Source organism: Craterilacuibacter sp. RT1T (assembly GCF_023502145.1).
GTDB lineage: Bacteria > Pseudomonadota > Gammaproteobacteria > Burkholderiales > Chromobacteriaceae > Craterilacuibacter.
This window is the reverse complement of record NZ_JAMFLI010000001.1, coordinates 680318-737291: the sequence shown is the minus strand read 5'-3', so window position 1 is coordinate 737291 and position 56974 is coordinate 680318. Positions and strand designations below refer to the sequence as shown.

At 60.7% G+C, this 56974-nt stretch carries 56 protein-coding genes (2 of these 56 cut by a window edge); 24 read left to right on the top strand and 32 right to left on the bottom strand.

The window, feature by feature from the left end:
- From M3P88_RS03780 to M3P88_RS03765, 4 genes are all read left to right on the top strand, one after another.
- Nucleotides 1-442 carry the end of a paraquat-inducible protein A gene (locus M3P88_RS03780; RefSeq protein ID WP_249614709.1) on the top strand. The gene continues 824 nt to the left of window position 1, outside the view, so 442 of the gene's 1266 nt are visible here — the last part of the coding sequence; its start codon lies beyond the left edge, outside the window; its stop codon occupies nucleotides 440-442.
- A complete protein-coding gene (gene pqiB, locus M3P88_RS03775; protein ID WP_249614708.1) occupies nucleotides 435-2090 on the top strand; it encodes an intermembrane transport protein PqiB in 1656 nt (551 codons plus the stop codon). The genes M3P88_RS03780 and pqiB overlap by 8 nt, the downstream gene beginning before the upstream one ends.
- Nucleotides 2087-2626: a PqiC family protein gene (locus M3P88_RS03770; protein WP_249614707.1), complete on the top strand. Its 540-nt coding sequence runs from the start codon at nucleotides 2087-2089 to the stop codon at nucleotides 2624-2626. The genes pqiB and M3P88_RS03770 overlap by 4 nt, the downstream gene beginning before the upstream one ends.
- A 254-nt stretch (nucleotides 2627-2880) precedes the next feature.
- Entirely contained in the window at nucleotides 2881-4311 is a 1431-nt protein-coding gene (locus M3P88_RS03765; protein ID WP_249614706.1) for a carbon starvation CstA family protein, read from the top strand.
- A 69-nt stretch (nucleotides 4312-4380) separates the two neighbouring features.
- Here the strand turns inward: M3P88_RS03765 and flgJ are convergent, their stop codons facing one another.
- The 23 genes from flgJ to M3P88_RS03650 form a co-directional block, all read right to left on the bottom strand.
- A complete protein-coding gene (gene flgJ, locus M3P88_RS03760; protein WP_249614705.1) occupies nucleotides 4381-5037 on the bottom strand; it encodes a flagellar assembly peptidoglycan hydrolase FlgJ in 657 nt (218 codons plus the stop codon).
- Nucleotides 5038-5194: 157 nt separating this feature from the next.
- Nucleotides 5195-5764, bottom strand: coding sequence for a glycoside hydrolase family 73 protein (locus tag M3P88_RS03755; protein ID WP_249614704.1), 570 nt, complete (start codon nucleotides 5762-5764; stop codon nucleotides 5195-5197).
- Entirely contained in the window at nucleotides 5761-6360 is a 600-nt protein-coding gene (locus M3P88_RS03750) for a hypothetical protein (protein WP_249614703.1), read from the bottom strand. Before M3P88_RS03750 ends, M3P88_RS03755 begins: the two co-directional genes overlap by 4 nt.
- A gap of 136 nt (nucleotides 6361-6496) precedes the next feature.
- On the bottom strand, nucleotides 6497-7366 hold the full coding sequence (gene accD, locus M3P88_RS03745; protein ID WP_249614702.1) for an acetyl-CoA carboxylase, carboxyltransferase subunit beta: 870 nt from the start codon (nucleotides 7364-7366) through the stop codon (nucleotides 6497-6499).
- Nucleotides 7367-7420: 54 nt separating this feature from the next.
- Complete coding sequence (gene trpA, locus M3P88_RS03740) at nucleotides 7421-8209, bottom strand: tryptophan synthase subunit alpha (RefSeq protein ID WP_249614701.1); 789 nt, start codon at nucleotides 8207-8209, stop codon at nucleotides 7421-7423.
- An 11-nt stretch (nucleotides 8210-8220) separates the two neighbouring features.
- On the bottom strand, nucleotides 8221-9420 hold the full coding sequence (trpB, locus tag M3P88_RS03735; protein ID WP_249614700.1) for a tryptophan synthase subunit beta: 1200 nt from the start codon (nucleotides 9418-9420) through the stop codon (nucleotides 8221-8223).
- Nucleotides 9407-10030, bottom strand: coding sequence for a phosphoribosylanthranilate isomerase (locus M3P88_RS03730; protein ID WP_249614699.1), 624 nt, complete (start codon nucleotides 10028-10030; stop codon nucleotides 9407-9409). Before M3P88_RS03730 ends, trpB begins: the two co-directional genes overlap by 14 nt.
- Before the next feature lie 12 nt (nucleotides 10031-10042).
- On the bottom strand, nucleotides 10043-10831 hold the full coding sequence (truA, locus tag M3P88_RS03725; protein ID WP_249614698.1) for a tRNA pseudouridine(38-40) synthase TruA: 789 nt from the start codon (nucleotides 10829-10831) through the stop codon (nucleotides 10043-10045).
- Nucleotides 10828-11466 (bottom strand): hypothetical protein, encoded by a 639-nt coding sequence (locus tag M3P88_RS03720; protein ID WP_249614697.1) that lies wholly within the window; start codon nucleotides 11464-11466, stop codon nucleotides 10828-10830. Before M3P88_RS03720 ends, truA begins: the two co-directional genes overlap by 4 nt.
- Nucleotides 11453-13168, bottom strand: coding sequence for a FimV/HubP-related protein (locus M3P88_RS03715; protein ID WP_249614696.1), 1716 nt, complete (start codon nucleotides 13166-13168; stop codon nucleotides 11453-11455). Before M3P88_RS03715 ends, M3P88_RS03720 begins: the two co-directional genes overlap by 14 nt.
- Nucleotides 13165-15495 carry a motility hub landmark protein FimV gene (locus M3P88_RS03710; protein WP_249614695.1) on the bottom strand — a complete coding sequence of 777 codons (2331 nt, stop codon included), beginning with the start codon at nucleotides 15493-15495 and terminating at the stop codon, nucleotides 13165-13167. The genes M3P88_RS03715 and M3P88_RS03710 overlap by 4 nt, the downstream gene beginning before the upstream one ends.
- 164 nt (nucleotides 15496-15659) lie before the next feature.
- Nucleotides 15660-16673, bottom strand: coding sequence for an aspartate-semialdehyde dehydrogenase (locus tag M3P88_RS03705; RefSeq protein WP_249614694.1), 1014 nt, complete (start codon nucleotides 16671-16673; stop codon nucleotides 15660-15662).
- Between the two features lie 76 nt (nucleotides 16674-16749).
- Complete coding sequence (gene asd, locus M3P88_RS03700; RefSeq protein WP_249614693.1) at nucleotides 16750-17862, bottom strand: aspartate-semialdehyde dehydrogenase; 1113 nt, start codon at nucleotides 17860-17862, stop codon at nucleotides 16750-16752.
- 130 nt (nucleotides 17863-17992) lie between these two features.
- Entirely contained in the window at nucleotides 17993-19063 is a 1071-nt protein-coding gene (gene leuB / locus M3P88_RS03695) for a 3-isopropylmalate dehydrogenase (RefSeq protein ID WP_249614755.1), read from the bottom strand.
- A gap of 23 nt (nucleotides 19064-19086) precedes the next feature.
- Nucleotides 19087-19725, bottom strand: a complete 639-nt coding sequence (leuD, locus tag M3P88_RS03690) for a 3-isopropylmalate dehydratase small subunit (RefSeq protein WP_249614692.1) — start codon at nucleotides 19723-19725, stop codon at nucleotides 19087-19089.
- 10 nt (nucleotides 19726-19735) lie between these two features.
- Nucleotides 19736-19870, bottom strand: coding sequence for an entericidin A/B family lipoprotein (locus M3P88_RS03685; RefSeq protein ID WP_249614691.1), 135 nt, complete (start codon nucleotides 19868-19870; stop codon nucleotides 19736-19738).
- Complete coding sequence (gene leuC, locus M3P88_RS03680) at nucleotides 19867-21282, bottom strand: 3-isopropylmalate dehydratase large subunit (protein WP_249614690.1); 1416 nt, start codon at nucleotides 21280-21282, stop codon at nucleotides 19867-19869. Before leuC ends, M3P88_RS03685 begins: the two co-directional genes overlap by 4 nt.
- A 171-nt stretch (nucleotides 21283-21453) precedes the next feature.
- Nucleotides 21454-22614 carry an MFS transporter gene (locus tag M3P88_RS03675; RefSeq protein ID WP_249614689.1) on the bottom strand — a complete coding sequence of 387 codons (1161 nt, stop codon included), beginning with the start codon at nucleotides 22612-22614 and terminating at the stop codon, nucleotides 21454-21456.
- Between the two features lie 47 nt (nucleotides 22615-22661).
- Nucleotides 22662-22928, bottom strand: a complete 267-nt coding sequence (locus tag M3P88_RS03670; protein ID WP_249614688.1) for a hypothetical protein — start codon at nucleotides 22926-22928, stop codon at nucleotides 22662-22664.
- Nucleotides 22929-23014: 86 nt separating this feature from the next.
- Complete coding sequence (locus M3P88_RS03665; protein WP_249614687.1) at nucleotides 23015-23431, bottom strand: RNA-binding S4 domain-containing protein; 417 nt, start codon at nucleotides 23429-23431, stop codon at nucleotides 23015-23017.
- Nucleotides 23431-24081, bottom strand: a complete 651-nt coding sequence (locus tag M3P88_RS03660; protein ID WP_249614686.1) for a fumarylacetoacetate hydrolase family protein — start codon at nucleotides 24079-24081, stop codon at nucleotides 23431-23433. Before M3P88_RS03660 ends, M3P88_RS03665 begins: the two co-directional genes overlap by 1 nt.
- 497 nt (nucleotides 24082-24578) lie before the next feature.
- Nucleotides 24579-26015, bottom strand: coding sequence for a guanine deaminase (guaD, locus tag M3P88_RS03655; RefSeq protein WP_249614685.1), 1437 nt, complete (start codon nucleotides 26013-26015; stop codon nucleotides 24579-24581).
- A gap of 340 nt (nucleotides 26016-26355) precedes the next feature.
- Entirely contained in the window at nucleotides 26356-26772 is a 417-nt protein-coding gene (locus M3P88_RS03650) for an OsmC family protein (RefSeq protein WP_249614684.1), read from the bottom strand.
- Nucleotides 26773-26921: 149 nt separating this feature from the next.
- On the opposite strand from M3P88_RS03650, the gene tsaD reads away from it, so the two are divergent.
- A complete protein-coding gene (gene tsaD / locus M3P88_RS03645; protein WP_249614683.1) occupies nucleotides 26922-27947 on the top strand; it encodes a tRNA (adenosine(37)-N6)-threonylcarbamoyltransferase complex transferase subunit TsaD in 1026 nt (341 codons plus the stop codon).
- 94 nt (nucleotides 27948-28041) lie between these two features.
- Nucleotides 28042-29955, top strand: a complete 1914-nt coding sequence (locus M3P88_RS03640) for an ATP-binding cassette domain-containing protein (protein WP_249614682.1) — start codon at nucleotides 28042-28044, stop codon at nucleotides 29953-29955.
- A gap of 225 nt (nucleotides 29956-30180) precedes the next feature.
- On the opposite strand, the gene cadR is transcribed toward M3P88_RS03640, so the two are convergent.
- A complete protein-coding gene (cadR, locus tag M3P88_RS03635) occupies nucleotides 30181-30612 on the bottom strand; it encodes a Cd(II)/Pb(II)-responsive transcriptional regulator (RefSeq protein ID WP_249614681.1) in 432 nt (143 codons plus the stop codon).
- 80 nt (nucleotides 30613-30692) lie between these two features.
- Between cadR and M3P88_RS03630 the strand changes: the two genes are divergently transcribed.
- Nucleotides 30693-32936, top strand: a complete 2244-nt coding sequence (locus M3P88_RS03630) for a heavy metal translocating P-type ATPase (protein ID WP_249614680.1) — start codon at nucleotides 30693-30695, stop codon at nucleotides 32934-32936.
- 311 nt (nucleotides 32937-33247) lie between these two features.
- Here M3P88_RS03630 and M3P88_RS03625 read toward each other — a convergent pair whose 3' ends face one another.
- The 5 genes from M3P88_RS03625 to M3P88_RS03605 form a co-directional block, all read right to left on the bottom strand.
- Nucleotides 33248-33610: a hypothetical protein gene (locus tag M3P88_RS03625; RefSeq protein ID WP_249614679.1), complete on the bottom strand. Its 363-nt coding sequence runs from the start codon at nucleotides 33608-33610 to the stop codon at nucleotides 33248-33250.
- Nucleotides 33611-33808: 198 nt separating this feature from the next.
- Complete coding sequence (locus tag M3P88_RS03620) at nucleotides 33809-36073, bottom strand: FdhF/YdeP family oxidoreductase (protein WP_249614678.1); 2265 nt, start codon at nucleotides 36071-36073, stop codon at nucleotides 33809-33811.
- 16 nt (nucleotides 36074-36089) lie between these two features.
- Entirely contained in the window at nucleotides 36090-38858 is a 2769-nt protein-coding gene (gene fdhF, locus M3P88_RS03615; protein ID WP_249614677.1) for a formate dehydrogenase subunit alpha, read from the bottom strand.
- Nucleotides 38855-40399: an NADH-ubiquinone oxidoreductase-F iron-sulfur binding region domain-containing protein gene (locus M3P88_RS03610; protein ID WP_249614676.1), complete on the bottom strand. Its 1545-nt coding sequence runs from the start codon at nucleotides 40397-40399 to the stop codon at nucleotides 38855-38857. Before M3P88_RS03610 ends, fdhF begins: the two co-directional genes overlap by 4 nt.
- On the bottom strand, nucleotides 40396-40833 hold the full coding sequence (locus tag M3P88_RS03605; RefSeq protein ID WP_249614675.1) for an NAD(P)H-dependent oxidoreductase subunit E: 438 nt from the start codon (nucleotides 40831-40833) through the stop codon (nucleotides 40396-40398). The genes M3P88_RS03610 and M3P88_RS03605 overlap by 4 nt, the downstream gene beginning before the upstream one ends.
- Nucleotides 40834-41000: 167 nt before the next feature.
- Here M3P88_RS03605 and M3P88_RS03600 point away from each other — a divergent pair, with 167 nt between their 5' ends.
- Nucleotides 41001-41579, top strand: coding sequence for a flavodoxin family protein (locus M3P88_RS03600; RefSeq protein ID WP_249614674.1), 579 nt, complete (start codon nucleotides 41001-41003; stop codon nucleotides 41577-41579).
- Nucleotides 41580-41634: 55 nt separating this feature from the next.
- On the opposite strand, the gene M3P88_RS03595 is transcribed toward M3P88_RS03600, so the two are convergent.
- Entirely contained in the window at nucleotides 41635-42234 is a 600-nt protein-coding gene (locus tag M3P88_RS03595; RefSeq protein WP_249614673.1) for a short chain dehydrogenase, read from the bottom strand.
- A gap of 206 nt (nucleotides 42235-42440) precedes the next feature.
- Here M3P88_RS03595 and M3P88_RS03590 point away from each other — a divergent pair, with 206 nt between their 5' ends.
- Nucleotides 42441-43157: a pirin family protein gene (locus M3P88_RS03590; RefSeq protein ID WP_249614672.1), complete on the top strand. Its 717-nt coding sequence runs from the start codon at nucleotides 42441-42443 to the stop codon at nucleotides 43155-43157.
- Nucleotides 43158-43198: 41 nt separating this feature from the next.
- A complete protein-coding gene (locus tag M3P88_RS03585) occupies nucleotides 43199-43969 on the top strand; it encodes a CDGSH iron-sulfur domain-containing protein (protein WP_249614671.1) in 771 nt (256 codons plus the stop codon).
- Between the two features lie 23 nt (nucleotides 43970-43992).
- Here M3P88_RS03585 and M3P88_RS03580 read toward each other — a convergent pair whose 3' ends face one another.
- Both M3P88_RS03580 and pmbA read right to left on the bottom strand, forming a co-directional pair.
- Nucleotides 43993-44487 (bottom strand): disulfide bond formation protein B, encoded by a 495-nt coding sequence (locus M3P88_RS03580; RefSeq protein ID WP_249614670.1) that lies wholly within the window; start codon nucleotides 44485-44487, stop codon nucleotides 43993-43995.
- 71 nt (nucleotides 44488-44558) lie between these two features.
- On the bottom strand, nucleotides 44559-45902 hold the full coding sequence (pmbA, locus tag M3P88_RS03575; protein WP_249614669.1) for a metalloprotease PmbA: 1344 nt from the start codon (nucleotides 45900-45902) through the stop codon (nucleotides 44559-44561).
- Between the two features lie 96 nt (nucleotides 45903-45998).
- Here pmbA and yjgA point away from each other — a divergent pair, with 96 nt between their 5' ends.
- The 14 genes from yjgA to M3P88_RS03505 form a co-directional block, all read left to right on the top strand.
- Nucleotides 45999-46538, top strand: coding sequence for a ribosome biogenesis factor YjgA (yjgA, locus tag M3P88_RS03570; RefSeq protein WP_124735323.1), 540 nt, complete (start codon nucleotides 45999-46001; stop codon nucleotides 46536-46538).
- Nucleotides 46539-46546: 8 nt separating this feature from the next.
- Nucleotides 46547-47512, top strand: a complete 966-nt coding sequence (locus M3P88_RS03565; RefSeq protein ID WP_249614668.1) for a YheT family hydrolase — start codon at nucleotides 46547-46549, stop codon at nucleotides 47510-47512.
- 27 nt (nucleotides 47513-47539) lie between these two features.
- Nucleotides 47540-48334: an indole-3-glycerol phosphate synthase TrpC gene (gene trpC / locus M3P88_RS03560; RefSeq protein ID WP_249614667.1), complete on the top strand. Its 795-nt coding sequence runs from the start codon at nucleotides 47540-47542 to the stop codon at nucleotides 48332-48334.
- A gap of 141 nt (nucleotides 48335-48475) precedes the next feature.
- Nucleotides 48476-48913, top strand: coding sequence for a c-type cytochrome (locus M3P88_RS03555; protein ID WP_249614666.1), 438 nt, complete (start codon nucleotides 48476-48478; stop codon nucleotides 48911-48913).
- A 71-nt stretch (nucleotides 48914-48984) separates the two neighbouring features.
- On the top strand, nucleotides 48985-49416 hold the full coding sequence (locus M3P88_RS03550; RefSeq protein ID WP_249614665.1) for a c-type cytochrome: 432 nt from the start codon (nucleotides 48985-48987) through the stop codon (nucleotides 49414-49416).
- Nucleotides 49417-49445: 29 nt separating this feature from the next.
- The gene (locus M3P88_RS03545) at nucleotides 49446-49907 is read left to right on the top strand and encodes an acyl-CoA thioesterase (protein ID WP_249614664.1); all 462 of its coding nucleotides are present in this window, start codon (nucleotides 49446-49448) and stop codon (nucleotides 49905-49907) included.
- Between the two features lie 597 nt (nucleotides 49908-50504).
- Entirely contained in the window at nucleotides 50505-51818 is a 1314-nt protein-coding gene (locus tag M3P88_RS03540) for an NAD(P)/FAD-dependent oxidoreductase (protein WP_249614663.1), read from the top strand.
- The gene (locus M3P88_RS03535; RefSeq protein ID WP_249614662.1) at nucleotides 51815-52567 is read left to right on the top strand and encodes a DUF1365 domain-containing protein; all 753 of its coding nucleotides are present in this window, start codon (nucleotides 51815-51817) and stop codon (nucleotides 52565-52567) included. The genes M3P88_RS03540 and M3P88_RS03535 overlap by 4 nt, the downstream gene beginning before the upstream one ends.
- Nucleotides 52568-52570: 3 nt before the next feature.
- On the top strand, nucleotides 52571-53788 hold the full coding sequence (locus M3P88_RS03530; protein ID WP_249614661.1) for an SAM-dependent methyltransferase: 1218 nt from the start codon (nucleotides 52571-52573) through the stop codon (nucleotides 53786-53788).
- Nucleotides 53757-54284, top strand: coding sequence for a chalcone isomerase family protein (locus tag M3P88_RS03525; protein WP_249614660.1), 528 nt, complete (start codon nucleotides 53757-53759; stop codon nucleotides 54282-54284). The genes M3P88_RS03530 and M3P88_RS03525 overlap by 32 nt, the downstream gene beginning before the upstream one ends.
- Nucleotides 54284-55519, top strand: coding sequence for an MFS transporter (locus tag M3P88_RS03520; protein ID WP_249614659.1), 1236 nt, complete (start codon nucleotides 54284-54286; stop codon nucleotides 55517-55519). The genes M3P88_RS03525 and M3P88_RS03520 overlap by 1 nt, the downstream gene beginning before the upstream one ends.
- Nucleotides 55516-56049, top strand: coding sequence for a DUF3833 domain-containing protein (locus tag M3P88_RS03515; protein WP_249614658.1), 534 nt, complete (start codon nucleotides 55516-55518; stop codon nucleotides 56047-56049). Before M3P88_RS03520 ends, M3P88_RS03515 begins: the two co-directional genes overlap by 4 nt.
- Nucleotides 56046-56813: an SDR family NAD(P)-dependent oxidoreductase gene (locus M3P88_RS03510; RefSeq protein ID WP_249614657.1), complete on the top strand. Its 768-nt coding sequence runs from the start codon at nucleotides 56046-56048 to the stop codon at nucleotides 56811-56813. Before M3P88_RS03515 ends, M3P88_RS03510 begins: the two co-directional genes overlap by 4 nt.
- On the top strand, nucleotides 56810-56974 hold the 5' portion of the coding sequence (locus tag M3P88_RS03505) for a nuclear transport factor 2 family protein (protein ID WP_249614656.1). The gene runs 249 nt beyond the window's last position; only the first 165 of its 414 coding nucleotides appear in the window; the start codon lies at nucleotides 56810-56812; the stop codon falls past the right edge of the window. The genes M3P88_RS03510 and M3P88_RS03505 overlap by 4 nt, the downstream gene beginning before the upstream one ends.

The following is a 56974-nucleotide window of genomic DNA, read 5'->3' as shown; positions in this document are numbered from 1 at the left end:
GCTGACCGAAAGCCTGCGCAGCAGCGAGGCCTCGACCATACTCGAAGGCGTGATCATTATGTGGAACATCGGTTCCTACCCGATTGCACTGATTATTTTTATCGCCAGCGTCATGGTGCCCATCGCCAAATTCGCCGCGCTGTCTCTGCTATGCATTGCCGCCCAGCTACGCAAAGGCGCAGGTGAAGCCGTCAGTGCCCGCCGCTACACCCAGCTTTACCGCGTGACCGAGCTGATAGGACGCTGGTCCATGGTCGACGTTTTTGTCGTGGCCATTCTGGTGGCGCTCGTGCGCATGGGCAAGATCATGTCGGTCTACCCCGGCGTCGCCGCCCTCTCGTTTACCGGCGTGGTGGTCTTCACCATGCTCGCCGCCATGAGTTTCGATATCCGCCTGATCTGGGATAAACGCATCAATAAGGAAAACTCCGCCCATGACTGAACCTGCGGACAACAAACAAGCCATCGCCCGGGTCGCCAAATTGCGCCAGCTCTCGCTGGTCTGGATTGTTCCCATCGTTGCCCTGATCGCGGGCTTGTGGATGGTGTACACCACCTGGAGCAATCAGGGCCCGCAAATCACGCTGCACCTGCCCTCGGCCGAGGGTATCGAAGTCGGCAAGACCCAGATCAAGATTCTCGACGTTAATATCGGCAAAGTCAGTGAAGTCAGCCTGGCACCGGATCACACTGCCGTCATTATCAAGGCGCAACTGGACAAAAGCGCTGCGCCGCTACTGTATCAGGACAGCCAGTTCTGGGTGGTACGCCCACGGGTAGAAAATGGCGGCGTCAGCGGTTTGTCTACGCTGCTGTCCGGTGTTTACATTCAGTTTCAGCCTGGCAAAAGCGGCGAGCTTAGCCGTGAATTCAAGGTACTGGCCACGCCCCCCATTACCGCACCGGATGTACCGGGCCTGCGCCTGCAACTCAATGCCCGCGATGTCAAAACGCTGAATGTCGGAGACCCCGTGCTGTTCCAGCACTTTGAAGTCGGCCGCATCGAAAAAGCCGAATTCGACACCGCCGCGCGCGAAATGCGCTATCAGCTCTTTATCAAGCGCCCTTACGACCAACTGGTCACCGCCAATTCGCGTTTCTGGCTGACCAGCGGTGTCGGTTTTAATCTGTCGGCCAATGGTCTCTCGGTCAATGTCGGCTCGCTCGCCACCTTGTTGGGTGGCGGCATCTCGTTTGATGTGCCGACTGGACACGAACTGGGGGATCGCGTCGCCAATCAGAGCAAGTTCACGCTATACGCCAGTGAAGAGAGTGCCAGCAACCTTTATTACGAACAGCAGCTTCCCTTTGTCGCCCTGTTCGATGAATCGGTACGCGGTTTGCAGATTGGCGCACCGGTCGAATATCGCGGCATTCGTATCGGCACGGTCGCGGCCGTTCCCTTATTCACGCCTGCCCTCGCCACGAATACGACACACAAGCGCGCCATTCCGGTACTGCTGAAAATAGAAGTCGGCCGTTTTGACGACGAAACCGGCGAGCGTCCGCAAGCCTTCTGGCAAAAGCGCATCGATCAGGCCATCCAGAACGGCATGGTCGCCAAACTCAAGACCGGCAATTTGCTCAGCGGCGCGCTGTTTATTGATATCGACTTCTCCGGCAAGCATATCAGCACGCTACCCAAGCCTTACCGCGGCTACCCGATTTTGCCGACCAGCAATAGCGGCGGACTGTCGCAGATAGAAAACAAGGTCATCGCCCTGCTGGACAAGCTCAATGCCCTCAAGCTTGAGCAGACACTGGACAGCGCCAACGGCGCACTGAATGAAACCCGCAACGCGGCAGGTGAAGCAGGCAAACTGGCCCAGTCGCTCAATAGCCTGGTTGGCAGTCCGGACGCTCAGGCCCTGCCTGCCGAATTGCGCCAGACACTGGCCAAGCTGGGTACGGCGCTGGATGGCTTCTCCAAGGGCTCGGTCGCCTATAGCGAACTGAGTCAGACACTGGGCACACTGGGCGCACTATTACAGGAAACGCGGCCGGTGGTGCGTACCTTGAACGAAAGCCCGAATGCGCTGCTGTTTGATCGCAGCACCCCCGACCCGACCCCCAAGGGAGCCCGACCATGAAGCAACGCGCCCTCCTGCTCTCCTTGCTACTGATGCTTGGCGCCTGCGCCAGTGCCCCCAAGGTCAGCTATTACCTGTTGCAAAACCCGGCGACAGAGGCCACAACGGCGCTGCACGCGCCGCTGGCGCTCGAAGTCAAACTGCCCGACTACCTGTCCGGCCCCAGCATCGTCTATCGCGAAAGCCCGGTACAGGTCAATCTGGCGCAATATCACCAGTGGGCTGAAGCCCCGGACAAAATACTGGCCCGCCAGTTAGGCAGCCAATTGGCGGCCTTGCTGCCACCTGCTGCGGGCTCGCCAGCCGGTAAAGTTGAGATCGTATTCGATCAGTTCAATGGCAGCTATCAGGGTTACGCCCAACTGGCCGGGCGTTACAGCTATCTGGATGAGAAAGGCAAAGTGCGCTTAAGCCGGCCATTTGATATCCAGAGCCCGCAACGTGGTGATGGTTATCCGGCATTGGTTGAGGCTTTAAGTCGCGGCACGACGCAGTTGGCTAGTGAAATCGCCCAGCAGATCAGGCTATTGTCTTAAGCGCGCCGGAATAGACAGCAAAACAGGATTTTTCTGCCAAACAAGTAAGCGAGCAGCATCTTTCTTGAGTTATGTCATAGCAAGCAGCACAAGCAGCCATTATTTTGACCTGAGCAAGCGGCACTGGCGGATGCCAGACAAGCCGTTCTGCATCGCGGTCTTGCCTTTGCTGTCCGCAAGGACAGACATAAGAGTTCGACAGAACCAAAAACGGCAAGACCATATCTGCTCAAGAGAAATAGAGGACTTACTCCATGGTCTGGTTTGCCCTGTGCTGCGCCCTGCTGCTGGCAGGTTATTTTGCCTATGGCACCCTTGTTGAAAAAATATTCGCCATCAAGCCCGAGCGGCCGACCCCGGCCGCCAGCCTGGCCGACGGCGTCGACTATGTCGAAATGTCTACCGCCAAGGTCTGGCTGATCCAGTTGCTGAACATCGCCGGCATCGGCCCCATCTTCGGTCCCATTCTGGGCGCACTGTATGGGCCGGTCGCCATGTTGTGGATTGTCTTCGGCTGCATTTTCGCCGGTGCGGTGCATGACTACTTTTCCGGCATGCTCAGCGTGCGCGCCAATGGCGCCTCGGTGCCCAGCGTAGTCGGCACCCATTTGGGTACGTTTATGAAGCATTTCATGAACGTCTTTGCCATCATCCTGCTCTTGCTGGTCGGTGTCGTGTTTGTACTCAGCCCGGCCGGGCTGCTATCCAACCTGACCGGCAGCAATATCGTCATCTGGACCGGCATTATTTTTGCCTATTACATCCTCGCCACCATTGTGCCGGTAGACAAGATCATCGGCCGCGTTTACCCGCTGTTTGGCGCGCTGCTGCTGTTTATGTCGGCCAGCCTGATTATCGGTCTGGGATTCAGCAACAAGACCTTCTACTCGGCTGGGCTGGATCTTACGGCCAATATGCATCCGGGCGAACTGCCTTTGTGGCCTCTGCTGTTCATCACCATCGCCTGCGGTGCCCTGTCGGGCTTTCACGCCACCCAGTCCCCGCTGATGGCGCGCTGCATGCAAAACGAAAAAAACGGCCGCTTCGTATTCTACGGTGCCATGATAGGCGAAGGCATTATCGCGCTGATCTGGTGTACGCTGGGCCTGTCCTTCTACGACACTCCTGAAGCACTGAACGCCACCATGGCAGCCGGCGGCCCGGCCAAGGTGGTACATGAGGTATCCACTTCGCTGCTGGGCATGACCGGTGGCGTACTGGCGGTACTGGGGGTCATCGTGCTGCCCATCACCTCGGGCGACACGGCATTTCGTTCGGCGCGCCTGATCATTGCCGACTTTTTCAATATGCCGCAAAAAGCCATCGCCAAGCGCTTGCTGATTGCCATCCCCATGTTTGTCATCGGCTATGCGCTGACCAAGGTCGATTTCAATGTAATCTGGCGCTACTTCGGCTGGGCCAACCAGACCACGGCCAGCATTATGCTGTGGACGGCGGCGGCTTATCTGCTGCGCCACGGCAAGTTCCACTGGATTGCCACCGTGCCGGCCATCTTCATGACCTGCGTATGCGTGACCTACCTGGCGAACGCACCGATAGGCTTCGGCCTGGCACTGCCGATGGCAACACTCATCGGCATCGCGACCACCATCGCCCTGACCGTGCTGTTCTTTATCAAGATACGCCGTTGCGAACACGCCATCACGGCTGAACAACTCGCCTGATCCGAAGCTACACGCAGCAACGCCAGCCTGAGGCTGGCGTTTTGCATTATGCAGACAATATGTTCTGGTTTATGCACTCATGCGGTCACTGATCCGGCGCACTTTTTTGGTCACATTGGCAAACTTGCTGACATAGCGCGGATCGGTGGCATAGCCGCCTTTATGTAAGGCTTGGGCAAAACCCTTGGCATTGTCGCCCTGCCCCAAGGCCTTGGCGTAGCGCTGGTTATTGGCAAGCAAGGACGCGTAGTCCTCGAAGGCCGCCTGAAATGACGGGTAAGCGCGGAAGGTTTCGGTTTTCTTGACTTTGCGTCCGCCCAGATACTCGGTGGTGCGAATCTTAACCGTGTCGCCCGTCCACGAATCATACGCTTTCAGACTGAACAGATTGTAGCTGTCGCGGCCATCGGCAAAACGGATAGGCTTTTTGCCCCAGCCGCTTTCCAGACCGGCATGTGCAATGATAATCGCCGGATCCACGCCCAGCGTTTGTGCCGCATCTTCAGCGTGCGGCAGCATGGTATAGGTAAAAGCACCGATAGGATCGGAAGGTACGGCAGCGGGCTTGGCTTGTGCTACGGCAACACTGGCCGTTGGTGCACTGGCGGTAAAACGTGGCTGCAACTGGCCAGTGGCAGACTTTTCAGCCTGAGGCTGACTGACTGTACCGCCACAGGCAGCGAGAAATAAGACGACGAACGGGAAAAGAAGAATGTGCTTGCGCAAACTGACTCCTGTCAAACCCAAACAGCCGGGTGAACTAAAGGGAGCGCATACTACCTCACAAGCACTACTTAGTGCAACACCTCAAAAACACCGCAAAGCATTGATTCAAATAACTATTCAATTTACAAGCTTTGGCAAGCACCCAGCTGAAAGCCCATCAGACGCCCGATTCAGCCTCCGGCAACACTTGGCGCAGAGAGTCAGTCACCCTGATCAGTTTGCCCACATAAGCCGGGTCGGTGGCATAGCCGCCTTGCTTCAAGCCACAAGCAAAAGCCCGCGCATCCGGCCCCACTCCCCGCACCGCCTCATAACGCGACAAGCCACCCAGCAAAGACGCATAGTCGGAAAATGCCGCGCCAAACGAAGGATAGGCACGGAAGCGTTCGACACGCTTAAGCTTGCGCCCCCGTATAAATTCGGTCGTTAAAATGGACACTGTCTCACCCTGCCATGAGGGTGTCGCTTTCAGGCTAAAAAGATTATGGCTGTCACTGCCATCAGGGTGACGGATAGGCCGCATCCCCCAGCCACTTTCCAGTGCCGCATGCGCCACAATCACCTCCGGCGCCACACCCAACTGGCGGGCAGCGGGTGCCGCATGGGGCAGCATGGTCTGGGCAAACAGCTGCACGGGCACAAGCCTGCCCGGCAAGGCAGGCGGAGTATGACTGCTGCAAGCCGACAAAAAAGCCGCTGCGGCAACAAACAGGTAATGCTTGCTCATATCCGCTGGCCTGCATGCATCGCCATCAGCTCGCCGCTAGCCGTATACCGGGCAGAAGTCCAGCTGACAACGGCAAAGCACAGCGCAAGCGCCATCCCCAGCTCGCCCAGCTCTTCCAGCGGTAAAAACCACGACTGCCAGGCAAAACAGCCGGATTCAAACAGCTTGCTCCAGTTATCAAATACTTGGGCCAATGCGCCATAGGCAAACGCCAGCGCCAGCCACCACGCGGCGGCATTGCCATGGAAAAAAGCCCGCAGCAAGGCTGGCACCGCGCGCAGTAAGAGCAAAACAGCACACAGCGTCGTCCCCAGCACCAGCAAGGCGACAACTTTCAGCGACCAGGCAACGGCTGGGTCCAGATAATAGGCAAGCTCCGTGCCCTTGCCACCCAACAAAGCACTACGCAAACCCGCTTCGCGTACGGCCAGATGCAGCAAGGCAAAAGCGGCAGGCCAGAGGGCGTGCCACGAGAGGGGGCGCGCCCATAGCAGATAGCCGCCTGCCAGCAGATACAGCAAAGACGACAGCGCCTCCACCGGGCCGTCCTCTTGCAAGATCCAGCCAGCCAGACCCGCATCCAGCCTTGTCAGCACAAAGGCGCTCAGAAATAGCGCCGCCGTCAAAGCACACACACGAAGGAAAAATGACAAAGACAAAATTTACATCCGCATAAAAGCAAAACCGCCAGACTTTTCAGTCTGGCGGCGGAAAACACCCATCCATAAAAACTCAGGCCAGCGCAGGCTCACGCATCAGCAAGGTAGCCAGATCTGCCACGCGCTGCTTGAGTTCACGCCGGTCGACAATCATATCGACCGCGCCTTTTTCCAACAGGAACTCGGCGCGCTGAAAGCCTTCAGGCAGAGTTTCACGCACAGTCTGCTCGATGACACGCGGGCCGGCGAAGCCGATCAAGGCATTGGGTTCAGCAATCACCACATCACCCAAAAAGGCAAACGAAGCCGATACCCCGCCCATGGTCGGGTCGGTCAGGATGGAAATAAACGGCAGTTTCGCCTGCGTCAGCAAGTCCAGTGCGGCACTGGTCTTGGCCATCTGCATCAGCGAATTCAGCCCCTCCTGCATGCGTGCACCACCCGAGGCGGCCACACAGACAAAAGGCGCCCGCGCCTCGACCGCCGCTTGTACGCCGCGCACGAAGCGTTCGCCAACCACCGAACCCATCGAGCCACCGATAAAGCGGAACTCGAAAGCAGCCACGACAACCGGTACGGTCAGCATACTGCCCTGCATCACCACGAGGGCATCATCCTCGCCCGTGGCGGCACGCGAGGCGGCCAGACGGTCGGGGTATTTCTTGCTGTCCTTGAACTTGAGGATGTCTATCGGTTTGACTTCTGCACCGATTTCACGCCGTCCCTCTTCATCCAGCAGGATGTTCAGGCGCGCACGCGCATCCAGTGCATTATGATGGTTGCACTTGGGGCAGACCTGCAGATTGCTCTCCAGATCGGTGTAATACAGTACAGCTTCACAGGCAGGGCATTTGCTCCACAAGCCTTCCGGAACGGAAGAAGTCTTGTCGGAGCGGCTTTCCCGCTTGATCTTCGGTGGCAAGAGCTTATTGAGCCAGCTCATCGAGATTCCTTACAGTCTGGCCAGGCATCCTTGCGGACCCCGGGAACGGGTGTACTAACGGATGGCAGCCTTGAGGGTGGCCACCAGACGGGTCAACTGCTCTTTGGCAGTCTGTTCTGTTGCCGCCTCGATTTCCTGCACCAAACGACTACCCACGATAATGGCATCGGCTGCGGCCGACAGCGCACGGGCAGTCTCGGCATCACGGATGCCGAACCCCACCCCGATAGGCAGGCGGATATGGTGTCTGAGGGCGGCAATTTTACCTGCTACAGCGTCAATGTCCAGATGACCTGCACCGGTGACCCCATTCAGCGACACATAATAGACATAACCGGAGGCATGAGCCGCGATTTCCGCCACGCGCGCATCCGTGGTCGTGGGTGCAATCAGGAACACCGGGTCCAGCGCCGACGCCTTCAGCGCCGCCGACAACTCCCCCGCTTCTTGCGGCGGGCAGTCTACCGTCAATACGCCATCCACCCCCGCCTCGGCCGCCGCACGGGCAAACTCGGCATAGCCCATGGAGAAGACCGGATTCAGGTAGCCCATCAGCACCACCGGCGTCTCGCCATTACGCTGGCGGAACTTGGCCACCATGGCGAGCACGTCTTTTAACCCCACCCCGTGCGCCAGTGCGCGCTCGGAGGCTTTCTGAATAACCGGACCATCGGCCATCGGGTCGGAAAACGGTACGCCCAGCTCGATGATATCGGCGCCACCGTCCACCAGACCATGCATCAACTCGACGGTCAGGCCGGGCGTAGGATCGCCTGCGGTAATAAACGGAATCAGCGCCTTGGCGCCATCCAGCCTGGCAAAACATGCAGCAATACGCGACATGAACTTCCCCTTTACAGCGTCATGCCGACAAGGCCGGCCACAGTATTGATATCCTTGTCGCCACGACCGGACAGATTGACCAGGATCACCTGATCCTTGTCCATGCCAGGCGCCGCCTTGGCCGCCCAAGCCAGCGCATGGCTGGATTCAAGCGCCGGAATGATGCCTTCCAGATGGCAGCAGTCATGAAAAGCCGCCAACGCCTCGTCATCCGTGATGGCGGTATATTCGGCGCGGCCGATATCTTTCAGGTAGCTGTGTTCGGGGCCCACCCCCGGGTAATCCAGACCGGCCGACACCGAATGGGTTTCGATGATCTGGCCGTTGGCGTCCTGCATCAGATAGCTCTTGAAACCGTGCAGTACACCGACGCGCCCGGCCGACAAGGGTGCGGCATGGCGACCGGTTTCAACCCCGTCACCGCCCGCCTCAACGCCGACCAGACGCACGCCTTCAAGCGGAATATACGGGTAGAACATACCGATCGCGTTGGAGCCGCCCCCGACACAGGCGACCACCACATCCGGCTGGCGGCCGATGGTCTCGGGCATTTGCACCTTGGCTTCATTGCCGATGACCGAGACAAAGTCGCGCACCAGCATCGGGTAAGGATGCGGGCCGGCTGCCGTGCCCAGAATATAGAAAGTAGAGTCTACATTGGTCACCCAGTCGCGCATCGCCTCGTTCAACGCATCTTTCAGCGTTTTCGAGCCGGACTCTACCGGCACCACGGTTGCGCCCAGGAGCTTCATGCGGAACACATTGGAGGCCTGACGCTTGATATCCTCGGCGCCCATATACACCACACACTCCATGCCGTAGCGCGCGGCGACCGTCGCCGTCGCGACACCATGCTGGCCGGCGCCGGTTTCTGCGATCACCCGCTTCTTGCCCATGCGCCGTGCGAGCAGCGCCTGGCCAATGGCGTTATTGATCTTGTGCGCGCCGGTGTGATTCAAGTCTTCACGCTTAAGCCAGATCTGTGCACCACCCAGCGCCTCCGACCAGCGCCGCGCATGGTAGACCGGGCTTGGACGTCCGACATAGTGCGCCAGCTCGTAGTGGTACTCTGCCCAAAATGCCGGATCGGCCTTGGCCCGCGCATACTCGGTCTGCAATTCGTCCAGCGCAGCCATCAGTGTTTCTGCCACATACACGCCCCCGTGCAGGCCGAAATGGCCTGCCGCATCGGGCAGATCATAGTGATCCATGTCTTGCTCCTGAAATGAAGGCTGCCATACGGGCAGCGTCCTTGATCCCTTTTGCGCTTTCGACCCCACTGGAGACATCCACCGCTGCCGGATGCACTTGGCGCAGAGCCGCTGCAATATTGTGTTCATCCAGCCCGCCGGACAGAATCAAGGGCAGCGGCAAATCCCCGGCCAGCAAACCCCAGTCAAAGGTCTGGCCGGTGCCGCCATGCACGCCCTCGACAAAGGCATCGGTTAACAGTGCACGCGCGCCGGCATAGCGTGTGGCGATGGCGGCAAGATCGGTGCCAGCCTGCACCCGTACCGCCTTGAGATAGGGGCGATGAAAACCGGCACAAAACTCAGGGCTTTCGTCGCCATGAAACTGCAACACATCCAGTGCACACTCGGCCAGCACCGTCTCTACCCATTCGCGCGTGGCATCGACAAACAGGCCGACCACGCTGACAAAGGGCGGCAGCGCGGCAATAATGGCCGCGGCACGGGCGATCGACACATTGCGCGGGCTTTTCGGGTAGAACACCAAGCCGATCGCATCCACGCCCAGACGCGCCGCTTCCACAGCGTCCTCCACGCGGGTCATGCCGCAAATTTTCACGCGTACCGCCATAGCTACATCCCCTTAGCGCCACAAAGCCAGACGCGCCGGATCGGGCACGCTGGGCAGACAAAAATGTTCGGGATAGCCGACCCCGGTCAGATAGAGTCCGTCCGGCATAAAAGTCGGGGGCGCCTGGGTGCGATCGCCGGCATTCAGCAAACGGCTCATACCCTCGGCGTCCAGACTGCCCTTGCCGACATACACCAGGGCGCCGACGATATTGCGCACCATATGGTGCAAAAAGGCATCCGCCTTGAAGTCGAAACGAATCAGGCCGGCGCTGGCCGTAATATCCAGCACTTGCAAATCCTTGACCGGCGTCTTGGCCTGGCACTCGGCAGCACGAAAGCTGGAAAAATCATGCCGCCCCAGCAAGCGCAGCGCCGCTTGCTGCATCGCCTCTACATCCAGCGCGCCGTAGTACCAGCCCACCTTGCCGGCCGTCAGGCTGGGGCGCACCGGATGCGACAGCAAGAAATAGCTGTAGGCGCGCGAAAAAGCGGAAAAACGCGCGTGAAACACCTCGTCCACCTCGCGTGACCACACCACCGCCACCTCGGGCGGCAAATGGGCATTCACCCCGCGCACCCAGGCATTCAAGGGGCGCTGCGCCCGGGTCTCAAAATGCACCACCTGCATCGCCGCATGCACACCGGCATCGGTCCGACCTGCGGCAATGGTCGTAATCGGCTCGCCGGCGATCATGCTGAGCGCGGCGTTTAATTTGTCCTGTACGGTATTGCCATGCGGCTGGGTCTGCCAGCCGGCAAAGGCACGGCCATCGTATTCGAGGCCTAGCGCCACTCTCATGCCCAAACTTTCATCAAAAATCCTGTTATCAGCCATGCAGCCAGCACAAAAACATATTCGCGCTTACGCCAGCGGCAAAGTCTTAACTCTACCTGATCGGGGCCAACTGCTGCTACGCCCTGCTGCAACAAGCAGCGCATTTCCTGCAATAAAGTGCGAAATGGCAGACTGATCAGGCGATCGGCGTGGTAAAGCGTCAGCCAGAGACGCAAAGCCAGGGTTTTGGCCGGCAAACCCAGACGCGTCAGCGGCGCACAGAGCTGGTAAAGCGCAGCAAGCATGGCCTCACGCCCGGCAGACAGCCACAAGGCACGTACCAGCCATACGGCAAGCAGCAGACGCATCACCTGTACGGCGCCGGCCTGCAAGCCTTGCCAGGTCGGCGCCCACAGACTGTCAAAAACCGCGTCTCCGGGCAGCGTCCAGCCCATCAGCAGCAAAAGCGACAGCAAGAGATAACGCATGCGCCTGAAAACGGATAGCAGCAGGCCAGGGTTCAGCCAGAGCAAGGCGGCCGCCAGTGCGGCCGTCAAAATACTCAGCCACAAGGCCGGCATCACCGCCAGCAGCACAACCAGCGCCAGCCAGGCACATAGCCAGGCACCGGGTGCCAAGAACCACTCAGTCCGCTGCACGTATATCCCGCGCCAGATCCGCCGCACCGTCACGCTCACCCATTTCGGCAAACAGGCGTGCCAAAGCCTGTTCTGCCGAGTCGGCCTGTCTGGCCTGCCCAGATACATCCGGCTCACCCATGTGGTACAAGGCATTCTCAGGGTCCAGGCTCTGACCCATGCGCACCACGGCAGCCCACTCCTCTCCCTGACCCGCGCTATCGGCCAGCACGGCATGCGCCAGCGCAGCAAAAGCGGCGCGCTCCCCGTTTAACGCCAATTGCTGCATCTGCCGCAGCCGCGCCACAGGCGCCGGCTCAGGCGCTGCGACAACAACGGCCACCGGCGCTGCCGTGCGGGGCGGCGTGGCCTGAAGCGCGACCGGTGTACGGCCTGCCTGCCGGGCACGATTGCGGCGCACCAACTGCCAGGCCAGCAAGCTCATCACGGCCATGCCGCCCACGCCGCCGGCAAGCCAGCGGGTCAGCTCCTCGTCCAGTGACATATCCGCCATAGCGCCGCCATTTTCAGGCACAGACTGCGCCGACAGCCGCACGACCTCCTTCTCCAGCGCAGCCAGGCGCGCCTGTGCCTGTTGCAGCTGTGCCAGCTTATGCTCGGCCAAGACCCTGTCCGCGGCAACTTGCGCCTCAATGTCCACCGGCACCATCGCAGGTGCAGGTGCAGGTGCGGGTGCGGGTGCGGGTGCGGGTGGAGCAAGCTTAGGCGCAATAACCGGTGAAGGCCTCGGCTTGCGCGCGCCAACATCGGGCAGGCGCAATAGTGCCCCCGCGCGCAAACGGTTTGCATCACCCGCCACAAAGGCCTGTGCATTGGCCGCCAGCAGCGCGCGCACCGCCTTATCCGGCGAGCGTGCCGGATAAAAGCGTCGTGCCAGCGCAAAAGCGCTATCACCGGCAACGACACGGTAATGCAAAGGCCGCCCCGCAGCCCTTACCGGCAAAACCGAATAGCGGCGGCCAGCCTTCGCCCCCTCAAATACCGCATCCAGCTCGAACGACAGCACCTGGCGCCCCATAGGATGCGGGCTGGTCAGCAACAGAAAATGCTGTGCATCCTCCTGCCCGACCTCAAGGCGAACCCCGCTTAATACTGCATGTGCCGCAGCATCAAGTCCGCGCACGCTAAACACCGCCTGCTTGCGCGCCTTGTCGCTGGCCAAAGCGCCCAGCAACTCGATTTTCAGCGTCAACGCCTGCGCAGGTGCCGACAAGCGGAACAAACGACCCAGCGCCGGATGGGATGGGGTATCAAGAAAAGGCAGGAGGAAATTGGCCGGTTCAGTCTCCGCCGGCGGCGACCGTGCCGGCAGGTTGTAGCCATAAAGCCGGTACTCGCGCACCCAGCGCCCGCCCGGCCAGATATATTCGATGGCAAAACGCAGTACATCGGTGCCTGCCAGCGCAGGCCCGGACAGATGCACCACTTGCCGGCCATTGGCCATGCCCTTGAGTTCAAAGCGCAAGCGTGAAGCATGGGCGCTATAAGGCTGCAACAGCGGGTAGTCATTCAGGGCGGCTAGCCGGACGATGCCGCCCTCGCCACCTGCAGGCAGATCCAGTTCGACCTCTGCCTGCAAGGGTTCACCCTGAGCGGATAAAGCCTTAAGCGTACCCATTCCGGCCTGAGCCGCTGGCGCGGCCAACACACCCAGCGCGAACGGCACGGCCAGTGCCAGCTCAGAAAACGCCAAACGGCTCATAAGGTCGCCAGCAATTTCCCGGCTTCGTCACGCAACGCACCTTCGGTTTCGCCAAGCAGTTCCAGCAGCACTTCGCGCGCCCCCTCCTTGTCCCCCATATCGAGATAGACACGGGCAAGGTCAAGCTTGGTGGACTGCGGGTCATCCGATACGCTCATGCCCTCGGTCGACACCGGTGCAAACTCGGCTTCAAGGTCCGCCGTCAGTGCGTCAAACGCGGCATCCCCTCGTGCGTCTGTGCTCGGCCCGGCCTGGTCAAAATCGAACAGGCTGTCAAAATCGTCCGCCGCCGTGGCAGACGGCGCAGGCGCGGGGATCGGCTCAGGCGCCGGCATTCCCATCTGGAAATCAAAGTCCAGCAGATTGCCGCTGTCGGCATGATCGGGAGTCTGTTCCGCCTCGGCCTTGCTGACCGTCTCGGCCGCTGGCGCCGACATACCCAGACCGCCCAGCATGGCATCCATATCGAAGTCCAGCATATTGCTGTCGTGCCCGACGACCGGCTCCGGCTCGACGGCAAGAGGCTCTTCACCAAACAGCGCGGCGCGCAGCGGATCATCCGCATCATGCTCCGCCATTGTCGGCGCTGCAGGTGCTGCCACAGGGGCGACAAGGGGGGCTGGCATGGCAAAGTCAACATCCGCTGCCATTTTCGGCGAAGGCGGAACATCAGCCACACCTACACCAGACAATTCTGCATCCAGATCAATCGGCCCCGCCGCCATGCCAGGTGCGCTATTCAGCGCGTCGACGCTAGGCGCCGCATCGGCATACAGGCTGTTGTGCGGATCCAGCGCCAGGCCCAATGCGGCGGCCTTGGCCCACAAGGCACCCCGGCCATCCTGCGCCAGCTTGAGCTCACGGGCATGGTGCTCAAACGTCTCCTTATCGGCGCGCGTGGCGTAAATCTCGAGCAACTTAAGCCTGACCTCATGTCGGGTCGGATCTTTTTGCAAGGCATCCAGCAGAATGTCTTCGGCCTGCTGATCACGGCCATAAGCCAGATACACCTCGGCCTCGGCCACCGGATCCACCTCACCGGCATCAATCGACCCCATGCCGGAACGGGTGAAATCGGTCAGGAAAGAATTGCCGCCCGCGCCTTCGGTCTGCTGGGTACGCATCAAAGCGCCGTGCTGCAAGGCGCTGGCTGCGCCTAGCGGCCTTCCGGCCAAAACGGCATCGACACGACCGGACTCGCGACGCTTGCGCACCCAGGTCACGCCCAACAAGGCCAGCGCCAAAGCCGCCAGCGCGCCGCCGATCAAAGGCAGTTGGGCAAACACGCCATCCAGCATCGATGTCGTCTCGTCATCCTGATTATTCAGCTCTGTGCTTGCAGGCGCAGCCTGCATGGCTTTCAAGCGCGCCTCAAGCTGAACAATTTTCTCTTGCGTCTGGGCCAGCGTGCGATCACGCGCTTCAAGCTCCTGCTCCAGCACCGACAGGCGGGCATCCGCTTCAGGCACGCTAGACTCTGGCGCGCTTAATTTGACGGTCGGACTCGATACTGGTGCGGGCACCTCGGTCAGCGGCTTGGCTGGCGTACTGCTGGCGACATCCGGAGCGGCCTTAGGCTTAGGCGCCGGCGGCGGTGTCACGGCCGCAACCTTGGCCGGCGGGATACCTGCAGGCAGCTCAGAGGCGGCCGCCCCGCCCGCCAACAAGCGCGATGCTTCCAGCGGATTGAGCGCACGAATACGGGCCGCCCCCGGGATGGCCAAACGTGCGCCCGCCATCATCCGCTCCGGATTACCGGAAATAAACGCGTGCGGATTGGCCTTGAAAATCGCCGCCATGGCCTGGCTCAAGCTGGCATCGGCTGGACGCGCATTGCGTGCCAGCGACATCAGCGTCTGACCCGGTGCCACCTCGACCATGCCAGCCGGCACCGGTTTGGCCCGCGCCGCGCGAGGTGAAGTCTTGGCCAGCAATGGCAGATCCTGCTCCAGCACAGGCTGGCGCAAAGGATAATCGGCCGGATCCAGTAAAACGGTGTATTCACGCAGGCTGCGGCCGGCAGGCGAACGGGCCTCGATCACAAAACGCAGATACGGGTCATGAATAGCCTGCGAAGACATCACCCGGATATAGGGCTTGCCGCCCTGATTCACCACGGCGAAACGCAAAGAACCCAGCACCGGCGCATAGTCAATATTCAGATCACGGAAGGCATCGGGACTGGCCAGACTGACACGCAGCTTATCGGCATCCTGGGCATCAGCACCACTTAAGGCAATATTGGCGCGCAGGCTCTCGCCCAGACTGGAGCGGACCTGAATTCCGCCAAGGCCTGCCCAGGCCGATGAAGCAAAGACTAAAGACACCAGTACTACGCTTAGTTTTTTTGTATTACGCCTGGTCACAATCTGCCTTCCGGTCATTGAGTTTGGGTGCTTACGTTCAGGCACGACTTCCCCTTGCCTTGCCTGCCCGCCCCGATAAAATCAAACAGCATGCATGTTTGTCAAATATAACCCGAATCAATCGTTCAGGCCAAATACCCCTTGGCAAGCATAGACTCGGCCAATTTGACAATATTCAATGCCGCTCCTGCGCGCACATTGTCGGCAGCCAGCCAGAACTGTACGCGCGTGCCTTCTACGCGCAAGCGGCTGACCCAGACCAGATCATTGCCGGTTGCTTCCATCGGCGTCAGATAAGGGCCAAAACTGTCGCTTTCTGTCACCACCCGCAAGCCGGCCTGCTCCAGTTGCAGTGCAATTTCATCACGACTCATGGCCTGTTCCGTTGCCAGTGCGACCGACCAGCCATGACCGAAGAACACCGGCACCCGCACACAAGTAGCCTCGACTTCCAGCGCCGGCAGCGCCAGCACGCGGCGCAATTCGTCCCGCACCGAGCGCTCTTCCTCGCTGATACCGGCCGCATCCACCTCGCCGATTTGCGGCAGCACATTAAACGCGATGCGCTTGGCGAATACATTGACTTCGGTCTCGCGCTGGGCAAACAGCGAAGTGGTCTGGGTCGCCAACTCTTCCATCGCGGCCTGACCGCTGCCGGATACCGACTGGTAAGTCGATACCGTCACCCGCGACAAGCCCTTGGGCGTAAAAACCGCCAGCGCCTGCGCCAGTGGCGTCACCGTGCAGTTGGGCACGCTAACCAGACCGGTTTCGCCGGCATCCAGCTGCAAACTATCGTTAATGCCCGACACCAGCAGCGGCACGCCTGCGTCAGCACGGAAAGCCGCGCTAAAATCAAGCACTACACAGCCAGCCGTACGCGCATCCGGCACATAGCGGCGCGCCACTTCGCTACCGGCGACAAAAATCGCCAGCTGCACGTTTTCAAAGGCGAAATCCGCCAGTTGGTGTACTTCCAGCTCGCGGTTACCGAAGGCGGCGACATCGCCCTCATAGTCTTCACCATCGACCGCATAGACCCGCTGGGCTGGAAAACGGCGCTGGGCCAACAGTTCAAGCACGGCTTCGCCGATCAGATTTTTGGCACCGATTACGGCTACATTGATGGATTGTTGCATTTTCTGTCTTCCGAAATGACAAAAGGCGCCGCAGCGCCTTTTGTGGATAAATAGCGTTGACCGCCATTCTACCGTTTTATCGTTCGATCAGGATACGCAGCATGCGACGCAAAGGTTCGGCCGCGCCCCACAGCAACTGGTCACCGACGGTAAAGGCCGACAGATAATCACCGCCCATCGCCATCTTGCGCAGACGGCCAACCGGTGTAACCAGCGTGCCGGTTACGGCTGCCGGCGTCAGATCCTTCATCGACGCTTCGCGCGTATTCGCCACCACCTTGGCCCATGGATTGGCCCGCGCCAGCATGTCCTCGATCTCGGACAGCGGAATGTCGTTCTTCAGCTTGATGGTCAGCGCCTGGCTGTGGCAGCGCATTGCGCCGATGCGCACGCACAAGCCGTCCACCGGCACCGGGTTGGCCGAGCGGCCAAGGATCTTGTTGGTCTCGACCCCGCCCTTCCATTCTTCCTTGGACTGGCCGTTGCCCAGATCCTTGTCTATCCACGGAATCAGGCTGCCAGCCAGCGGCACGCCAAAGTTCTGGCACGGAAATTCTTCCGAACGCAAAAAGTCGGACACCTTGCGGTCGATATCGAGAATGGCGGAGGCCGGATTGGCCAGCAGATCACGCACTTCGGCATTGACCGCGCCCATGCCGGTAAGCAGTTCACGCATATTCTGCGCGCCGGCACCGGAAGCCGCCTGATAGGTCATCGAGCTCACCCACTCGACCTGATCGTTCTGAAACAGGCCGCCCAGCGCCATCAGCATCAGGGAGACGGTGCAGTTGCCGCCAACATAATCTTTCACGCCGCGCAACAGCGCGTCGTCAATCACCTTGCGGTTGACCGGGTCGAGAATGATTACCGCGTCGTCGGCCATGCGCAGCGTGGAGGCTGCATCGATCCAGTAGCCCTTCCAGCCGGCCGCACGCAGTTGCGGATAAATTTCGCTGGTATAGTCGCCGCCCTGGCAGGTGACGATCACGTCCATCGACTTCAACTCGTCGATGTTTTTCGCGTCCTTCAGTGCCGGCACGTCGCGGCCGATGTCAGGGCCTTTGCCGCCGACATTGCTGGTGGTAAAAAACACCGGCTCGTTAATCACTGCAAAGTCGTTCTCTTCGCGCATGCGCTGCATCAGCACCGAACCCACCATGCCGCGCCAGCCTACAAAACCTGCTCTCATCGTCGTTCTCTCTCTATCTCAATGAATTCTTGTGTCGTGCCAGTGACCTGGCTACGTACTGCGGCGGGTTACGGCGGCGTTGCCGCCTGACCCACCTGCCCGACCCAACAAGGCCGATCAAACCCGATCTTTACAGCGCCGCAACCACCGCATCACCCATGGCCGAACAGCTCACCTTCTCGCAACCGGCTTCATAAATGTCGGCGGTACGCAAACCCTGGGCCAGCACTTTTTTGACCGCGTTTTCGACACGCACGGCTTCGGCCTCTGCCCCCAGACTGTAACGCAGCATCATCGCCACTGACAAAATGGTCGCCAGCGGGTTAGCCAGATTCTGCCCGGCAATGTCCGGCGCCGAGCCATGCGACGGTTCGTACAGACCCTTATTGTTTTCGTCCAGCGAAGCCGAAGGCAGCATGCCGATCGAGCCGGTCAGCATCGATGCTTCATCCGACAGAATATCGCCGAAAATATTGCCGGTCACCATCACGTCAAACTGCTTGGGGCGGCGCACCAGCTGCATGGCGGCATTGTCGACATACATATGCGTGAGCTCCACTTCCGGGTACTCGCGCGCCACGTCTATCATGATTTCTTTCCAGAACTCGGTGGTCTCCAGCACATTGGCCTTGTCGACCGAGCACAGCTTCTTGCCGCGTTTCATCGCGGTGGCAAACGCCACATGTGCAATGCGGCGGATCTCGCTCTCGCTGTAGCGCATGGTGTTGTAGGCTTCGCGTTCGCCCAGTTCGTTCACCGCGATGCCGCGCGGCTGGCCGAAATAAATGTCGCCGGTCAGCTCGCGGATAATCATGATATCCAGCCCCGCCACCACTTCGGGCTTGAGCGTGGACGCATTGGCAAGCTCGGGGTAAAGAATGGCCGGACGCAGATTGGCAAACAGGTTCAGATCCTTGCGGATCGCGAGCAAGCCGCGCTCGGGGCGCAAAGGGCGCTCCAGCGTGTCGTACTGCGGGCCGCCAACGGCGCCCAGCAGGATGGCATCGGCCTCGCGCGCGAGGTTCTGCGTCAGCGACGGATAAGGCGAGCCGAATGCGTCCACCGCGGCCCCACCCAGCGGCGCAAAGTCCCATTCGATGGCCAGACCATCGCGCTTGAGCACCTCGAGTACGCGCACCGCCTGCGCGATGATTTCCGGACCGATGCCGTCACCCGGCAATACTGCGATTTTCTTCATGATTTCTCTCTTGTCTTGTTATTTTTTCAGGCAAACAGCCATGGCTGCGCGGCGCGGCGCTTCTCTTCGAAAGCGCGGATCTCGCCGGCGTGCTGCAAGGTCAGGCCGATTTCGTCCAGACCGCCCAACAGGCAATGCTTGCGGTGCTCGGTAATCTCGAAAGCGAAGGCCGTACCGTCCGGCGTGGTCACCGTTTGTGCCGGCAAATCGATATTCAGGCAATAGCCCTCGTTTGCCTCGCACTGGGCAAACAGCCGCGCTACCACATCGGCGGGGAGCACAATAGGCAACAGGCCGTTCTTGTAGCAGTTATTGAAAAAAATATCGGCAAACGACGGCGCAATCACCACCCGGAAGCCCTGGTCTTCCAGAGCCCACGGCGCATGTTCGCGACTGGAGCCGCAACCGAAATTCTCGCGCGCCAGCAGCACTTCGGCGCCGGCATAACGCGGAAAATTCAGTACAAAGTCGGGGTTAAGCGGGCGCACGCTATTGTCCATGCCCGGCTCGCCATGATCGAGATAGCGCCATTCATCGAACAAATTGGGGCCAAAGCCGGCGCGCTTGATCGACTTGAGAAACTGCTTGGGAATAATGGCGTCGGTATCGACGTTGGCCCTATCCAGCGGGCACACCAGCGCGTTCAGGCTATTAAATGCTTTCATTTCGTATCCGTCAGAATTTGTTGGCCACATCGCGGGCGGTATTGCTGATCACCTGCCCGCCCTTCTGGATGTCCTGCCCCATGCCCTGCATGGTATTGCAACCCGCAAGCAGGCCCAGCGTCAGGACAGTCAACAGTGCTCTCATACCGCCTCCAGCTTGCGTACATCGGCAAAATGCCCGGTCACGGCCGCGGCCGCCGCCATCGCGGGGCTGACCAGATGGGTGCGTCCGCCCTGCCCCTGCCGGCCTTCAAAGTTGCGGTTGGAAGTCGATGCGCAGCGCTCGCCCGGCAACAGGCGATCGGCATTCATCGCCAGACACATCGAACAGCCCGGCTCGCGCCACTCAAAGCCCGCCGCGACAAACACTTTATCCAGCCCCTCGGCCTCGGCCTGCTGCTTGACCAGACCCGAGCCTGGCACCACCAGCACCTGCTTGACATTGGCAGCCTTGCTGCGGCCACGCGCCACGACAGCCGCCTCGCGCAAATCCTCGATGCGCGAGTTGGTGCACGAACCGATAAACACCACATCCACCGCGATCTCGCTGATCGGGGTATTGGCAACGAGGCCCATATACTCCAGCGCACGGATGGCACCGGCTTTTTTCACCGCATCGGTTTCCTGTGCAGGGTCGGGCACGCGGCCGTTGACATCCACCACCATCTCCGGCGAGGTACCCCAGGTCACCTGCGGCGCAATGTCTTCGGCCCTGAGTGTCACCTCGGCATCAAAATGCGCCCCCTCGTCCGAATGCAGCGTGGCCCAGTACGCCACGGCCGCATCCCACTGCGCCGCATTGGGCGCGAGCGGACGGTCTTTGACATAAGCGATGGTCTTGTCGTCAACCGCCACCAGACCCGAGCGCGCACCGGCTTCAATCGCCATATTGCACAGCGTCATCCGTCCTTCCATGGAAAGGCCGCGAATGGCGGAGCCGGCAAACTCGATGGCGTAGCCGGTACCGCCGGCGGTGCCGATCTGGCCGATAATCGCCAGCGCCACATCCTTGGCTCCCACGCCAAGGCCCAGCTGTCCTTCGACGCTGACGCGCATATTCTTAGACTTCTTGGCCACCAGACACTGGGTTGCCATCACATGCTCGACTTCGGAAGTGCCGATGCCGTGCGCCAGCGCGCCGAAAGCGCCGTGGGTCGAGGTATGGCTGTCGCCGCACACCACGGTCATCCCCGGCAAGGTCGCCCCCTGCTCCGGCCCCATCACATGCACCACGCCCTGACCGATATCCTTGAACGGGAAATAGGCCAGCGCACCGAAAGCCTTGATATTGGCGTCCAGCGTCTCGACTTGCAGGCGCGAGATCGGATCCTGAATACCCTGATCCCAATGATCGGTCGGCGTATTGTGGTCAGCGGTCGACACCACCGAATCCTTGCGCCACAGTGCGCGGCCCGCCAGTTTCAGGCCTTCGAAGGCTTGCGGACTGGTGACTTCATGCACCAGATGGCGGTCGATATACAAAAGGCAGGTGCCGTCGCTCTCTTCGCGCACCACGTGGGAAGCCCACAACTTGTCGTACAGGGTTTGTGCCGTCATGGTTTTTTTGCCAGTGTTTGCAATAGGGGTGATTCCATTCTGTCATATCGTCCGACCTTGTTACAAGCGGTGCATGCTGCAATGCGAAAGCTGCGCCTAAAAAACAGCAAAGCCTCGCAGCACAAGGCTTGCGAGGCTTCGGACAGAGCGTCCAATTATCGGACAAAGCGTCTAAACGGCGGCCGCTTGTTTAGGCGAACGCAAAAACAGCAGAGCCAATATCACGCCACCTAGCGCGGCCAGTGTCGACATGCCGAACACGGCCAGCGCCCCGCCCATGGGCCAGAGCAAGCCGCTGATCAGCCCGCCGCTACTGCCGCCCAGCCCAAAGCCGGCAATAATGTAAAAGCCTTGCGCGCGCGCCTGGTGCGCCGGCGCAAAATAGCGGTGCAACAAGGCCACGGCCGCCGCATGATGCACACCAAACGTGAGGCCATGCAGCAATTGGGCCAGCACCGCCAGAGCCGCCGTTTGCAGCGCCAGCGCCAGCAGGGCAAAACGCACGACCGCAGCCAAAAGCGACACCAGCATCAGGCGCTCGGCCGAGGCGCTACGCATCAGGCGCGGCATAAACCAGAAGGCGGCAACCTCGGCCATGACCCCGATGGCCCACAACCAGCCTATGCTGTCGCGCGCATAACCCGCGTTTTTCAAGGCAATCGAATAGAACACATAATACGGCCCGTGCGCATACGCCATTAAAAAGCAGCAGCCAAACAGCGCCAGCACCACCGGCTGGCGCAAAGTCGCCATTATCGGCAGAGATGCCTCCGCCGCCCTTTCCGGCACCACATCCGGCACGGCCAGCGCGGCAAACACGATCAGCACCAGCGTCGCGGTCACCACCCAAGGCATGATGGCTATCGACAGCCAGTCAAACAGATAGCCGCCGGCGACCGACGTCACGACAAAGCCGATCGAGCCCCAAAGCCGAATACGGCTATAACGCCCGGGGCTTGCGCGCGTCAGGTGGGCGCTACTGGCTTCCACCAGCGGCAATGCTGCGGCCCAGAAAAAATGCGATAGCGCGAGAAAGGCAAACATCCACCAGAAAACCGGGCTAAGCCCGACCATGGCAAAAGCCGCCGCCGACACGATGGAGGTGCCAATCACAATGGGCCGGCGCCGGCGCATATGGTCGGCCAGCCAGCCCCACAAGCCCGGCGCGGCAATACGCGCCAGGGTTGAGAGCGACATCAGCAGGGAAATTTGCCAGGGGCTAAACGACAGCGATTCGAGATACAGCCCCCAGAACGGGCTGAACAGGCCGAAAAAAGCGAAATAGCAGAAATAGAACGCCGCCAGCGGCGCGAAGGGAACAGAAGTTTTCATGGGGCTGGATTATACGGAATCGCCGCCCGCCGCGTATTAGCACCGGCTCACACCAGCTGATTGCGCTGCAAAACCTTGTAGACCTTGCCGCTCAGGCGCGCGAGTTTGTCGATTTCGCCAAGCTTGGGCGTTTCGCCGGCATCCAGCCGCGCCTGCCAGTCCAGCAGCTCGACATCGAGAAACTCCAGCAGCTTTTTCGAGCAGCCATTGCATAGCCCCTGACAGATGGCCGCCACCGGCAGATGAAACGGCATGGCGGCGCGCACCTGGGCAATCAGCGTGTACATGGCCGCACGGGTATCGGGTTTACGCATAGAATGTGCGCCGCCAGGCGGCGCATAAGGGTAAGCTTATGAAGCGGCGCAGAATAAACCCGCCACGCGCCGCAAGCAAGCGCGCCTCAGCCGCCGCGAAACTTGTCGATCTCGCGCCGCGAGCGCTTGGTCGGCCGCCCCTCGCCATGCGGAAAGCTGGCGTGCTCGGCCTTAAGCAGCAACATCTTTTCCTCGCGTGCCGCCTTGATTGCGGCGTCTTCGGCATACATCAGCTGCGCTTCCTTGGCAGGCCTGCGCTGGCCGGACAGTTGCAATACGGTGACCCGCCACGGCAATTGCTGGATTTTCATATCCAGCACATCGCCCTCGCGCACCACGCGCGACGCCTTGACCCGCTCGCCATTGACTTCGATGCGCCCAAGCTCGATCGCCTCGTGCGACAGCGCACGCGTCTTGTAAAAACGCGCGGCCCACAGCCACTTATCCAGCCGGAGCTTATCGTCGTCTTCGCTCTCTACCGCCTTGCCCTTGCCGCGCGCCATTACGCCACCCTCCAGGTGGCACTCACCAGCCCATCCAGCTGCACGGCGACCGTGTCACCCGATGCCAGCGCCGACACGCCCGCCGGTGTGCCGGTATAGATCAGATCGCCCGCGCTCAGGCCGTAAATACGCGACAGCGTGCTGACAATATGAGCGACCGAAAACAGCATCATGGCGGTATCGCCTTGCTGCCGCGTTTCGCCATTTACCGTCAGCGAAAAATGCAGGGCTTGCGGGTCCGGTACGCGCTGCGCCGCCACCAGTGCCGACACGCAGGCCGCCGAGCGAAAGCCCTTGGCCTTCACCCAGGGCAAGCCCTTGCGCTTGGCCTCGGCCTGCACATCGCGCGCAGTCAGATCCAGGCCGATGCCGTAAGCGGCGACATGAGCCAAGGCATCGGATTCGGCAATATCGGCGCCGCCCTTGCCTATCAGTACCACCAGTTCGGCCTCGTGCTGCACATCCTGCGAATAGGCCGGCAGTGTGATGGGCGCATCCTCGCCGATCAGCGCCGAGGTCGGTTTGAGAAACACCAGCGGTTCTTCTTCCAGCGCATTGCCAAGCTCGGCGGCATGAGCGGCGTAATTGCGCCCGATGCAGAAAATATTGCCCACCCGCAGCGGGACGCCATTCACATTCAGTTCCGGCATGGTACTTACCTATTGTGTAATGCGCCGATTATTCCACGAAGTGCCACTGTTTTCGAGCCTTGCCCTGCCCCCACAAGGCCGAACTTGCGCATGCGCCGGACAAAAAACCGAATAAGCGCGACCAAGCGTTAATAGGCAATGACAGTCATGCCCCATTCCAGAAGCCAAGCCAGCCTATCCGCACCAAAATCGTATATTCCCCACCCATACGACGATAGCTACAGACTGATCCTTTGCCTATGGCACTCATGGTCATGATGAGAAAGGCCACCAGAGCACAAATGACCCAACGTAGCGAGTTGTACAAATTCGCAGTCACCCTCAACACGGAGTACTGACACACGGCTTGGGCTGACAGGAAAAAAAGCAGCGCATATGGCCTCACTCCCCGCTTATAGCTGACCCGCCCCATTTTAAGCGGCATGCCGGCTCAATGGATCACGAATACTCTTTTAGAGAAATCAATGCATCCCGCGCGCAACTTGCAAAGCAAATACTTACGGCCCATAGACCTTTCGACCCGCGACATAAGTGGAAGCGACATTTCTGTCATCCCCTATTGTCATCAAGACAAAAAGTTTCTCTTCCAGCGTTTTGGAAGTAGAGAGTCGAAGCCGTCCCAAGTCACTGGCTGCAAGATTAAGAATGACAAAATCGGCCTCTTTACCTGACTGCAGATTGCCGATTTTGTCTTGCAGATCGAGTGATTTGGCACCACCAAGTGTCGCGAGATAGAAGCTTTCGTAGGCCGAGAGCTTCCTGCCCTGCAATTGCATGATCTTGTAGGCCTCACCCATGGTTTCAAAATGCGAGAAACTAGTCCCAGCACCGACGTCTGTGCCTAAGCCCACCTTGACTCCGGAGGACTTGGCTTTGTCGAATTTGAATAAACCGCTACCGAGGAACAGGTTAGAAGTCGGGCAAAAAGCAATGGCCGAATCGGTTTTGGCCAACGTGGAGAATTCCGCATCCGTCAGATGAACGCCATGCGCAAACACCGCACGACGGCCGGTGAGTTGATAATGGTCGTATACGTCAAGATAGCCACTACGTTCCGGGAAGAGCGACTTGACCCACTCCACCTCGCCAAGATTTTCTGAAAGGTGGGTATGAACATAGACATCCGGAAATTCTTGCTTGAGTTTCTGCGCCATTTCCAATTGCCCGGGCGACGAGGTCGGTGCAAAGCGTGGCGTAATGGCATAGAGCAGCCGGCCACGATGATGCCATTTCTTGATAAGCGCCTTACTGTCCTCATAGCTGGAGGTGGGTGTATCCAGCAGGTAATCGGGCGCATTACGGTCCATCATGACCTTACCGGCAATCAGTCGCATATCTAGGTCAGACGCCTTTTCGAACAGTACATCGACTGACTCCTTGTGGACAGTGCCAAATACAAGTGCCGTTGTGGTGCCGTTCTTCAACAGTTCTTTCAGGAAAATCCCCGCGATTTTTCTTGCATGCGTACGGTCTTTGAATTGCCCCTCGGTAGGAAAGGTGTACTTCTTCAACCAATCCAGCAGTTGCTCGCCATAGGCGCCAATCATTTCCGTTTGCGGATAATGGATATGGGTGTCAACGAAGCCTGGGAGCAAAAGCTGGTCTTTGGCGACCTTTTCAATGGCCACGCCAGCCGGCACACTGGCTTTTAAAGTCGAGGCCGGCCCAAACTTCTCAACAACCCCGTTTCGCACGATGAGCATACCGTCTTCGAAGTACTGTACCGCATCTTCAAGCCGCGGCGTCTGACTCGGATCAGCCAAAAAGTGCAGCATGGGGCCACGCAATACTTTTATGGCCGGGCTTTGCGCAGCAAGCCTTGCCGACATGGGCGACGCCTCGGCCGGAGCGGCTTGCACGGCAGTGATGAGCAGCAAGCTCATCAGAAGAGCCAAACTTGCCCACAGTAAGACTGATATACCCGATTTGTTCATGCTTACACCCTTATGAATTGTGTCAATCACCTGGCAGCACATCGACGATGCGCCTCTGTACCTTGATTTTTCCCGCTCAGACCCGGGGTCAGTAAGGCTCAAAGCAAATACCGCGCCAGTCATGATGGCAACAGGAATACATCAGCCGATTGACCTAGAACACACGGGCAAAAAGAAGCGGATAGGCCATGCAGAAGGTATAGGCAGAGAGAAGGCAGCCGCACCATACGCTGGCGCGCACTATTTTTTCAGGCTAATGGGTCACGAACGTCACCACTGAACAGCACGCTAGACCCCGCCCTGACGGCAAGGTCTAGTCGGTTAACCTCCGCCGGAGATTTCAGTTTTCCCTGATTTCGAAGTCGTGCGTAATGTCGGCACTCTTGCCCAGCATGATGGAGGCCGAGCAATATTTTTCCGCCGACAGGCGGATCGCGCGCTCGACGGCCTCGCTTTTCAGGCCGCGCCCGGTGACAACGAAATGGAAATGAATTTTGGTGAAAATCTTGGGCTCGGTGTCGGCACGCTCGGCCTCCATCTCCACCCAGCAGTCCGTCACCTCCTGCCGTGATTTTTTCAGGATGGACAAGACGTCATAGCTGGTGCAGCCGGCCGTGCCGACCAATAACAGCTCCATCGGACGCGGTCCCAGATTGCGCCCGCCGCCCTCGGGGGCGCCATCCATCACCACCGCGTGCCCGCTACCGGTCTCCGCCATAAAACAGACACCGTCCACCCACTTCAGCCTGGCTTTCATCTTTTCCCCTTTTTGACAGGCGCAAAACCTGTATTTCCCCGTATTTTACCGGCCAATATGGCCACCCGAATCGAATAGCCTATCACTCGGATTTGGGCTGGCAAAGAATCACCGGTAAAATGCTTAGATTGTTTTATCAAGAAGCCATCATGCTGGTATTGGGAATCGAATCGTCTTGTGACGAAACCGGGGTTGCACTGTACGACCTCGAAGCCGGGCTGATCGCCCAGCAACTGCATACGCAAATGGCGATGCATGCAGAGTACGGCGGCGTGGTTCCCGAACTGGCCAGCCGCGACCATATCCGCCGCGTCGTGCCGCTGACCGAAGCCTGCCTGAAAGAAGCCGGCAAAACGCTGGCCGACATCGATGCCGTGGCCTACACCCAGGGGCCCGGCCTTGGCGGTGCCTTGCTGGTGGGCGCAAGTTTTGCCAATGCGCTGGCCTACTCGCTGAAAAAGCCGGTGATCGAAGTCCACCATCTGGAAGGCCACCTCTTGTCGCCGCTGCTGGCCGAATCGCGGCCCGAGTTCCCGTTCCTGGCGCTACTGGTGTCCGGCGGCCACACCCAGATCATGGCGGTGCGCGGCATCGGCGACTATGAAATTCTGGGCGAGACGCTGGACGATGCCGCCGGCGAAGCCTTCGACAAGACGGCCAAACTGCTGGGGCTGGATTACCCGGGCGGCCCGCGCCTGTCGCAACTGGCCGAATCCGGCGACCCGGACCGCTTTACCCTGCCGCGCCCCATGCTGCACTCGGACAATCTGGACATGAGCTTCTCCGGCCTGAAAACCGCCGTATTGACGCTGACCCGTCAGGTGGAAGCCAGCGAAGGGGAGATCAGCGAACAGGCACGCATGGACATCTGCCGTGCTTTTCAGGATGCCATCGTCGATGTGCTGGTGCATAAATGCCTGAAGGCAATGAAAAAAGCCGGCATGAAGCGCATCGTGGTGGCCGGCGGCGTCGGCGCCAACAAGCAGTTGCGCGCCGGCCTGAATGCCGCGGCGACCAAATACCGCTTCGCCGTATTCTATCCGCCCATGGCGCTGTGCACCGATAACGGAGCCATGATCGCCTTTGCCGGCGCCATGCGCCTTAAGTTTGCCCATGATGCCGGCGGTTTCAGCGTCAAGCCGCGCTGGGATCTGGCCACCTTGCCCAAAGCCTGAATGTCCTGACCTTTATGCCGCCGCGCGCCCTGCTAGCATCACCGGGATGGGCGGCGCTGCAGAATCTCTGCCGGAAACGGCATAGCGGAAACCCATGATCCAACTGAAGAACGTCAATCTGCGTCGCGGCCTGAAAGAGCTGCTGATCAACGCCAGCCTTACCCTGAACCCCGGCAACCGTATCGGCATGGTCGGCGCCAATGGTGCCGGCAAGTCCAGCCTGTTTGCGCTGCTCATGGGCCAATTGCAGCAGGATGCCGGCGAAGTCGAAGTGCCGGCCCACTGGACGGTAGCCCATGTGGCACAGGAAACACCGGCACTTAACAGAAGCGCGCTGGATTATGTGCTCGATGGCGACCATGAGCTGCGCAATTTGCAGGCGCAACTTACGCAAGCCGAGCAGGCCAACGACGGCGTCGAAATCGGCCACCTGCATGGCGAACTGGAACATATCGATGCCTATACCGCCGAGTCGCGCGCCGCGCGCTTGCTCACCGGCCTGGGTTTCAGCCAGGAAGGCCAGGCACGGCCGGTATCCGATTTTTCCGGCGGCTGGCGCATGCGCCTGAATCTGGCGCAGGCACTGATGTGCCGCTCCGATTTGTTGCTGCTGGACGAACCGACCAACCACCTCGATATCGAAACCGTGCTGTGGCTGGAGGACTGGCTGGTCGCCTACCCCGGCACCTTGCTGGTGATCTCGCACGACCGCGATTTTCTTGATGCGGTCACCACCCATATCGTCGAAGTGGCGCAACAAACGCTGACGCTATACACCGGCAACTACAGCAGCTTTGAAGTCATGCGCGCGGAAAAACTGTCGCGCCAGCAATCCGACTTTCAGAAGCAGCAAAAGCAGATCGCCCATCTCGAATCTTTTATTACCCGCTTCAAGGCCAAGGCCAGCAAGGCGCGTCAGGCACAAAGCCGGGTCAAGGCGCTGGAAAAGCTGGAACGCGTGGCGCCGGCACATACCGACTCGCCCTTCGATTTTTCCTTCGCCCCGCCGGACAAGCTGCCCAATCCGCTGCTCAAGCTGGAAAACGTCAGCGTCGGTTATGGCGATACCCCCATACTGCGCAATCTGACGCTATCGGTCGAGGCCGGTGCGCGCATCGGCCTGTTGGGTGTCAACGGCGCGGGTAAGTCGACCCTGGTCAAACTGCTCGCGGGCGAACTCAAGCCGCAACAGGGCGATCTGATCGGCGCACAAATGCTGCAAATCGGCTATTTTGCCCAGCACCAGCTAGAAACGCTGCGTCCGGACGAGTCGCCCTTGTGGCATTTGCAAAAACTGGCTCCCACCGTACGCGAGCAGGAGCTGCGCACCTTTTTGGGCGGCTTCAATTTCCGTGGCGATGAAGTGTCCGCGCCGGTCGGGCCGATGTCGGGCGGTGAAAAGTCGCGCCTCGCGCTCGCGCTCATCGTATGGCAAAAGCCCAATTTGCTGCTGCTGGATGAACCGACCAACCACCTGGACCTGGAAATGCGCCATGCCCTGACGCTGGCGCTGCAGGACTTTGGCGGCGCACTGATCGTGGTGTCGCATGACCGCTCCTTGCTTGAAGCCACCACCGATGTATTCTGGCGCGTAGGCGGCGGCGCAGTCACGCCGTTTGATGGCGATCTGGAAGACTACCGCCAGCAGCGCATCGCCGAACTGGCTGACAGCGGCAAGCCCAGCAGTGCCGACAGCGGCAGCGGCATCACGCGCAAGGAAGAAAAGCGCCTGCAAGCCGACGAGCGCAAACGGCTTAATGCGCTGAAAAAGCCGCTGACTACGCGTCTGGACAAACTGGAAAAGGAGATGGACAAGCTTAACCGCGAGAAAAACGAGCTGGAGGCTTTTTTGGCCAGTGAAGACGCGTATAGCGCCGCCAACAAGAGCCTTCTGACCGAAACCCTGCAAAAGCAGGGCGAAACCGTCGCCCGTATCGAACAGGTCGAGGAAGAGTGGATGGATGTGCAGGAGCAGCTGGAGCAGCTATCCACAGAAATACAGGGATAATCCTGTGGATAAATGAAATTAACCCAGTCAAACCTATTAAAAAACAAGGGCTTGACCGGGTTGCACATTTAAAAAGCAGCACACCAGCGCCAACGCCGCAGTCAGCCGCGCCGGCGGGGCCAGGCCCGGCAAAACCGTCGTCAACACCTTGTTTTGACGACGGTTTTTTCATGCCCGCAAAAACGGCAGCCCCTTCCACACCGGCACAAAAGCCGAGCATCCACTCTAGCCAAGATGGGTGTGACGCCCGTTTTTCTCTCCGGCATCCATCTGCACCAATCCCTGCAAAATTCCGCAGGCGGCAACCGACTGTTCGCTCTGGCATTGCCGGCGCACATCCGTCAGTTGCACCCTCAGTTCGGTCAGCTCCTGTATGCGGGCATCGACATGGCCGATATGCGCATCCAGCAACTGATTGACCTCGCCGCAAGCTGCCGCCGGCGTATCCATCAGCCCGAGCAAGGCGCGGATTTCCTCATGGGTCATATCCAGCGCCCGGCAGTTGCGGATGAAACGCAAACGTTCGACATGCCCCGCGCCATAGTGGCGGTAATTAGCCGCATTGCGCTCAGGCATGGCCAACAAGCCGGCCTTCTCGTAGTAGCGCACCGTTTCTACCGTGCAGCGGGCAAGCTGTGCCAATTCACCTATTTTCATCCTCGACCTCGATTCGTGCTTGACCCTGTAGTCACTTCAGGGTGTGCAATACACCATAACAGAATTCAACGGATGTCATCATGCATTACCGTACCCACCCCCACAGCGCCCAGCCGCACCTTGCAAGCGACACCGCGCATCCCAAGCCCGCCACCTGCTGTAGCGGCGCCTGCCATAGCGCGGTGCCAGAGGAGCCCGACACTCAGCCCGCCGTTTCATCCGGCCAGCAGCGCAGCCGCTTTTATATCGCGGCGATGGATTGTCCGGTTGAAGAGGCGCTGCTGCGCAAGAAACTGGAGGGGATGAGCGGCATTGCCACGCTGCACTTCAATCTGATGCAGCGGGTACTGACCGTGGTGCATCGCGACGAAATGCAGGACGCGATTGTGCAAGCCATCAACACCTTGGGCATGCAGGCCCAGCCATTGCCAAACGATGCGCCCGCACAAGAGCGCCCGCTAGCGAAAACCGCCTGGTGGCCGCTGGCTAGCGCCGCCCTGATGGCGCTATTGGCAGAAGTGGCCCACTTCACCGGGCAAAGCACGCTACTGGCAGCCGCCTGCGCCAGCGCGGCCATCGCCCTGTGCGGCCTGTCGACCTACAAAAAAGGCTGGATTTCGCTGCGCCATGGCGAACTCAATATCAATGCACTGATGAGCATTGCCGTCACCGGCGCCGCAGTGATCGGCCAGTGGCCAGAAGCGGCCATGGTGATGGTGCTCTTCACCCTGGCCGAACGCATCGAGGCGCTATCGCTGGACAAGGCGCGCCATGCGCTGCGCGCACTGATGCAACTGAGTCCGGACACCGCCACCGTACAGGACGAAAACGGTCTATGGCAGACACGCGACGCCAAAACACTGGAAGCGGGATGCCGGATACGGGTACGCCCCGGCGAGCGCATCGCGCTGGATGGCATCGTGACGGCCGGGCAGTCCACCCTCAACCAGGCCCCCATCACCGGCGAGAGCCTGCCGGTAGAAAAAGGCATTGGCGACCATGTGTTTGCCGGCACCATCAATCAGGCCGGCGAGCTGGAATACCGCGCAACAAGCCGTGCCGAGCATTCGACACTGGCACGCATCGTGCACGCCGTCGAACAGGCACAAGGCGCGCGCGCGCCGATGCAGTGCTTTATCGACCGCTTTGCCCGCGTTTACACCCCGCTCATCTTCGCGCTGGCACTGGCCACCGCCCTGCTCCCGCCGCTGCTGCTGGACGGCAACTGGCATGACTGGATCTACAAGGCGCTGGTCTTGCTGGTGATTGCCTGCCCGTGCGCGCTGGTGATTTCCACCCCGGTCACCATCGTCAGCGCACTGACGGCCGCGGCGCGTGCCGGCATCCTGATCAAGGGCGGTGCATTTTTAGAAGCCGGGCGCAAGCTTCAGTGGCTGGCACTGGACAAGACCGGCACCCTCACCCACGGCCGGCCCGAGCTGACCGATACCCTGTTTTTCCATGCACACGACACAGCCGCCATTCGCAAGGTGGCGCTCAGCCTAGCCGAGCGCTCCGATCACCCGGCCTCGCGCGCCATTGTGCGGGCGTTGGCGCACACGGGTACGTCCGCGCTTGAGGTCAGCGATTTTACCGCCCTGCCAGGCCAAGGCATCCGCGGCTCGCTTGCAGGTACAAACTATACGCTTGGCCAGCACCGGCTAATGCAGGCGCAGGCACTGTGCCATGCCACTCTCAACGACGAAATCACCCGCCTAGAGCAGCAAGGCAAAAGCGTGACCCTGCTTGCCGATGAAACGCGGGTGCTGGCGCTGTTTGCCATGGCCGACACGATAAAACAAGGTAGCCGCCTGGCCATTGCCCAGTTGCATGACTTGGGTGTCAAGACGGTCATACTGAGCGGCGACAATGCCCACACCGTACGCACCATCGCCGACATGGCCGGCATAGACGACGCCCGCGGCCAGTTGCTGCCGCAAGACAAGCTGGACGCAGTCGCCGCCTATTGCGCACAAGGCGTGACCGGCATGGTGGGCGACGGCATTAACGACGCCCCGGCGCTGGCGCGTGCCGATATCGGCTTTGCCATGGGGGCCGCCGGCACCGACACCGCCATCGAAACCGCCGACGTGGCACTGATGGATGACGATCTGGCCAAACTGCCGGCCTTTATCCGTTTGTCGCGCCGCTGCCATGCCGTGCTGCTGCAAAACATCGCACTGGCGCTGGGCATCAAGGCGGTGTTTTTGCTACTCACCCTTGCCGGCATGGGAACGATGTGGATGGCAGTCTTCGCCGACATGGGGGCAAGTTTGCTGGTGATCGCCAACGGTTTGCGCCTACTGCAACAGCAGGCGGAATAAAACCGTCACGCTATCCACACTCACCCACAAAGACAGCGCACAAAGCTGGGGGCAGGCTGTGGATAAACGCGGCCAGGCCTTGCCCGGTCAAGGCCTGGCCGCCGCTGACTAAAAAACAGGCAGATCTTTAAAACAACCCCGCCACGGCGCCAGCACGCCCACCGGACAAAGCCGATATTTTTTTGCATGGCCGAGCGGATGCGCTTTGGGCATGCGGTGTGTTTCAAGCCGCGCAATCATGCACTTGCCGCTGGCGCACTCGAACTGCACGCCAACCCGCATGTCGAACCCTCCCGCCAGCAGCAACCCCGTCAGCCATAGCGCCGGCGCAGTAGCGGCATGCCCCAGGCCAGCGCCCCCAGCACCAGCATGACGCCTCCCAGCCAGTCAGGCGGCACGACATCGCACGCACGGACAGCGCTTGGCGGCAAATACGGCATCAGCCATGCCGGCAGCGAGACGGCCAGCGCCAGCAGCCGGTTAAGATGCGGCCGCTGCAAGGTCAGCAAGGCCAGCGCCAATAGATAAAGCGGTGCAAACAGCAGCAACTGCAACAACAGCGTCAGCGTACCCGGCCCGCCGCAATCGGCGGGGGTAAACATCAACCCTACCCAAAGAGCACAAGCAAGACACAGAAGCAGGCATAGCGCATCCAGCAACATGCGCGTGCTCATGACAACACCCGCAGCTTGAAAAAACCGAGTCGCCACAAAGCACGCCCTGCCATCGACACCCCAGCCCGCCGCATCGCCAAAACCAAGCTCATTTTCATGACCACGCATCACCCGGACAAAATCCGGGATAGTAGACGTTTTTTTGGACGAATTCAGGCACGCTTGATTTTGTTGATGGGCAAAAGCGCCATATGGCGTTCACGAATGCTTGCGCACGCGCACCGGTACCGATTTGTAGCCAGGTGTACCGCTGTCTTCATCGAAGTAATCCAGCGGGATCAGGCAATTGGCCTCCGGATAGTAGGCCGCAACCGTACCGGCGGCGATGTCGTGACGGATCACCGTCAGCCCGCTATAGATGCGAGCCTGCCCGGCCAACTGTGTTTCGATATCGACCAGATCGCCATGTTGCAGGGCTAGTCGCGCCAGATCATCCGCGTGCATAAACAGCACATCGCGCCGCCCGAATACGCCGCGATAGCGGTCATCCTGGGAATAAATGGTGGTGTTGTACTGGTCGTGACTGCGTAGCGTAATCAACCGCAGCCCCTTATCTCCATCTAGCGGTGCATCTTCGGCCAGCCCGCTAAAGACAAAGAATTCGGCTTTGCCGGAGGGCGTATTCCACACCCGCTCGCACGCCGGCAGCGGCAAACGAAAACCGCCAGGCTCGCGGATGCGGGCGTTGTAGTGCTCAAAGCCGGGAATGACCTGCTCGATCAGTTCGCGGATAGTGTCATAGCGGGTAGAAAGCGCAGCCCAGTTGATCCGGCTATGCGGCAAAGCTGCCTGCGCCATTCCCGCCACAATCGCCACTTCCGAAACAAGATGGGGCGATGCGGGCGGCAGTTTGCCGACCGAGGCGTGCACCATGGACATGGAGTCCTCGACCGTCACCGCCTGAATTTCGCCGCCCTGGCTGTCCTCCTCGGTGCGCCCCAGGCAGGGCAGCAAAAAAGTTGCCCTGGACACCAGCAAGTGGGAACGGTTCAGCTTGGTGCCCACATGAACGGCCAGCGCAAGCCCGGCCATGGCCGGATAGCATTGCTGCGGGTCGGGCAAGGCAACGGCCAGATTGCCGCCCAGACAGATCAGCGCCTGGCATTCACCGCTGATGATGGCCTGCATGCTGCGCACCGCATCGCGTCCGGGCTGCTGCGGCGGCGTAAAGCCGAAAGTCGCGGCCATTTTTTGCAAAAATGCCGCGCCAGGCTTTTCGGTAATTCCCACCGTACGGTTGCCCTGTACATTGGAGTGGCCGCGCAAAGGGCAGATACCGGCACCGGGCTTGCCGATATTGCCGCGCAACAGCAGCAGATTGCATAGCAGGCGCACATTGGCAGTGCCGCGACTGTGCTGGGTCAGCCCCATGCCATAGCTGACAATGGTTGCATTGGAGCGGGCATACAGCACCGCCACCGCCTCCAGTTCAGACTGCGAAAGACCGCTGGCCGCTTCGATTTCCGGCCAGCCGGTGGCCTGCAGATCCGCGGCCAAAGCGGCAAAACCGCGGGTATGCTCGGCGATAAAGGCGTGATCCAGCACAGGGCCTTCGCCGGCATCCAGCGCCAGCAAGGCTTTCATCATGCCCTTAAGTGCAGCGGCATCGCCGCCGGCCTTGACCTGCAGATAGTTCGACGCAATGGCCGTGGCACCATGGGTCGCCATTTCCAGCGCGTCCTGCGGGTCGGCAAAGCGCTCCAGCGCCAACTCTTTGAGCGGGTTAAGCACCACGATGGGCACACCGCGCCGCGCCGCAGCATGCAGCACGCCCATCATGCGCGGGTGGTTGGTGCCGGGGTTATGCCCGATCGAGATAATCAGTTCGCAGTGTTCGAAATCATCCAGCGACACCGAGCCCTTGCCCATGCCGATGGAGCGCGGCAGGCCGACACTGGTCGGCTCGTGGCACATATTCGAGCAGTCGGGAAAATTATTGCTGCCGTATTCGCGCGCGAACAGCTGGTATAAAAAAGCCGCCTCGTTGGAAGTACGCCCGGAAGTGTAAAAATCGACCGCATGCGGTGGCAGCGTTTGAAGAATCGCGCCAATCCGGCGAAAGGCCTCGTCCCAAGGCAAGGCCTGATAGGTATCGCTGGCGGGGTCGTACACCATGGGCTCGGTCAGCCGGCCAAAATCCTCCAGCTCGTGGTCGCTTAAGCGCAGCAAGTCCGCCACGCGGTGACGGGCAAACAGTGCCGGCGTCGCCCGTTTGCGGGTGGCCTCCCACGACACGGCCTTGGCACCGTTTTCGCAAAACTGAAAGGTGGACTGATGATTCTTGTCCGGCCAGGCACAGCCGGGACAATCGAAGCCTTGCGGCTGATTGGTGCGCAACAAGGTGGTGGCAGCTTCAACCGCATCCATCTGCTCGCGCACGACACCGGCAACCGCCTTAAGCGCCCCCCAACCACCGGCGGGACCGCGATAGTCCCGGATGCCGATCACCTTGCGTTCCTCCATCTTTTCTCTCCCTTCGCTATGGCTGATCCAAAGCAATCTCGACCGCCGTAACCTTGTACTCCGGGCAACTGGTCGCCCAGTCCATATTGGCGCTGGTCAGCACATTGGTCGCCGTTTGCGGAAAATGGAACGAGGTATACACCACGCCCGGCTGCACCACCTCGCTCAAACTCACCGCCAGCACCGTCTCGCCGCTGCGGCTACGAACCCTGACCCTGGCGCCGTCATCAATGCCGCGGATGGCTGCATCCTGCGGATGCATCTGCAGGCAATCTGCATCCACCCAGTCCAGATTATCGGTGCGCCGGGTTTGGGCGCCGACGTTGTAATGTTGCAGGATGCGCCCGGTGGTCAAAATCAGCGGAAAACGCACATCGACCTGCTCGCCGCTCGGCACATAACGCGTGTTATTGAACTGCCCGCGACCGCGGCTGAAGGTCGTGCGGTGCAGCACATCGGTACCCTCGGGTGCGTCGGCATTGCACGGCCATTGCACGCTGCCCAGACGTTCGAGCAGATCGTAGCTGACACCGGAAAACGTCGGCGTCAGCCGCGCAATCTCGTCCATGATTGCCGATGGATGCGGATAATCCATCGGGTAACCCATCGCCTGTGCCAGCGCCTGCGTAACCTGCCAGTCGGCCAGGGCCGCCCTTGGCGGCATCGCACGGCGGATGCGTGAAATGCGCCGCTCGGCATTGGTAAAGGTGCCGTCCTTTTCAAGAAAGGTCGCACCGGGCAGCAGCACATGGGCAAACTTCGACGTCTCGTTATGGAAGATGTCCTGCACGACAATAAAATCCATGGCCTTAAGCGCAGCATGCACATGCCGGCTATTGGGGTCGCTTTGCGCGATGTCCTCGCCCTGACAGTAAAGCCCCATAAAGCGCCCTTCGAGCGCCGCGTCGAACATCATCGGAATGCGCAAGCCGCCATCCTCGGACATGGTAACGCCCCATGCCGCCTCGAAACTGGCACGCACATCGGCCAAGCCGACATGGCGATAGCCGGTAAATTCGTGCGGCACCGCCCCCATATCACATGCGCCCTGCACATTATTCTGGCCGCGCAAAGGGCTGACGCCGGTGCCGTCCCGGCCGATATTGCCGCTGGCCATGGCGATATTGGCTAACGCCATCACCCCGGTCGAGCCCTGACTATGCTCGGTCACGCCCAGACCGTAAAAGATTGCCGCATTGGCCGCCTGTCCGTACAGCCGCGCCGCAGCCCGAATTTGCTCAGCCGGCACCTGGCAGACGGCGGCCACGGCCTCGGGCGCATGTTCCGGTAGCAGGATAAAGTCATGCCACGACAGCCAGGACGTCTCGTCGCAGCGTGCCGCAATAAAATCGCGATCGACCAGTTTCTCCTCGATCAGCACATAGGCAAAGGCATTGAGCAGCGCGACATTGGTGCCGGGGGTCAGCGCCAGATGCAGCCCGGGTTGGGCATGCCGCGTATCCAGCAAGCCGGTATGGCGCGGGTCGATTACGATCAGTTGTGCGCCCTCACGCAGACGCTGCCTCAACTGCGACGCGAACACCGGATGAGCATCGGTCGGGTTGGCGCCACAGACCAGAATCACATCGGCGTGGCGTACCGAATCGAAGTGCTGGGTACCGGCGGCCTCGCCATACGCCGCCTTGAGGCCGTATTCGCTGGGCGAATGGCAGACCCGCGCACAGTTGTCGATATTGTGGTTGCCGAAAACGGCCCGTACCAGTTTTTGCACCAGATACGCTTCTTCATTGCTGCAGCGACTGGACGCAATGGCACCGATGGCATTGATGCCGTGCTGTGCCTGCACCTTACGAAGACCGGCGGCGGCGTAGGCAATTGCCTCGTCCCAGCCCACCGCCCGCCATGGCTCGTCAATGCGCTCGCGGATCAAGGGCTGTGTCACCCGTTCGGGGTGGGTGGCATAGCCCCAGGCGAAGCGCCCCTTGATACAGGCGTGGCCGTGATTGGCTTTGCCGGCACGCGACGGAGTCATGCGCACGACTTGCCCGCCCTTGACCTCGGCTTCCAGCGAACACCCCACACCGCAATAGGCACAGGTCGTCGTCAGCGCATGGGTTGGCTGGCCCAACCGGATCAGCGATTTTTCCACCAACGTTGCCGTCGGACAGGCTTCAACGCAGGCGCCGCACGACACGCATTCGGACGCCATCATATCCGGCCCGGAAAAGCCAACCCGGGAAGCAAAACCGCGACCGCTGATGTTAAGGGCGAAAGTGCCTTGCACATCGTCACAGGCACGCACGCAGCGCGAGCAGACAATGCAGCGCTCGGGGTCCAGCACGAAATACGGATTGGAGGTATCGATAGGCTCGCCCAGATGGCTGGTCCCCTGGCCAAGGCCGTAGCGGATTTCGCGCACGCCCACTTCCCCTGCCGTATCTTGCAACTCGCAATTGCCATTGCTGGCGCAGCTTAGGCAGTCGCTTGGATGATCCGACAGATAAAGCTCCATGATGCCGCGGCGCAAGCCTTGCAGGCGCTCGCTTTGCGTATGCACCACCATGCCCTCGGCACATGGCGTGGTGCAGGCCGCCGGCGTGCCATGCTGCCCGTCGATCTCGACCAGACACATCCGGCAGGAACCGAAAGCGGTCAGGGTATCGGTGGCGCAGAGTTTGGGGATGGGCGAGCCCGCCAGTGCAGCCGCCCGCAATAGCGAGGTGCCGGCCGCCACACGGATGCTATTGCCATCGATCAGCAGGCTTAGCTGCTGATCGCTCTGCACGGCAGGCGTGCCCCTATCCTTTTCCTGACGGCTTTTCATTTGGCTCTCCACTTAGGGAAGGCATCCGGGAACAGGGTCAGCGCCGAGCGCACCGGATAGTGCAGCATGCCGCCCAAGGCACATAGCGAGCCGTCGCGCATGGTGTCGCACAGCTCCAGCAATAAGGCGACATCCTGATCATGCTGCGCGCTACCATCACGCAAACGGTCGATGATTTCGCCACCGCGTACCGAACCGATGCGGCAAGGCGTGCATTTGCCACAGGACTCGGCGGCGCAAAAGGTAAACGCCAGTCGCGCCATGCCGGCCATATCACACGACGCATCGACCGCCACCACGCTGCCATGCCCCAGGATGGCACCATGTGCCGCGAAGGCCTCATAATCGATCAGCAGATCAAAATCGCTGGCCGTGATCCAGGCACCCAGCGGCCCGCCCACCTGTACCGCCTTGATTTCGCCGTTTTTCGCGCCCGCGCCAAAGTCGTATAGCAAAGTACGCAAAGATAAACCGAAGGCCGTTTCCACCAAGCCGCCATGCTGCAAACAGCCGCCCAGCGTCAAAGGCAAGGTGCCGCGCGAACGCTCGCGGCCGAAATGGTAGAACGCCGCACCGCCGTCACGCGCAATGATGGGAATGGAAGCCAGCGACAAGACGTTGTGTACCAGCGTCGGCCGTCCGAACAGGCCATGGCTGGCCGGCAGCGGCGGGCGCGCGCGCACCTGGCCGCGCTTGCCCTCGATCGATTCGAGCAGGGCCGACTCCTCGCCGCAGATATACGCGCCGGCACCTTGCCTGACTTCAAGCTCGAAGGCCTGCCCGCTGCCCAGCACATCGTCTCCCAGATAAGCTGCCGCACGGGCATGGCCGATGGCGGCCTGCAGCTTGGCAATTGCCTGCGGATATTCGCTGCGCACATAGATATAACCGTGCCGGGCACCGACACAGAGCGCAGCTATCGTCATGCCTTCGATCAGCGCATACGGGTCGCCCTCCATCAACATGCGATCGGCGTAAGCGCCCGAATCCCCCTCATCGGCATTGCACACGACAAAACGCTCACCGCTGGCAGCGCCCCGCACCGTAGCCCACTTGAGATGGGCCGGAAAAGCAGCACCGCCGCGCCCGCGCAGGCCGGATGCTTCCAGTTCGGCCATAAACGCGTCACCGCCCGCAGCCAGCACCCGCTTGAGTCCGGCATAGCCGCCACTGGCCAGATAATCGTCCAGCGACAAGGGCCGGGTTTTGCCCGCGCGCGCAAACAGCAGCCTTTGCTGGCGCTCAAGAAAGGGCAAGGACTCGACCGGCCCTAATGCCAGCGGATGCGCCGCACCTTGCAAGAAGCCGGCGGCCAACAGACTCTCGACATCGGACACCGCCAGCGGCCCGTAGCCGAAGCTACCCTGCCCTGTGTCGACCTCGATCAAAGGCTCCAGCCAGTAAAGTCCGCGACTGCTGACGCGGATAATTTCAAGCGACTCGCCATGCTGCGCGGCAGCTTGCGCCAAGGCGGTGGCAAGCGCATCGGCACCCAGCGCAATGGCGACCGAATCTTCGCTGATGCGGATACGTACGCTCATGATGCGTCCTTAAGCAAGGCATCCAATTGCGCCGCATCGACCCGGCAGCATAAGCGCCCGTCAAACTCGATGGCCGGCGAGGCGGCGCAGGCTCCGAAGCAATACACCGTCTCGATGGCCGTTTGTGCGCCATGACCCGCGCTTGCCTGCTGCCACAAGTCCTCACTACCACAGGCGCGGCATGACTCGGCACGGCAAATACGCAGGCGATGAAGGGGCGGCGGTTCGCGGTAAAAATCGGCGTAAAAACTGATCACGCCCTCGACTTCGGCGCGAGAGAGGCGTAATGCAGCCGCAATTTCGGGAATGGCAGGCGCAGGAATGAAAGTAAATCTTGCCTGAATGGCATGCAACAAGGGCAGCAAAGCGCCCCGCTGCTGGCCATGCGCGGCAATCAACTGGCTTATTACATCGCTATCGGCAGATGGTGGCATCGGCAGGCTCCGACCGGACAAGACTCTTTACGCTAGCCAAGCGGCTCGGCATTTGCTCGAAAAATGGCATACAACGATGAGGGCAGCACACCATGGGCATGCCAACACCGCCGTATAGCGGCGCGCCATCCGCGCCTATTTACGCCATTTCGCACAGGAGCATCCAAATGCCTAAACTGGCAATCGTTTATCACAGTGGTTATGGCCATACCGCCAAGCTGGCTGAGGCTGTCGCAGCCGGTGCCGCCAGCGTGGCCGGCATCGATCTTGAACTGCTCGCGCTGGATGCACAGGGCGAGTTAAGCGATGAGGCCTGGACGCGGCTTGACGGCATGGACGGGATTATCTTCGGCAGCCCGACCTATATGGGCGGCGCATCCTGGCAGTTCAAGAAGTTTGCCGATGCCAGCAGCCGGCGCTGGTTTGGCCAGGCGTGGAAAGACAAGCTGGCCGCCGGTTTTACCAACTCGGCCAGCGTCAACGGCGACAAGCATTCGACCTTGCACTACTTCATTACGCTGGCCATGCAGCACGGCATGCTGTGGGTCGGCACGGGCATGCTGCCCTCCAATAGCAAGGCAGCCCAGCGGGACGACATCAACTGGCTGGGCGCCTACGCCGGTGCCATCGCCCAGTCGCCCTCGGATGCCAGCCCCGACGAAGGACCTTTGCCCGGAGACCTCGCAACCGGCCACCAGTTCGGCATCCGGGTCGCGAATGCCTTGTTGCGCTGGCGTCCTGCCTGAGGATAAGCGTTAGCAGAAAACGGCGCAGGCCCGGCAAATCAAGACCCGCCTGCCGCTAGTGGCTGGCGGTGGCGATACTGCTGGCAGCGCCGTTTTTCAGTTGCCCGATATAAACCTGGGCGACCTGAGCCGCTGCCAAGCCCTGAGCGGGATCTTGGCGCATCAGTTGCAGCGTTTCCGCCACCCAACCGGGGGATACCGCATTGATGCGCACACGTGGACCAAGCTCCAGCGCCGCTGCGCGCACAAAACCCTCGATAGCCGCGTTCACCGTGCTGACAATGCTGCTACCGGCAACGGGATATTGCGCCAGCAGACCACTACTGAGGGTAATGGCGCCCCCATCGTTAACATGGCTCACGCCTTGCCGCACCAGATTCACCTGCCCCATCAGTTTATTGGCCAGACTGAATGCCCAGTCCTCATCTTCTATCCTGTTCCAGCGCTTAAAACGCACCATCCCGGCTACGCACACCATGCCGTCCACGCGCCCGACCGCATCCAGCAAAGCACCCAGCGAGGCGGGATCGCTGATATCGACCGGATACGACGCATCATGACGGCTCGCCTTAAGTAATTCATCCTGCCCGGCAAGCTGAGCACAGATCTGGCTACCGATCAGGCCGCTGGCACCGATAATCAGTATTCTCGGCATGGAACACCCCTGAAGAATCGTCAGGCAAGATAGCCTGATGACTTTCTAGGTGCTGGCAAGCAAAACAGCCAGCCGCAAGCTCGCGGCAAAAAACCAGCCGAACGCTTTTTTGCTTTTTGCGAGCGTAACAGCCATGCTGATGGCTGCCATTTCCGTCAGCAGATGAATGCTTCTGGCTTGCCGGCCACCGCGCCAAGGAGGACAGCATGATCGAATTTCGACGCGCCAAAATGCGCGGCCTGTCGCAACTGGGTTGGCTGCATTCGCACCATACCTTCTCTTTCAGCCACTACTACGATGCGCAACAAACTGGTTTTTCCGACCTGCTGGTGATTAACGACGATACGGTCGAGCCGGGTCAGGGCTTTGGCACCCACCCGCACCGCAATATGGAGATTTTTTCCTATGTGCTGTCAGGCGGTCTGGCGCACAAGGACTCGGCCGGCCACGAAGAGGTGTGCCGGCCGGGCGATGTGCAGATGATGAGCGCCGGCAGCGGTGTGTTTCATAGCGAATACAATGCCTCGGATCATGAGCCCGTGCATTTTTTGCAGATCTGGATCGTGCCCGACCGTCAGGGCGGGCCGGTGCGTTACCAGCAGCGCCACTTCCCGCCCAAGGCGCGCCGTGGCCGCCTGTGCCTGATCATATCGCCTGACGAGGCCGACGATGCATTGCCGGTCTGGCAGGATGTGCGGGTGTATGCCGGACTATTTGATGGCGGGGAGACGGCCAGCCTGGCGCTTGAGCAGCGCTATGCCTATGTTCACGTCGCGCGCGGCGCGCTCAGCGTCAATGGCCAGCCTTTTGCCGCCGGCGACGGTGCCCGCATCCGCGATGAAACCTTGCTGACTTTTAGTGACGGAAAAGATGCCGAAGTGCTGGTATTTGATCTGCGCCCGCACGAAGGCCCAAAGCGCTAAGCACTAAGCACTAAGCACCACCATTCAAGAGGAAGGGCAGCATGCATCAAAATTCTTCTGTCTCGCCCGGCTCCCGTGAAGCCGAGCCGCGCTACCGCATCGTTATCCTGAAAAACGGCCCTTATCTGGTGTATGGCCAGCCGCCGCTCATTCAGCAATTCATCTGCAACAATAGCGAGCGCAACTCGTGGACCTATGCCGAAGGCGCCGCGTATGCGCTAAGCGAGCCGGCCGCGCTATGCCGCTGCGGTGCATCGAACAATAAGCCGTTCTGCGATGGCAGCCATGCCGACATCGGCTTTGACGGCAGCGAAACGGCCAGCCGCGCCCCGATACTGGAAGGCGCACAGCGCTTTGATGGCCCCGCGCTCGCATTGACCGACAACCCGGACTACTGCGCCTACGCCCGCTTTTGCGACGGCAAAGGGCGGGTATGGAATCTGGTCGAAAAAAGCGAGGCGGCGCAAGCAGCCGAATATGTGAAGTACGAAAGCCAGCATTGCCCGGCCGGGCGCTTGCTGGCATGGGACAAGGCAAGCGGTACCCCGCTGGAAGATGTGCTGCCGCCTTCACTGGGGCTGATCGAGGACACGCCGCTGCATTGCTCCGGCCCGCTATGGGTCAAGGGCGGCATCCGTATCGAGTCCAGCGACGGCAGCAGTTACGAAATCCGCAACCGCGTCACCCTGTGCCGCTGTGGTGCCTCGCAAAACAAACCGTTCTGCGACGGCAGCCATGCGGCTAAAGAGTGGAACGGCAAGCGCTGGCAAGACGGTCTGCCACCCAAAGACACACCGAGTGAGCAAGGATAGTCAAAGCCGGCAGACGGCTTGCCTCAGCTGCGACTACGCCACAACAGGAGCAGGGTAAAGCCCAGTGCGCCGGCAAAAAACAGGCCGCTCCACATCGGCATCGACAGGCCGAACAAGGTCCAGTCGACAACGGCGCACTCGCCCGAGCCCTTGAGCACCTTGGAAAACACGCTCCACAAGGGCATGGTTTCCAGCATATAGTCCAGACCCGGCCCGCAAGCCGGCACCTGATCCCACGGCAGTTGCTGCAACCACACTTGGCGCGCGGCCACTGCGCCGCCAGACAACGACGACAAGAACGCCAGCCCCCCGGCTACCCGCGCCTGGCACAAGGGCAACAAAGCCGCCAGCAGGGCAAAGATGCCGGTTGCAATCACCGCGATGCGCTGCATGATGCACATCGGGCAAGGCTCCAGCCCCAACACATACTGCGCATAAAGCGCAAAACCCATGGCGCCGGCACAAGACAAGGCCAGCAACAAGAAGCCGGTGCGCCGGCTGAACAAATCCAATTTCATACCCCCTCCCAACACAGAAAAGCCGGCTCGCGCCGGCCTGATATTTTTTATTTGCTCATAAGCGGCAGCATTTACTCGCTGCCGGCCACCATCATGCGTTCCAGCAGGATCGAACCGCAATGCTTGCCGCCGCGCACCATCACATCGCTACCGATGGCGCTGATGTGCTTGAACATATCGGCCAGATTGCCGGCAATGGTGATTTCTTCCACCGGATAGGCAATCACGCCGTTTTCCACCCAGAAACCGGCCGCGCCGCGCGAATAGTCGCCGGTCACCAGATTCAGGCCGTGGCCCAAAAGCTCGGTCACCAGCAAGCCCGTGCCCATATTGCGCAACAACTCGTCAAAGCTCTCGCCTGTGGTATGGACCAGCAGGTTATGGCTGCCGCCGGCATTACCGGTGCTTTGCATGCCCAGCTTGCGCGCCGAGTAAGAGCCGAGGAAGTAACCGTTCAGCACGCCCTGATCGACCAGACGGCGCGCACGGGTCGCCACCCCTTCGCTGTCAAACGGGGTCGAGGCAAAGCCGCGCATCACAAACGGGTCTTCATCGATGGTGACGCAAGGCGCGAGCACCTGGGTTCCCAAAGAGTCCAGCAGGAAGCTGGATTTACGGTACAGGCTGCCGCCGCTGACTGCACTGACCAGATGGCCGATCAGCGACGAAGCCACTGGCGCCTCGAACAACACCGGATAATTGCCGGTCTTGATGCTGCGCCCGCCCAGACGGCGTACGGCGCGCTCGCCGGCGATGCGCCCGACGGCATCGAAAGCATCCAGATCGCTGGCATGACGCGCCGAGCTGTACCAGTAGTCGCGCTGCATCGCGCCCTGTTCACTGGCAATCACGGCGGCGGAGATGCTGTGGCGCGAGCCGGGGAAGCCGGCCATAAAGCCGTTGCTATTGGCGTAAACAAACTGGCTGACCTGGCTGGAAACACCCGCGCCTTCGGAGTTGCTGATGCGCGCATCCACGCCGCGGGCGGCGTTTTCGCAGGCCAGCGCATGGGCAATGGCCTGCTCCACCGGCAGATTCCACGGGTGATACAGATCCAGCTCGGGAAAGTCGCTGGCCAGCAAGGCCGGATCCGCCAGACCGGCACTTTCATCCTCGCCGGTAAAGCGCGCGATATTGATGGCGGCGGCGACCGTATCGGCCAGCGCCGTCTCGGAAAAATCGGAAGTGCTGGCGTGGCCTTTTTTCTGCCCCAGATACACGGTGACGGTTGCCCCCTTGTCCTGGTTGTATTCGATGGTTTCGACTTCACCCAAGCGGACATTGACCGACTGGCCACAGGCTTCGGATACATCAACCTCGCAAGCACTCGCGCCTGCCTTGCCGGCCAGATCAAGCACACGCGCACTCACGGCCTCCAGAGCCGCACGACTGAAACTGAACGCAGAGTCTGCCATATTAACCTTTGTGTAGTGGGAGCCGGCACCACGGCGAATCGGGCGCCGGTATTTTCGGGTATCATACCAGCCTTGAATGGAATCACAGCGACAAGCATGACTAACCTTTACAACGATAGTGCAGACGAAGGCCTGACCAGCAAATCCGAAAAAAAGCGCCAGATGGACGCGCTACAGGAACTGGGCAAGGCACTGACCGAACTCTCCACCGACAAGCTCAAGAAAATCGAGCTGGACGAAGACCTGCGCGTAGCCGTGCTCGAGCACAAGCGCCTCACCAGCCATGGTGCGAAAAAGCGACAGGAACAATATATCGGCAAGTTGATGCGCAGCATCGACCCCGAGCCTATCCGCCAGCAACTGGCCATCGTACGCGGCGACTCTTCGCAGCATGCGGCCTGGCTGATGCTGCTGGAACGCTGGCGCGACCGCCTGATGGCGGACGATGCCATGCTGGCCGTGTTTATCACCGAGCACCCGGAAGCCGATGTGCAGCAGATGCGCACCACCATCCGCAATGCGCGCAAGGAGCTGGCCGAGCAGAAAACGCCCAAGGCCTACCGCCAGCTGTTCCAGACCCTGAAAGACTTCCACCCGGAACCGGGCAAGAAGATTCTCAAGGAAGAAAACACTTAAACCCGACCATGACCGCTCCTCTGCCTTATCACGCTCCACGCTGGCTGCGGGGCGGCCATGCCCAGACTATCTGGCCGGCGCTCTTCATGCGCCCGCCCCGCCCTGCCTACCAGCGCGAATTGTGGCCCACCCCGGATGGCGCTCAAATCGCCGTAGACCGCATCCATGGCCAAAGCGGCCAGCCCTTGGTCGTGCTGTTTCACGGACTGGAAGGCAGCAGCGACAGCCACTATGCGCGCGCGCTGATGCTAGCAGTTGCCGCGCGCGGCTGGCATGGCGTCGTGCCGCATTTTCGCGGCTGCGGCGGCATGCCCAACCCCCTGCCACGCGCCTACCATGCCGGCGACTCGGCTGAAGTCGCCTGGATACTGGCGCGCCTGGCTCAAGAGCCGCACCCCTTGTTTGCTGCCGGCGTATCGCTGGGCGGCAATATGTTGCTCAAGTATCTGGGCGAGTCCGGCACGGCGGCACTGGCTCAGGCCGCAGCGGCCGTTTCCGTGCCGCTGGACTTGGCTGCGGCCAGCACCTGTCTGGATCGTGGACTGGGGCGCGGCATCTATACCCGCATGTTTCTCGATACGCTCAAGCCCAAGGCGCTGGCACAATTGAAGGCGCACCCGGGCCTGTTTGACGCGGGGCGCGTCAAGGCTGCGCGCACTTTTGCCGAATTCGACGATCTGGTCACCGCACCGCTGGCCGGCTACCGCGATGTGCACGACTATTGGGCACGCGCCAGCAGCAAGCCTTTGCTGCCGGCCATCTGCCGCCCGACGCTGATTATCAATGCCAAAAACGATCCCTTTTTGCCGGCCAGCGCCCTGCCCGACGCGGCACAAGTCAGCCCTTATGTCACGCTGGAGCAGCCCGAGCACGGCGGCCATGTCGGCTTTGCCAGCGGCCGCTTCCCCGGCCATCTCACATGGCTACCCGAACGCCTGCTGCGCTTTTTCGAACACGCACACACCCCAGAATAAAAAACAACAGACCTTGCAGGAGAAACCATGTCCGATATTCTGAACCAGATTCTGGCCACCAAAGCCGAAGAAGTCGCCCGCGACAGCGCCCGCCGCCCGCTCGCTTCACTGCGCGCCGAGGCCGAAGACCGGCGCGAAGAGCGGCGCGACTTTGTCGCCGCCATCCGCGCCAAGCACGCAGCGGGCGACGCGGCGGTGATCGCCGAAATCAAGAAGGCCAGCCCGAGCAAGGGCGTGATCCGCGCCGATTTTCGCCCGGCGGATATCGCCCAAAGCTATGCCGAGCATGGTGCGGCCTGCCTGTCGGTGCTGACCGATGTACCCTATTTTCAGGGCAATAGCGCATTTTTGCAGCAGGCGCGCGCAGCATGCGCCTTGCCGGTGCTGCGCAAGGATTTTTTGATTGGCGACTACCAGATCTATGAAGCCGGTGCCATGGGCGCCGACTGCATCTTGCTGATCGCCGCCGCGCTTGAGCGTGCCCAGATGCGCGATATGGAAGCGCTGGCGCAAGAACTGGGCCTGGCCGTGCTGGTGGAAGTGCATAACGGTGCCGAGCTGGACGATGCGCTGACGCTCAAGACACCGCTGATCGGCGTCAACAACCGTAATCTGCGTACTTTCGAAGTCGATCTGGCCACCACGCTTGCGCTATTGCCGCAAATCGGCAGCGAACGCATCGCCGTGACCGAAAGCGGCATCGTCAATGCCGGCGATGTCGCGCGCATGCGCGAGCATGCCGTGCATACCTTCCTGGTCGGTGAAGCCTTTATGCGCGAAGCCGATCCCGGTGCGGCGCTGACGCGGGTGTTTGCCGGTTAAATCACCGCGCACAAACGATGGCGCGCTACGACGTGAAAAGCGGCCTCAAAAAATATTCATTAACACTTGGCTGAATGTGGCTTTTACCCAAAAATGATATGCTGCTAGCTATCTATCCCTGAACACAATGGAGCCTGATCTATGAATGCCGGAAAACTGCTGCTAAGTGCTGTCCTTGCCGCGAGCTGCTCGCTGGCCTTCGCTGCCGACCCCGTGACCCAGCGCCAGGACGTTTTCAAGGACTACAAGAAAACCTTCGGCCCTATGGGTGATATGGTCAAAGGCAAGACCGCCTACAATCAGGCCGAATTTGCCAAACTGGCTGCACATCTGGAAGAAATTTCCAAGCAGCCATGGCAGTACTTCACCCCGGGCACGGACAAGGGCAAGACCGAAGCCAAGGGCGAAATCTGGTCCAAGCCGGCCGAATGGAAAAAGCAGATCACGGCACATGAAGCGGCAACGGCTGAACTGGCCAAGGTTGCCGCCAGCGGTGATATGGCTGCCATCAAGCCGGCCTTCGGCAAAGTCGGCCAGAGCTGCAAATCCTGCCACGACAGCTTCCGCAAGGCCGATTAAGCGCGCGCCAGACGCAAGCTGCCCTGCCCTTATCCGGGCGGGGCTTTTTTATCCCTACCATTAGCCAAGCCATGAAACCCAGCCTTATTTTGCTTTGCACCTTGCTATGCGCCCAAAGCGCCTTTGCCGACACGCCGGCACAAACCCGCGTCAAGGAATTCAAGACCCTGCTGCGCAGCTTCGAATCCATGGGCACGGTCGTGCGCGGACGCGATGCTTACCGGCCGGATGTTTTTGCCCGCCAGGCGGCCACCCTCAAAGCCGATGCCGGCAAGCCCTTTGCCAGCTTCCCTGCCGGCAGCCAGCAAAACAGCCGCGCCAAAGCCGAAATCTGGAGCCAGAGCGCGCGCTTCAAGCAGGAGCAAGCCACCTTTTTACAACGCGTGGACACGCTGGACGCCGCTGCCCGCGCCAAAGATATGGCCGCCATACGCATCAGCTACGGTGCCGTCGCGCAAAGTTGCAAAAGCTGCCACGACGCATTCCGCGCTCCTGTCCGCTAATCTCCAGCCAGCACCGAATGGAACACATCATGAAAGATGTCTTTACCTGGCGCTTTGCCGTTCCCGCGCAAGCCATCGACTTTAACGGCCACGCCAACAACGTCGAATACCTACGCTGGATGCAGGATGCCGCGCTCAAGCACTCTACCCACCGTGGCTGGGGCATCGCACGCTATCTCGAGTGCGACCACTCTTGGGTCGTGCGCAGCCAACACATTGAATACTTGCGCCCCGTATTCGCCGACCAGATGCTCGCGCTGCACACCTGGATCGTCGACTTCGAAGGGAATCACTCGCGCCGGCAATACCTGATTGAATGCACACACAGCGGGAAACCCGTCGCCCGCGGCGAGAGCCTGTTCGTTTGCGTCGACACCCTGCGCGGCCGCCCACGAAGCATCAGTCCCGACTTTATCGCCGACTTCGACACCGTCCCTAGCGAAGTAGCCGCCCTGAAAATCTTGCGCCAACGCCCGCCCGCTACAGTCTGAGCGGGTAACAACGATTTACGCCGATCTTTCCGGCTTGCGCCGTCGCCATCACCACGAAGGGGTATAGGTCGACAGCCTGACTGGATACGCGCTCTTCGAGCAGATTATGTGCGCCGGACACAGCGCCCAGCGCGCTGGCGCTGCTTGACTCACCCAAGCAAGCCGAACATGCGTTCGTGGCAACCATCACTATCGGAAAAACCCGATGCTGCGGCATACGCGTGGCAATAGCATGGCGCCCATGCATCCCGTACCACACCAGCTTAAACCCATCGCACAGACGAATGCAGCACCCCCTGCCATTCGCACCTGGCCATGCATAAGCATAATCCGCCTTTACAAACAAACCCGGCATCGCTGTGCTGACCAGCCTGGCTGACGCCCGGGTCAGGCCAGCGGCCACACCAATGCGCCTCCTGTAGCCCGTGGCACACCCGCCACAGCTCTCTTCCTGCCTGATGGTCTATACGTTTTCACAGTGCTTTACCTGCGCATGCAAGACAGGTGCTAGCTTTGTTTCTTTTTGTACTATACAAAAACTTGACTAATAAGGTCGACTACAGGATAAAGACAGCAAACCCATCGAGGTAAACCGCTATGAAGATTGCCATTGTCGGGTCTGGTATTGCCGGACTGTCCTGCGCCTGGCTACTGGAGCGTGCCGGGAATGCGGTGACGCTGTTTGAAGCAGCCAACTATGCAGGCGGCCACAGCAATACGGTCGACGTCACGCTGGACGGCCTCACCCACCCGGTCGACACCGGCTTTCTGGTGCACAACACCCACACCTACCCCAACCTGATTGCGCTGTTTGCCGAACTGGGCGTGCAAACCTGCCCCAGCGAAATGACCTTCTCGGTTACGCATGAAGCGGACGGTGTGGAATGGGCCGGCAGCAATCTCGCCACCTTGTTCGCCCAAAAGCGCAACCTGCTGCGCCCGCGCTTTTGGGGCATGCTGCGCGACATTCTGCGCCTGCACCGCCTGGCCCCCGCCTTGCAAGCACAAGCCAGGCAAGATGGTGCGACTCTGGGCGAGATACTCGACCGCCACCACTTTGGCGACGCCATGCGCCGCTGGTATCTGTTGCCTATGGGGGCGGCAATCTGGTCAACATCGACCCGCGGCATGCTGGATTTTTCTGCGGCCGCCTTCTTCGAGTTTTGCGCTAACCACAGCCTGCTGCAGGTCAATGACCGGCCCCAATGGCGCACGCTGGTGGGCGGCTCGCGCCAGTATGTGCAAAAAATTTGCGCCAGCCTCTCCGATTTGCGCCTGAACTGTCCGGTCATGCGCGTGCGCCGTGAGCACGATGGCGTATGGGTCGACAGCCGCTGCGGACGCGAGCACTTCGACCAGATCGTATTCGCCTGCCACACCGACCAGACACTGGCGCTGCTTGAATCCCCCAAGCACGCCGAACACGCGCTGCTATCCGCCATCCGCTACCCGAAAAACCGTACGCTGCTGCACACCGACCCCTCATTTTTACCGGACAGAAAAGCGCTATGGTCGGCGTGGAATTACCGCATGGCGCGTCATGGCCGCGACAGCGATGCGGTCACCGTCAGCTATCTGATCAACCAGTTGCAGCCGCTGCCCTTTAGCAGCCCGGTGATTGTGACGCTCAATCCGCACCGCGAGCCCAAAGGGGTACTGGCTGAGTTCGACTATGCCCACCCCTTGCTTGACCAGCACGCCAGCACAGCCCAAGCCCGGCTGGACAGCATTCAAGGTCAGGGCGGCGTCTGGTTTGCCGGCGCGTGGACCGGCAACGGCTTTCACGAAGACGGCCTGAAAGCAGGCATGCGCGTCGCGATCGCACTGGGCGCCAGCGTCCCGTGGCCACACCCGCTCAAACCCATCGCACAGGCAAGCGCGCCGCAAAACCTTGAGGCCACGCCCGCATGAAAGCGCAGGCACAGCTCTTTGTCGGCCATGTTTGGCATGGCCGGACAGCACCGGTCAAACACAGCTTTCGCTACCCGCATGCCTGGCTTGCGCTGCCTTTGCCCGAATGCGATGTCGAACGCCTGCCACTTGCGCCCGGCATTGTCTGGCAGCGCCAAAACCATGGCCCGCGTGACGGCAGCCCCTTGTTTCCGTGGCTATGCGCGCGCCTGGCCGAACACGATATCCATGGCGTCGCCCGCATCCGGCTGCATACCCTGCCATCCGTGCTGGGCTATGTATTCAATCCGGCCAGCTTTTATCTGGCCGAAGACACGCAAGGCCGGCTCTTGGCCGCATGGGTTGAAGTCAACAATACTTTTGGCGCACATCACGATTACTGCCTGCCGGCACCGGTCACTCCCAGCGCGAGCGCACTTTACGGGCGTGCCGCCAAAGCACTGCAGGTGTCGCCGTTTTACCGCATCGAGGGGCAGTATGACTTCCGCTTTTTGCAAACCGGCCAGCAGCGATTCTTTGTGCGTATCGATTACAGCCCGCAAGAAGCGACACCCACCTTCTCCGCCTTGCTAAGCGGCGAAGCGCGCCCTGCTTCGGCCACCAACTGGCTGCGTATCGCCCTGGCCTGTTCTTCGCTGACCTTTGCCGTCTGGCTGCGCATCCACTGGCAGGCTTTTCGCTTATGGCGCAAGGGCGTGCCTTTTATCGGTAAAGACGGGCATTGCCCACCCCAAACCCACGAGGAGTGAAGCATGAACACAGCAAGCGAGAGCCTGACTCGCCAGACACCCAGCCTGCCGCTTGCGGCCCGCCCCTTGTTGCTCGCGTTGCCGCGCATCAGCCACGGCACGCTGACCCTGATCGACCCGCAAGGGCAAAGCCAGCATTACCGCGGCACCGAGGGCACGCTGCACGCCACCTTGCAGGTACACGACTGGCAGGCACTGGCCCGTATTGCGCGCAGCGGCGATATTGGCCTGGCCGAAGCCTATCGTGACGGGCAGATCGACAGCCCGGACTGGGTCGCACTGATGCACTTGGCCACCGTCAATGAGCATGCGCTGGAACAGGCCATCCATGGCAGCTGGCTGGGGACGCTGGCCTACTGGCTGCGCCACCTGACGCGCGCCAATACCCGCGCCGGCAGCCGACGCAATATCCACGCCCACTACGACTTGGGCAATGCGTTTTACCGGCTCTGGCTGGATGGCAGCATGAGCTACTCGTCGGCCTTGTTCGCAGGGGACTACAGCCGCTCGCTGGAAGACGCACAAACCGCCAAATACGAGCGCATTCTGGCGCGGCTGAATCCGGCCCCCGGCGCGCGCATCCTCGAAATCGGCTGCGGCTGGGGCGGTTTTGCCGAGTATGCGATCCGCAGCCGCGGTGTCCACGTCACCGGCGTCACGCTGTCGACCGAGCAGCTGACCTATGCCCAAGCCAGGCTGGAAGCGGCAGGCATCGCGCAAATGGCCAGCCTGAGCCTGACCGATTATCGCGATGTGGGCGGCCAGTTCGACCATATCGTATCGATTGAAATGCTGGAGGCAGTGGGCGAGCGCTGGTGGCCCAGCTATTTCGCCACTTTGCGCGAACGCTTAAAGCCAGGCGCCAGCGCACTGGTGCAGGTCATTACCATAGGCGACGAATACTTTGCCCGTTATCGCAAAGGCACCGATTTTATCCAGCAATACATCTTCCCCGGCGGCATGCTGCCAAGCCCCGCTGCACTCAAGCGTGAAATTGGCCGCGCCGGGCTGAACCTTACCGACGACTACCGCTTCGGTGCCGACTACGCCGAAACGCTGCGCCGCTGGCATACGCAATTCGAGGAGCAGTTGCCGCGCATACATGCCCAGGGTTTTGACGAGGCATTTATCAGGCTGTGGCGTTTTTATCTGGCTTATTGCATTGCAGGATTTGATACGGGGCGAACCGATGTCTGCCAACTTGAAATTCATCGTTCTTAGTGCGCTGTGTTTGGCTATTCCCCTCGCACAAGCGCTACCTGCCAGCGTAACGCAGGCACTGCCTGAACTGGAGGCAAGGGGGAGCGGCAATATGCGCTGGTTCGGCCTGCGCCTGTATCAGGCTACGCTCTATACCCCGGGCGGGCGCGAGTTTGCCTGGCAAGCGCCGTTCGCACTGGAAATACGCTATGCGCGCGCCTTTAGTACCGACGAGCTGGCCGCCTCCAGTCGTGATGAAATGGCACGCCTGGGCACCCCAAAAGCGGAACTGCCACAGGTGTTTAGCACGCTGCGCCGCGTTTTCCCCAGCGTCGCACAAGGCGATGTGATCGTCGGCGCGCAGGACGCCAACGGCCATACCCGCTTCTGGCACAACGGCCGGGAAACAGGGCAAATTACCGACCCGGGCTTCGGGCGCCGCTTTTTCAGCATCTGGCTCAGCCCGGACACGCGCGAGCCGGCGCTACGCAGCGCGCTACTGGCCAAGGCACGCTGATGCTTGGCACGCGCGCGCTACTGAATGCAGGCCTGCCCGGGCTGCCGCTGGCGATGGCGGCGCTGCCGGTTTATGTGTTCACCCCCATGCTGTATGCCAGCGAATACGGCATGTCGCTGAGCCTGATCGGCGCCTTGCTGTTTGGTGCCCGGCTGATCGATACCGCGCAGGATCCGCTGCTGGGCGTGTGGCAGGACAAGCTCTCAAGCACGGCCTTGCGCCGCGTGACCCTGTTGATGACGGTGCTGGGGCTGGCCGGTTTTTTCTGGCTGCTACTCCCCGAGACCGGCCTCCCGCTGGCCTGGCAGATGGCGGCGTCCTTGCTGCTGGTTTACACCGCCCACGGCTGGATCAGCATCGCGCTTTTACGCTACGGCGCGGCCTTAAGCCGCCACAAACACGAGCGCGAGCGCATCGTGGCCTGGCGCGAAGGCTTGTCGGTGATCGGCGTCTTGCTGGCGGCCGCACTGCCGGCAACATTAAGCACCCGCTACGGCATCAAGACCGGGCTGGCCGCTTTCGCCGCCTTGCTGGTGCTGGCAAGCTTGCTTGCACTGTGGGCTTTTAACCGCGCCCCGCTTGCGCCTGCCGTGCCCGCCGCCCATCCCGACTGGCGCATTGTTCTGGCCGACAGGCGCTTTCTCGCCCTGTTGCTGGTGCTGCTGCTTAACGCCATGGCGATGGCGCTGCCCGCCACCTTGTTCAATTTTTATGTTGCCGATGTGCTGCACGCCCCCGAACTGGCGGGCGGATTTTTACTCAGCTACTTCTTGTGTGCGGCGGCCAGCCTGCCCTTATGGCTGCGCCTGGCCGTCCGCTTGGGCAAGGTGCGCGCCTGGTATGTCGGCATGGCGCTGGCGCTGGCCGGCTTTGTGCTGGTGCCTGGGTTAAACGAAGACAATCGTGCCGCCTTCTGGCTAGTCTGCATCGCGACCGGCAGCGCACTGGGCGCCGATCTGGCCTACTCCACCGCCATGGTGGCCGACATTATCGACGAGAAAGTCCATGGCAGCGGTGGCGCCTATTTCGGCGCCGTCAGCCTGGTCGGCAAGCTGGCGCTGGCGCTGGCAGCCGGCACCGCCTTGCCGCTGGCGGCATTAGCCGGCTACACCCCGGGCAATAGTGCCAACACCAGCGCCCTGATCCTGCTCTACGCCGGCCTGCCTTGTGCGGTCAAGCTGATCGCCTGGGCCTGGCTTGCACGCTTGCGAACCCAACTGGAGGGCATGCCATGATCCGCTCTTTTACCCTGCTGCTGTGCGCGCTGCTGCTTGGTGCTTGCAGCAGCCCGAAACTGGCCGACTACCAGGCCACTACGCCCGCACTCAAACTCGAACAGTTTTTTGCCGGGCCGCTACGCGGCTGGGGCATGGTGCAGGATAGAAACGGCAAGGTGCTGCGCCGTTTTGTCGTGGATATCGACGCCAGCTGGCAAGGCACACGCGGCCAGCTGGATGAGCGCTTTGTGTTTGATGATGGCGAGCGCCAGCGCCGCGTCTGGACACTCATGCGCCAAGCGGATGGCCGCTATCTGGGCCGTGCCGGCGATGTGGTGGGCGATGCCCGCGGCGCGGGTGCCGGCGCGGCGTTCCATCTGGCGTATACCCTGCGCATCCAGGTCGACGGGCGCGAGTGGGATGTGGCGATTGATGACTGGATGCTTCAGATCGACGACAAGCAGTTGCTTAATCGCTCGGTCATGCGCAAATTCGGCATCGAGGTCGGCACCATCACCCTGATGCTGCAAAAAGGAGCGGCACCATGAGTCTGAACCCGCGCATAAGCAACTGGCAGGGTAAACGCGTCTGGCTGATTGGCGCCGGCCACGGCATAGGCGCTGCGCTGGCGGCCAGACTGCAAAGTGCAGGCGCGACGCTGGCGCTGTCCGGGCGCAACCCGAAAGCACTGGCGGAAGTAGCCAAACAAAGCGACATCATGTTGCCATTCGATGCCACCGATGCGGATGCATGGCAAGCTGCTTGCGACACGCTGGCCAGCCAATGGGGCGATATCGACCTGGTGATTCTGCTGGCCGGCGACTATCAGGCGCTACGCGCTTGGGAGCTGACGCCGGACAGCGCGCGCCGCCTGACCGACATCAACCTGATGGCGCCGTTTTACGCCGTTGCCGCTTGCGTGCCGCAACTGCTGCGCCAGCAAAAAGGCGGCATCGCGCTGGTAGCCAGCGTCGCCGGCGCCGGCGGCATGCCCAATGCGCTGGTCTATGGTGCGACCAAGGCGGCGGTCAATCATCTGGCGCAAACCCTTTATCTGGATCTGGCCCCGCGCGGGATCGGGGTGTGGGTGATCAACCCGGGCTTTGTCAAAACCCGGCTCACCGCCGGCAACGCCTTTACCATGCCGGCGCTGATCAGCCCGGAACAGGCGGCAGACGAGATTCTGGCCGGCTTTGCTGCTGGCCATTTCGATATCCACTTCCCCAAACGCTTTACCCGCTGGGTCAAACTCGCCGCACATCTGCCTTACCGCGCCTGGTTTTACCTGATGCACAAGGTCACCGGATTATGAATGCGCTTTTTGCCGCCCATCTTGATTGGTTTAGCCGTTTAAGCCCTGAAAGCCTGACCGATATCGGCCGCGTTTACGCCGCCAATGCCCACTTTAGCGACCCGTTCCAGCGTATCGAAGGGCGGGACGCCATCGCCCAGCTTTATACGCGCATGTTCGAA

Bases quoted from the DNA above. Each gene is read 5' to 3' on its own strand.
- M3P88_RS03730 (WP_249614699.1), bottom strand. From the start codon at position 10,030: ATGGCGGTACGCGTGAAAATTTGCGGCATGACCCGCGTGGAGGACGCT.
- M3P88_RS03670 (WP_249614688.1), bottom strand. From the start codon at position 22,928: ATGCGTAAACCCGATACCCGTGCGGCCATGTACACGCTGATTGCCCAG.
- M3P88_RS03650 (WP_249614684.1), bottom strand. From the start codon at position 26,772: ATGAAAGCCAGGCTGAAGTGGGTGGACGGTGTCTGTTTTATGGCGGAG.
- pqiB (WP_249614708.1), top strand. From the start codon at position 435: ATGACTGAACCTGCGGACAACAAACAAGCCATCGCCCGGGTCGCCAAA.
- M3P88_RS03520 (WP_249614659.1), top strand. From the start codon at position 54,284: ATGCTTGGCACGCGCGCGCTACTGAATGCAGGCCTGCCCGGGCTGCCG.
- M3P88_RS03705 (WP_249614694.1), bottom strand. From the start codon at position 16,673: ATGCAACAATCCATCAATGTAGCCGTAATCGGTGCCAAAAATCTGATC.
- M3P88_RS03530 (WP_249614661.1), top strand. From the start codon at position 52,571: ATGAACACAGCAAGCGAGAGCCTGACTCGCCAGACACCCAGCCTGCCG.
- M3P88_RS03540 (WP_249614663.1), top strand. From the start codon at position 50,505: ATGAAGATTGCCATTGTCGGGTCTGGTATTGCCGGACTGTCCTGCGCC.
- M3P88_RS03605 (WP_249614675.1), bottom strand. From the start codon at position 40,833: ATGCCACCATCTGCCGATAGCGATGTAATAAGCCAGTTGATTGCCGCG.
- tsaD (WP_249614683.1), top strand. From the start codon at position 26,922: ATGCTGGTATTGGGAATCGAATCGTCTTGTGACGAAACCGGGGTTGCA.
- guaD (WP_249614685.1), bottom strand. From the start codon at position 26,015: ATGAACAAATCGGGTATATCAGTCTTACTGTGGGCAAGTTTGGCTCTT.
- pmbA (WP_249614669.1), bottom strand. From the start codon at position 45,902: ATGGCAGACTCTGCGTTCAGTTTCAGTCGTGCGGCTCTGGAGGCCGTG.
- trpB (WP_249614700.1), bottom strand. From the start codon at position 9,420: ATGGATCACTATGATCTGCCCGATGCGGCAGGCCATTTCGGCCTGCAC.
- M3P88_RS03510 (WP_249614657.1), top strand. From the start codon at position 56,046: ATGAGTCTGAACCCGCGCATAAGCAACTGGCAGGGTAAACGCGTCTGG.
- M3P88_RS03545 (WP_249614664.1), top strand. From the start codon at position 49,446: ATGAAAGATGTCTTTACCTGGCGCTTTGCCGTTCCCGCGCAAGCCATC.
- M3P88_RS03640 (WP_249614682.1), top strand. From the start codon at position 28,042: ATGATCCAACTGAAGAACGTCAATCTGCGTCGCGGCCTGAAAGAGCTG.
- trpA (WP_249614701.1), bottom strand. From the start codon at position 8,209: ATGTCGCGTATTGCTGCATGTTTTGCCAGGCTGGATGGCGCCAAGGCG.
- M3P88_RS03715 (WP_249614696.1), bottom strand. From the start codon at position 13,168: ATGAGCCGTTTGGCGTTTTCTGAGCTGGCACTGGCCGTGCCGTTCGCG.
- M3P88_RS03665 (WP_249614687.1), bottom strand. From the start codon at position 23,431: ATGGCGCGCGGCAAGGGCAAGGCGGTAGAGAGCGAAGACGACGATAAG.
- M3P88_RS03590 (WP_249614672.1), top strand. From the start codon at position 42,441: ATGATCGAATTTCGACGCGCCAAAATGCGCGGCCTGTCGCAACTGGGT.
- M3P88_RS03565 (WP_249614668.1), top strand. From the start codon at position 46,547: ATGACCGCTCCTCTGCCTTATCACGCTCCACGCTGGCTGCGGGGCGGC.
- truA (WP_249614698.1), bottom strand. From the start codon at position 10,831: ATGAGAGTGGCGCTAGGCCTCGAATACGATGGCCGTGCCTTTGCCGGC.
- accD (WP_249614702.1), bottom strand. From the start codon at position 7,366: ATGAGCTGGCTCAATAAGCTCTTGCCACCGAAGATCAAGCGGGAAAGC.
- yjgA (WP_124735323.1), top strand. From the start codon at position 45,999: ATGACTAACCTTTACAACGATAGTGCAGACGAAGGCCTGACCAGCAAA.
- M3P88_RS03585 (WP_249614671.1), top strand. From the start codon at position 43,199: ATGCATCAAAATTCTTCTGTCTCGCCCGGCTCCCGTGAAGCCGAGCCG.
- M3P88_RS03625 (WP_249614679.1), bottom strand. From the start codon at position 33,610: ATGAGCACGCGCATGTTGCTGGATGCGCTATGCCTGCTTCTGTGTCTT.
- M3P88_RS03610 (WP_249614676.1), bottom strand. From the start codon at position 40,399: ATGAGCGTACGTATCCGCATCAGCGAAGATTCGGTCGCCATTGCGCTG.
- M3P88_RS03535 (WP_249614662.1), top strand. From the start codon at position 51,815: ATGAAAGCGCAGGCACAGCTCTTTGTCGGCCATGTTTGGCATGGCCGG.
- M3P88_RS03620 (WP_249614678.1), bottom strand. From the start codon at position 36,073: ATGGAGGAACGCAAGGTGATCGGCATCCGGGACTATCGCGGTCCCGCC.
- M3P88_RS03770 (WP_249614707.1), top strand. From the start codon at position 2,087: ATGAAGCAACGCGCCCTCCTGCTCTCCTTGCTACTGATGCTTGGCGCC.
- trpC (WP_249614667.1), top strand. From the start codon at position 47,540: ATGTCCGATATTCTGAACCAGATTCTGGCCACCAAAGCCGAAGAAGTC.
- leuC (WP_249614690.1), bottom strand. From the start codon at position 21,282: ATGACGGCACAAACCCTGTACGACAAGTTGTGGGCTTCCCACGTGGTG.
- M3P88_RS03660 (WP_249614686.1), bottom strand. From the start codon at position 24,081: ATGCCGGAACTGAATGTGAATGGCGTCCCGCTGCGGGTGGGCAATATT.
- M3P88_RS03580 (WP_249614670.1), bottom strand. From the start codon at position 44,487: ATGAAATTGGATTTGTTCAGCCGGCGCACCGGCTTCTTGTTGCTGGCC.
- cadR (WP_249614681.1), bottom strand. From the start codon at position 30,612: ATGAAAATAGGTGAATTGGCACAGCTTGCCCGCTGCACGGTAGAAACG.
- M3P88_RS03600 (WP_249614674.1), top strand. From the start codon at position 41,001: ATGCCTAAACTGGCAATCGTTTATCACAGTGGTTATGGCCATACCGCC.
- M3P88_RS03765 (WP_249614706.1), top strand. From the start codon at position 2,881: ATGGTCTGGTTTGCCCTGTGCTGCGCCCTGCTGCTGGCAGGTTATTTT.
- M3P88_RS03515 (WP_249614658.1), top strand. From the start codon at position 55,516: ATGATCCGCTCTTTTACCCTGCTGCTGTGCGCGCTGCTGCTTGGTGCT.
- M3P88_RS03755 (WP_249614704.1), bottom strand. From the start codon at position 5,764: ATGAGCAAGCATTACCTGTTTGTTGCCGCAGCGGCTTTTTTGTCGGCT.
- M3P88_RS03525 (WP_249614660.1), top strand. From the start codon at position 53,757: ATGTCTGCCAACTTGAAATTCATCGTTCTTAGTGCGCTGTGTTTGGCT.
- leuD (WP_249614692.1), bottom strand. From the start codon at position 19,725: ATGAAAGCATTTAATAGCCTGAACGCGCTGGTGTGCCCGCTGGATAGG.
- M3P88_RS03630 (WP_249614680.1), top strand. From the start codon at position 30,693: ATGCATTACCGTACCCACCCCCACAGCGCCCAGCCGCACCTTGCAAGC.
- M3P88_RS03555 (WP_249614666.1), top strand. From the start codon at position 48,476: ATGAATGCCGGAAAACTGCTGCTAAGTGCTGTCCTTGCCGCGAGCTGC.
- M3P88_RS03550 (WP_249614665.1), top strand. From the start codon at position 48,985: ATGAAACCCAGCCTTATTTTGCTTTGCACCTTGCTATGCGCCCAAAGC.
- asd (WP_249614693.1), bottom strand. From the start codon at position 17,862: ATGAGAGCAGGTTTTGTAGGCTGGCGCGGCATGGTGGGTTCGGTGCTG.
- M3P88_RS03685 (WP_249614691.1), bottom strand. From the start codon at position 19,870: ATGAGAGCACTGTTGACTGTCCTGACGCTGGGCCTGCTTGCGGGTTGC.
- fdhF (WP_249614677.1), bottom strand. From the start codon at position 38,858: ATGAAAAGCCGTCAGGAAAAGGATAGGGGCACGCCTGCCGTGCAGAGC.
- M3P88_RS03595 (WP_249614673.1), bottom strand. From the start codon at position 42,234: ATGCCGAGAATACTGATTATCGGTGCCAGCGGCCTGATCGGTAGCCAG.
- M3P88_RS03675 (WP_249614689.1), bottom strand. From the start codon at position 22,614: ATGAAAACTTCTGTTCCCTTCGCGCCGCTGGCGGCGTTCTATTTCTGC.